Here is a 52,034-nt window from a genome sequence, read left to right on the forward strand (position 1 = left end):
GTCGGCAAGATCCGCGATGTCGAAAGCTTCGGAATGATGTGCTCCGAACGTGAGCTGGAACTTTCGGACGAGCATACAGGCATCATCGATCTGGCAGAAGACGCGCCTGTCGGTATGAGCTATGCCGAATGGGCCGGTCTTGACGAACCGGTCATCGAAATCGGCCTGACCCCAAACCGCCCGGATTGTACCGGTGTCTACGGCATTGCGCGCGATCTGGCCGCGGCTGGCCTTGGCAAACTGAAAGAGCGCAGCCGCGAACAGATCCGCGGCACCTACGCTTGTCCGGTCGATATCTCGCTCGACTTCGGCGATACAAAGGCCATGTGCAAGGCGTTCGGTCTTCGAATGGTCAAAGGCGTCAAGAACGGTCCGTCACCAAAGTGGCTTCAGGATCGCCTGACGGCAATCGGCCTTCGCCCGATCAATGCGCTCGTCGACATGACCAACTACATCACATTCGATCAGGGCCGCCCTCTTCACGTCTTCGACGCAGACAAAGTGCACGGTAATCTGACCGTCCGCCGTGGCAGGACCGGCGAGAAGATCGATGGTCTCAATGGCAAATCCTACGACGTTGACGACACGATCTGTGTCATAGCCGATGACAACGGCGTGGAGAGCCTTGGTGGCATACTTGGCGGCGAACCGTCCGGCTGTACCGAAGACACCGTCAATGTGCTGATCGAATCCGCCCTATGGGACGAAGACGACATTGCTGCAACAGGCCGTAAGCTTGGCGTCAATACAGATGCGCGTTATCGCTTCGAACGTGGTGTCGACCCGGACTACATGATGCCAGGCCTTGAATATGCGACACGCATGGTGATGGATCTTTGCGGAGGTGAACCTTCCGAGACAATCCAGGCCGGTGCCGTGCCGGACAGCACAAATATCGTCGAATTCCCCTATTCGGAAGTGAAGCGACTGGCCGGAGTGGAATTCTCGCTTGCAGAAATCAATCTCGCGCTGAAGTCCCTTGGCTTCTGGATTTCCGGCTCCGGTGACACCGTGAAAGTGGCTGCGCCGAGCTGGCGTCCAGACATTGAAGGCAAGGCCGACCTGGTCGAGGAAGTTGTGCGTATCATCGGCCTGGAGCGGGTGCCGTTCACTCCGTTGCCGCGCACAGGCACTGTGAACCAGAAAGTGCTGACGACGAGCCAGATCCGGCGCAACAAGGCGCGTCGGGCCCTTGCAACACGAGGGTTCAACGAGGCCGTGACCTGGTCGTTCATTTCTGCTGAACAGGCAGACCTGTTCGGGGGAGGTGCATCTGAGCTGGCGCTTGCCAATCCGATCTCGCCTGAGATGTCGGACATGCGCCCCAGCTTGCTGCCAGGTCTGCTGGCTGCTGCGCAGCGCAATGCGGATCGTGGTTTCGGCGATGTAGCCCTTTTCGAGGTTGGACAGATCTTCCTGGACGACACACCCGAGGGCCAGAAGATGGTGGCAACCGGCGTTCGTCGCGGGACTGCAAAACTTCAAGGGGCAGGTCGGCACTGGTCTGGCGCTGCATCAAACGTTGACGTCTTTGATGCCAAGGCGGACGCCGAGGCAGCATTGGCGGCTATCGGCGCTCCAGTCGACAGATTGCAAATTTATACGGATGCTCCCGACAGCTTCCATCCAGGACGTTCGGGTTGCCTGAAACTTGGACCGAAGAATACGCTGGCCGTTTTTGGAGAAATCCATCCACGGCTCCTCCAGAAGCTCGATATTGAGGGCCCGCTGGTCGCATTCGAGATCTATCTGGAAGCCTTGCCACAGCCAAAAGGCAAAGGCGGACGCTCCAAGGGTGCAATGAATGCAAGCGATTTGATGCCAGTTCGTCGTGACTTTGCATTCCTTGTCGGTAAGGAGGTTGTCGCGGAAACTCTGTTGAAGGCGGCCCGTGGTGCAGAAAAGAACCTGATCAGCAACGTGACCCTGTTCGATATTTATGAAGGACAGGGTGTACCGGAAGATCAAAAATCTGTCGCCATAGACGTGATGCTGCAGCCGCGCCAGAAAACTCTGACCGACGAAGACATTGATGCCGTCGCAAAGAAGATCATCGCCAATGTCGAAAAAGCGACTGGCGGGACACTGCGCGGCTAAATCGCAATGTAACAGGTGCTGCGCGGTCTTCCGCGCAGCAGCGTGGCTACGCCCGCCACTTCCGACACGGATGATCTGTTTGGCTTAGTTGTTGTTTTCGCGTGGCTCAACGCAAACACTGACACCGCAGCGCATCGTGTCCTTGGTCGGGACGGTCGTCGTTCTTACATTCTGCCCGGGAAAACACTGATTGCGGCTGGCGACATATCTGTCGAATTTGATCGGTCCGGATTTCAGATTAATCGCGCCGAACCTGTTGATAAGGTCCGTTGTCTGCGCACATGTCAGCTGCGTCGTGTCCGGTTGCCGACGCGTTTGGGCCTCGGTTGAAGATGCAGTCCAAAGGGGCGCAAGCAACATACTCATCCCTACAGCCAAAGACCCTGCACTTTTTTGGTGTTTTTTTGTATTTTTCCCGCGCATTACAAGGCCTCTCCTGATCGTTCAGGCAAATAATACTATTCAGATGAGAATGATTACCCGAAGCGGATCATCCCTTTTCATATTTGTGAAAAGGGCAGGAAATGCAATGCCGATGAGAAATTGAGCAGTGGGTATAAAGCCAATTCGGGTTCTGGGAGACGATTTTGCTCAGTGCTCAACCCATCACCTGTTGTCCCTGTTTTGGAAACATCTGAAGCCGACGGCACACTTGGGATTGTCTTTTGTCGGTGCGTATCTTGCCCTGAGCGAGTTTGACCGGGACTCGCAGAACCCGGCGTTCGCCACAAATTTATCGAAGGTGGCCGGACCAGTTGTCATTACGACACTGCCGCGTTCCTTGACCAGAGACTGCGCCTGAGAACAGGTCAACTGGCGCGTATCCGGTCTCCCGGCTTGCGCCATCGCGGCAGCAGAAGTCTGCAGGGTGAGAAAACTACTCACGACAAGAACGATTGTCTTCCTGCCGCAAGATCGACTGGCTTCAGAAACCATCTCCACTCCTTCAAACGCTGCAAAAAGCGTCTATCGATTGAATTCAAACGGGCTGGCACTATCACAGCGCTGCACCGTACACCGCCGTTTGTCCTTGGTCGGGATGTTGGCACGCACCAGGAACTCTCCCCGCTCACAAAAATTGCGGTTGGAGACATATCGGTCAAACGTATATTGGCCGGTGCTCATCACGACGGCTCCGCGCTGCTTGATCATCGATTGCGCCTGCGCACAGGTCATGGATGTCGACAGCGGCCTTCTTGACTGGGCCTCGGCGTCCAGAATGGTGGGAAGCAAAAGCGCAGATCCCGCAATGGCAATCGCAAAACACTTTCCCGCAGCGACGGCTGGAAACGAAACTGAAATTGGGCGCATCTCTAGAGTCCTGGTTGGCTTATCCTGTTGATGAGATGGCGTCATGCCTACCGCTGTCAAGCTCCGCAAGAGTGCCTAGATGTCGCTCGACTTTAACACCAGATTTTGGAATTGCCTGTGCGAGATCGTTGCAAGGTCAGCAGGGAGAAGGTCCCGCCTGGCTTACCCGGCCTTCAGAATCGGATATGCTTTGGTTTCGTTTCTTGCCGATTGGTATCCCGAATGACACTTGAAGAACGAACTCCCGACTGGGAACGGTTGGGCGACCCCTATGCGTCAACAGAAGAAGAACGGCTCGCAGCACTGGTTGCGATCCTCCAGTCGATCCCGCATGTCATGGACATTCTGGCAGCCGTGCGCGATCTCGGGCTGCCGGACGCCTGGCTTGTGTCCGGTGGCATATACCAGACCGTCTGGAACGTCATGACTGACCGCCCTGCCCTTCATGGTATCAAGGATTTCGACATTATCTATTTTGATGGAAGCGACCTTTCCTACGAGGCCGAAGATGCTGTGATCAAAAGGGTCAACAGCGCATTGCCGGACCTTGCCAGGCTGCTGGAAGTCAGAAATCAGGCTCGTGTTCACCTGTGGTACGAGCAACGTTTTGGCCGGCCTTACCGGCCGCTTGATTGCGCGATGGACTCCCTGACAACCTATGCCGCACGCACGCACGCAGTTGCGGCCTGCCTGACAAGCGAGGGCACCCTAAAACCACACGCTCCCTTTGGTCTTGCCAACCTCTTCGCCATGCGCTTGGTTCCGAATTATGTACAGCCAAACGAAGAGACTTATGTTGAAAAGGCAAGTCGAATGAAAGAACTATGGCCTGAGCTGACTATCGTACCATGGGCTAGATGAGGGTAAGCGGATCTCAAGTTGCCATTCTGGTACAACAAGGCAAGAGGCTTCGCTCGTCTCACCATTTGCACTTATCATCACTGTTTAACTGGCCTTACGCGTTTCGTGCACGGCACCTGATGGGCTAACACCACCTGTCAGTGCAACCTGACTGGTCAACAGCCTCGCCCTAACCAGGCCACGCACAGAGTTCCCCACGAAGATCTCGTCGGCCGTCTCCAGATCTGTCCGTCTGAGGTCAGCCTCAAAGGCAAGGCCACGCTCCAGAAGCCCTTCCCGGAAGGTTCCTGGCAGCAATCCATGCCGCAAGGCCGGTGTTATCAACCTGCCGCCCTTTTTGACAAACAGTGTCGTGTAGCTGCCTTCGGTGAGAAACCCCATTTCATTTTCAAACAGAACTTCCTGACAGCCTGTCTCTGCCTGATAGCGCGCTCTTGTATCGTCGAAGAACGCACGATGGGTGGTCTTATGATAGAGAAACCGGTTGCCGGGGTCGGTTGTCTCGCTGGCCAGAACCAGATTGAAGACGGTTTCCTCGTCCACTGGTGTCAGGGCCGTGGCCGTAACGGATAGGCCACCTTCTGCATTGAGCAGCAGCCGCACACGCATATGACCGGCAAATCCGCTTGCTCGTGCTGCGAGGCTGGATCGTATTTCGGCCTCGTTGAAGGGAAAACCGAAATATTTAGCGGATTTCTCGAGACGTTGAAGGTGGCGTTCCAGCAACAAGAAGCCGTCGACAGGATCGAAGGCCAGCGTCTCCAACAATTCAAAGTCAGGGAGGTCTTCGCTCATGAACCTGAGTTTCAGGGCGCATTCGTCATATTCAGGCGCAGCTCCGGAATCAAAGACAACACCGGAACCCGTTCCGGCTACTGCTGTTCCATCATCGCGTAGTTGAAGCGTTCGGATTGCAACGTTCAGCCGGAAATCTCCGCCGGGCTTCAGGTAGCCAATAGAGCCGGTATAGACACCCCGCGGACCGGACTCCAGATCATGTGCTATCTGCATCGCGCTCAACTTTGGGGCTCCCGTGATGGAACCACAGGGAAACAGACGGCTAATAACTTCGCCAAAACCGACACTCGGTGGAACCCGCGCCTCGACCGTCGATGTCATCTGGTGAAGGCTTTGATAGCGTTCAACTTCACACAGTTTCGTCACGCGAACAGACCCTGTTTCGGAAATCCGCGACAGATCGTTTCGCATCAAATCAACGATCATTGTGTTCTCGGACCGTTGTTTTGGATCCGAGGCCAGGTCTCTGCTGATCCTCATGTCCTCGGAACCCGTTCTGCCCCTGGGTGCCGTACCTTTCATCGGTTTCGTGCGAAGACAGCTTCCGCTGCGTTCCAGAAAAAGCTCCGGCGACAAGGACACCACCGTTCTGTCGTTCATCCTGACAAGCGCGGCAAATTCAACGGGCTGTCTCCGCATGAGGTCCAGGAACAGTCTTTCTGCGGAGCCCCTGTGCGTGAACCGGGCACGCATGGTCAGATTGACCTGATAGATGTCGCCTTTGGCCAGATGCTCCCTGGCACGCTCAAACGCCTCACCGTATTGCGACCGGTTCATGTCGAATTTCGGTGCCGGTATCTCCGCTCCCTGCCCAGAAGCGCTCTCGTTTAGAAAGGCCCTGGTTTCACCAAGGCTCAGCTTGGACGGTGCATCATAGAGCCCGAACCACATAAGCGGTTCGCCAGTTTCGACAAATCGATCCTGCAGCTTTTTTTCAAAGGCATAGCCAAGCTCATACGCCAGAAAGCCGGCGGCAAATCTGCCTTCGTTCTGAGCGGTTTCGAGCCTCGACAGACAGCCGGGTACTTCGTCCAAACGCGTGCAGGAGACGACTTCAGAGGGTTTTTTGAACAAAAGCGCGGATTTCTGCTTGAGGAGATCGACAAGCAGGATTGATCCTGGCTGCAACGCGCTCGCTGACATCTGTGTGGGCCGGTTCCGGAACTGCTCAAGACACTTGAGACGACTGTGCCATACATTTTGGGCGCGAATGTCTCATAAGAAGCGGCTCATGACATCCAAGCGACATCGGGTCAAGTTTTCAACTTCCGGTCTCCAAACAAAAAAGACCGGCTGGTGTCACCAGCCGGTCTCTTGTCTTGATCGTATTACCCTTGCAGCATCAGGCGGCAGCGACATCCTTCAGGAAGCTGTCGATTGCCCGGCGCATGTCCGCTGTTTCCGTTTCAAGAACATCGGCTGAACCCGTCAGAGACGACGCGGATTGGCCTGTGCGCTCAACCGCTTCCCGTACGCCGCCAATATTCGTGGCAACACGGCCTGTTCCGTCGGCTGCTTCGGCAACGTTTCTGGAAATCTCAGCCGTAGCGGCTCCCTGCTGGTCAACCGCAGAGGCAATGGCCGTGGTATAGCTGTTGACTTCGTCCATGGTTGCCGCAATGACCCCGATGGAATTGACGGCGTCTTTCGTCTCGGCCTGAATGGCCGCGATCTGAGAACCTATTTCTTCCGTTGCCTTGGATGTCTGGGTAGCCAGTTCTTTCACTTCAGAGGCAACGACCGCGAACCCCTTGCCTGCTTCCCCGGCGCGCGCGGCCTCGATTGTGGCATTGAGCGCCAGAAGATTGGTTTGCTCTGCAATCGCCTGGATCAACGTGACAACTTCACCAATTCGATTGGCAGCTTCCGCCAACCCGGCAACTTTCTGGTTGCTGGTCTGCGCGTTTTCCGTCGCCTGGTGCACAATTTCGGTCGTTTGCTCGACCTGGCGGGTGATCTCGGAAATCGAGGATGACAGCTCTTCTGCGGCAGAGGCGACCATCTGAACGTTCGAAGATGCGGTTTCGGACGCATCGGACACGGAGGAGGCGCGTTCCGTCGTATCTTCTGCAACAACCCCAAGCTCTTCAGCGGACCCGCGCATGTCGCGCACCCTTTCACCGACATTGTTCAGTGCGCCGGAGATTTCGTCCCGGAAGGCGTCGATGCGCTGGCTGACCGCTTCGCGGCGATGATGTTCCATCTCGTCATGTTCGCTTGTCTGCTGTTGCAGCAACTCAGCTTCCGAACGTGCCGCTTCTGCTTCATGACGCGCCTGATCAGAGGCCTGGAAGGCCTTGGCTAGGCTGTCGGCCATCCACCACAGGACAGCGACTTCGGCGACCACAATAATCGCGTGGAAAACCACACGGGCAAAATCAGCCCCGTTCGGGAAGACCGCCCACGGCATGGCAAAATTCAGCACAAGGTGATGCACGGCTACGACCCCGGCATAAGCGACCAGCGCGCGCCAGTCCACCCAGCAGGCCAGCATGGCCAGCACAGCGAAAAAGTACATGTGGCCGTCGAGCTGATAGGACACTTCACCGGCAGGCGTTGCAAGCGCGGCAACGAACAAGGCGACGAGACCGGCAAGGGACATGGATGTTGCAAGGCGCGTCTCAACGCCTGCCCCAAACTTGACCCAGGCGGCGGTTGCCGCAAGACCAAGAAGAACTGCAGCACCACCGACTGCTGTCATTGACACAAAACCGTTCCACCAGGCCGTTCCCACGACCAGCAGCACGTTGAACCAGGTAAAGTAGACCGCGATCCGGGCAAAACTGTCCCGGAAGGCGTCCAGGCCCGAAGCTGGGCTTGCCGTATCAGTCATGTTGAGCTCCCCAATGAAATTGCACTCCAGCGGGCGCATGCCTGCGCCACCAACGAGGAGGCAACGAAACCTGCGCCAGACCTGTAAAGCCTGGCGACATCGTCTGAATTTCTGACTTCCGTGAGAGCGATCCAGGTTGAATCGTTTACAAAGATGACCTGCCCGTCTGCTTGTGAAATCACCTCAAGAGCGTTTTCACCCCAAGGTTTTGCAAAGACGGCAACCAAGCCCTGGCTGCCGGGTATCAATGACCCGATGACCACGATCGTGCTGCAAAGCAGGAAATAAACGGCCGCAAAAACCTTTGCGGATTTGGACATGAATCTTACCCTCAACGCGAAAGCGCTATGGGTTCACTCTGGCCATGTAACTTTAATAAAATCTGAAATTAAAAGAGGTTGTCGGCAATTCCATGCAACCTCACAGTCGAAAATCATTTTACACGCGGAAGTCGCTGTATTCGCGTCGAATAGTCTTGTTAAAAATACTTAGAATGACCCAAGCTACAGCCTAGCGCCCCGGAGCCGTCGCCGGTACCGGGGTGAGGCCAATTGTTGTTAAAGACCCGTCGGGCACGAAACCCCTGTCCCCCCAATACCGCAATAGCCGGCTGGATTCTTCGCCAGATATTGCTGGTGGTACTCCTCCGCGAAATAGAACTCGTCGAGTTGACGGATTTCGGTTGTGATCGATGCCATGTGACCACCGGATTTCAATGCCGACTGATAGGCTTCTCTTGACTGTTCGGCCTGTGCGATATCCTCGCCGGAGCCGACATAGATCGCAGAGCGGTACTGCGTGCCGGTATCATTGCCCTGGCGCATTCCCTGCGTCGGGTCGTGGTTTTCCCAAAATACTTTCAGGAGATCGGACAGACTGGTCTGATCCGGGTCATAGACAACCAGAACGGCCTCGGTGTGGCCCGTCCGCCCCGAACAGGTTTCGTGATAGGTGGGATTGGGCGTATGGCCACCCGCATATCCAACGGCCGTTACATGAACACCCGGGAGCTGCCAGAACAACCGCTCGGCACCCCAGAAGCACCCCATACCGAACAGAACCGTCTTGAAGGTCTCAGGGTAAGGTCCCTGAAGCGAGCGCCCGTTCACGAAGTGGGCCTCACCTGGCACAATTGCATTCGACCGGCCCGGCAATGCTTCATCTTGTGCGGGAAGTGAAAATTTCTTGCTCAACATCGTCATGAAGGACATGGCACTCTCCTGCGCTGAGCCGTCTCCGGTCCAGCCGGGACGGCTCAATTCCAATCGCGTTCGTGTCCATGAATGTGGAGCAGTTAGGTCCATATTCCAAGGGCCTCTTGAGACACCGGCCCAGGACAGCCTTTATGCGAACTGAACGGTTTGCCTGCGACGGCGTGCGCCAATCCAGAGAAACAGCAGGCCAAGTGGCGCAAAAAACGCCCAGACCGGCCAGGTCAACACGGTCAGGATGCCCGGATCCCAAAGGGCCGGATGGATGTGCCGCTCTATGGCGGGCTGCAGAATAGGAAAACTGTCGGGGAAGAGATCAAAAAGAAGTTTTCCAAGCGGCTGCAGTTCCACCTGTGACAGGGCAATGGAACTGCTGGCATCGGAAATACCGGCGACGATCGCAATCGCAATGCAAGCGTATCCCAAAACGCGGAATAAAAACTTAAAAACACTCGTCATGGATTTTCTTTCGGCTCTGTCGGTCTAAGCTGTTCAATACTCTCCATGGAGTGCTTTGAAAAAACGCACTCTCTGCTCTCGGAGTATTCCTTAGATAAATAAGCGATAAAATTTGCACAAGAATTGATATGCAACACATTCTTGTGAGATTTTTGCGACCCGGTCACGAATTCTGCTGCATTTCTCCGCCGGACAGCAGCGGTAGCTTCATGTATGCAGAATACCTGTCGAGGCTGTTTTCATCCCAAACCAGCACTCAATCTGATGTGATCGCCAACTTTTTCTGGCGCAAACAAGATCCATTTGACGGGCTTTGGTGGCCCGTGATCGACGCAGAATCCACAAGCCACGGAGTTCTCAAAAAAAACTCCCGCAAGCGCTTGCGCAATAACACGCCATGAGTATATTGCGCCCACTCCAAGCGGCTACCGCTTGCGAACGGACAGGTGGCCGAGTGGCTGAAGGCGCACGCCTGGAACGCGTGTATACGGGCAACCGTATCGAGGGTTCGAATCCCTCTCTGTCCGCCATTTTCTATTATACAACTGCACTTCCGAAACCGTTTGACGGAATCAGAGCAGGGCGATTGAGTTTTTCATACCCTATGCTCGCCTGTTCAGCTCTATGGTTGGGTGATGCTTGGGCTAACTAGCCTCAAAAATCGGCAAGCGCCGATAGCTGGCAAATTTGCCGCCTGACAGATTATCGCCAATGTATGGCTTCTAGAATGATTGCTTTATCAACTTGTATCGTATAGAAGCTACGCAATTGCCGTGTGTAGACTGTATCATCAGCGGTGATATGTTCTTGACTTTGATTTTACGATCCCTGCCTCGAATAGCCAAAAAAGGCAAATAAACTAAGGCAGTAGATCTACACATGCTTCCCAAATGAAAGTCCTGCTGTTGTTGGCGAAACGCCATTTTGTTGCAGCGGATTGTTAAGAGGCGTTTTGACTACATTTGACGACCTCGGCTTGGCCGAACCTATCCTTAGAGCCGTATCGGTTGAAGGATTTAAACGCCCCACCCCAATTCAAGCACAAGCAATTCGTCCCCTATTACAGGGACGAGCCGTCGTCGGAATTTCTCAAACAGGAACTGGCAAAACAGCATCATTTGTGTTGCCGTTACTGCACCGTTTTGGCGAGCAAAGACGCAGACGGTTATCAAGAATGGTCGGCGCACTGGTCTTGACGCCAACACGTGAGTTAGCTTCACAAATCGTGAAGAACATCAAAACCAATTCTCAAAACACCTGGGCCCGACCAGCCAATCGATGGTCTGATGCGCATGTTCTCAAACATTGGCGCGCCCCAATCCACCCTGCAGCTTAATGCAGAAAAAGTTCTCGCCCATCAGGGCGGATAACAAGTCATCAAAAAGGAAAATGTTATGACTTCAGGTACAGTAAAATTTTATAACGATCAAAAAGGCTTTGGCTTTATTCAACCAGACGAAGCAGGCAATGATGTCTTCGTACATGCCACAGCTCTTGAGCGTTCAGGTATCACCGGTTTGAACGAAGGACAAAAAGTTGTCTTCTCAACCGAGGTCGACAGCCGTTCAGGCAAAACAGCTGTAAGCACAATCGAACTTGCATAAAGTTTGAGACATTCTTGAGCTGTCTACAGATGTACTGACAGCTCTATTAAAAAGTATCTTTCGATACTGAAGGCGGGGCAATGTCCCGCCTTCTTTAATATAGGCTGTCTATCCAGAAAGCGGACACAAAACTGGATATGTGATGCATTCAAATAGGGTTCCGACCTTCTTCGGGCAGATCCGCCATATCTCCTGAAAAATCTACCACTCATCCCTCCATTTGGGACCAGCGAATTTGTTGGCCGCGAGAAGGTGTACGTGAGTTCCATATCACCAGGTGGAATTGATCAGCCGCTGCAGAACTTTCAGGTGAGGATTACAAGAGCGCCGAAGGAGGGCCCTGCTGCTCGGCAAGCTATGAACGATGGCTCATATCATCTTTTCGCGCCAATAGTTACTCACCTACATTTAGACAAAGCCGGCACGGGAGTGCTGCCTTGCTATCCAAGGATTGCATTGACGTTGCCTCTGCAAAAGCCGTTTAGGCGCGGACGAAGTGAGCCGGAACGCTCTTGCCTTTTCGAACCTAGTCGAACAGCGACGGCAGATACATCGAGAACGCAGGCACGTAGGTGATCAGCATGAGTGCCACTAACAACGCGAGATAGAAGGGCCAGATGGATTTCAGAGCCTCTTCGATCTTGATCTTGCCGACCGCACAGCCAACGAAAAGGCAGGTGCCGACAGGCGGTGTGCACAGCCCGAGGCCAAGATTGACCAACATCATGATACCGAACTGCACCGGGTCCATACCAAGGTCACGGGCGATCGGCAGGAATATCGGTGTGCAGATGAGGATCAGGGCGGCCATGTCCATGATCATTCCGAGCATGAGCAGCATCAGATTGATCATCAGCAGGATGGCGATCTTGTTTTCGGAAATACCAAGGAGAAACTCGCTGAGTTTCGTCGGAACCTGATAAAGCGCCAATAGATAGGCAAAAGAGCTCGCGAACCCGATCAGGATCATCACCATCGCGGTTGTTCTGAGAGCTGAAGTTACGGAGACGACAAATTCGTTCCATCCGAGCGTTCGATAGGCGACAGCAGTCAACACAAGGGCATAGATAGCGCCGAAGGCGCCGGATTCCGTGACGGTAAAGATGCCGGACAATACACCGCCGACAATGATCACGGCCGTAATCAGGCCAGGGATCGCAGTGATTGCCGTTTGCGCAACGACCTGCCATCCGGGGAAAGGTTCAGATCCGTAATTGTGTTTCAAAGCCACAACGTAGGCGGCAACAGCCAGACAAAAGCACATGAGAATGCCCGGGATCACGCCAGCCAAAAACAATTTGGAGATCGAGATGCCACCGCCTGCGGCAACAACAAAAATGATCATGTTGTGGCTCGGCGGAATGACAATGCCCGCGATTGACGACGTAACAGTCACGTTGACTGCGTAGTCCGGCCTGTAGCCCTTTTCCTTCATGACCGGAATGAGCAGCGACCCAAGCGCTGAGATGTCTGCAATGGCGGAGCCGGAGATACCGCCGAAAAGCATGCTTGAGAAAATGTTGACCGACGCGAGACCACCCCGAATATGGCCGACCAGTGAGGAGGCAAACTTAACAAGCCGGAGTGCAATTCCACCATGCAGCATCAGTTCGCCGGCAAACACGAAAAACGGAATGGCCAGCAGAGAAAAGGTGGTCACGCCCGAAATGGTCCGCTGAAAGGTCATCAGCAAGGGAAAGCCTTCGTACCAGAAAGCCGCTGCTGCGGAAATTCCCATGGCGAATGCCACAGGCACACCAAGAACGACGCTGACAGCAAAAACACCCAGCAAAATAGCGAGACCCATCTCAGCTTACCTTTTCTTTGTTTTCGTAGATCTCACCGCGCAGGGCGCTCCGTCCACGCAGGAGAAACCGGGTCCCGGCAAAGACAACCATCAATCCGCCGCAAGCGACCGCGGCTGCGGTTCTTATACTTTCAGGAATGTTGAGCATGGGTAGCAGCGTCGACCAGCCGAAGTTGAAGAGTTCAAGGCCAGCGACCAGCATCACACCACCAAAGACGGCAAGCACGAAATCCGTCACAAGCAGCAGCAGCTGTCTGACCTTCGGTGGAAGCGCATCCCGGACCAGCGTGACGCCAAGATGGGATTCTTCATGAATGCCGACGGCCGCACCAAGGAACGTAATGTAGCAAATGAGAAGCAGGGCGAGCTGTTCGACCCAAGTGGGGGTTTGATTGAGAACGTATCGCCCGAATACGAGCCAACCGAACGTTGCGACAAGAACGACGAGTGCCACAGACCCTGCCAGCACGCAGGCACGTTTCAACCAAACCAGCCAGAGTTCGAGCCGGTCCAGTAAGCTTCCGGTGTGCGACATCATATTCCCCCGAATAGAAAGGGGCCGCGCCGGTAAGTTCAGCACGGCCCCTATCTGCTATTATTCTGCGTTTTTGAACATCTCTACAAGTCCGGCCAGATCCGGGCTCTGCTCAAGGAACTGCGCATAAACCGGCTCCATGGCTGCCTGGAACGCGGCCTTGTCAGCGATCTCGTTCACGGCAACACCACCTTCTGAGACTTTGGCCATGCTGGCGGCTTCCCGCTCCTGCCACAGCTTGCGCTGAAGCTCGGTGCTGTTGCGACCGGCCTCAATGACGATTGCCTGCTGCTCGGGCGTCAGGGAGTCAAAGGTGCGCTTGCTCATGCACAGGCACTCGGGAATGATCAGGTGCTGTGTCAGAGAATAGAATTGAGCAACCTCGAAATGGTTGGTGGATTCGTAGGACGGGGGATTGTTTTCTGCGCCGTCCACAACACCGGTCTTGATTGCCTGATAGACTTCCGCGAAGGCCATCGGAGTTGCGTTTCCGCCCATGGAGTCAACCATGCCGACAAAGAGATCGTTGTTCATGACGCGGATTTTCATACCCGTCAGATCAGCAGGCTCGGTAATTGCTTTTGCGGACGTGTAGAAAGAGCGGGCACCAGCATCATAGTAACCGAGGGCAACAAGGCCCTTGGCTTCCAAACCTTTGCTAAGCTCCTTGCCCGGCTCCCCGTCCATGACTTCATACATTTGCGAAACGCTTTTGAAGATGAACGGCAACGAAACGACATTGGCTTCCGGAACAACCTGACCCATCGGCCCGAGGCTGAAGACACCGAAATCGATAACTCCAAGACGGGTTTGCTCGATTGCGTCCGGTTGCGAACCAAGCACACCGGCATGGAAGACTTTACCGCTTATTTCGCCGCCGGTTTTCTCATCGACCTCTTTCAGGAATGCTTCCATTCCATGTGAGACAGGATAGTCCTCGACATGGATATTCCAGCCGCGCAATTCACGGGCTTCGGCAGCGACTGTTGCGAATGCAAGACTTGCGGCAACGACTGAACCAAACAGCATGCCAGCTTTCTTTGAATTAAACAGGGTCATTGGTTCCTCCCTTTTGACCTGATAAAACGATACGCAATTTACAAATATTTACAAGTTAAAAAATCAATAAAACAAATTAATTTCGCGATCCGGTTAAGCGATTGTTTTATTTGATTTAACTTGCCCCGGCCCGCATATCTCCAGCGCGAATTGGAGTACCTCAGCAATGCACCCACTTGGCCGCGGGAAATTGCGGGCCGGGATAAGAGGGGCAATACCCACTCCTCGCCAGTCGTCAGGAAAAAAGCATCCCGCCGTTGATGTCGACACAGGCACCAGTGATAAAGGCGGACTGTTCTGACGCCAGGAAAACGGCAAGATTTGCAACATCTTCAGAAGCGCCTTCCCGTTTCAATGGCGTCACGCCAGCTACGTGTTTGCGCACTTCAGGCTTCGTAAAGATATTGTGGAAGTCCGTGTCGATCATTCCGGGGCACATCGCATTAACACGAATGTCAGGTCCCAATTCCTTGGCCAACCCGCGTGTGAGCGTCATAACCGCGCCTTTCGACATTCCATAAGCAAGTGCTCCCGGACCACCGCCGTCTCTCCCGGCTTGTGATGCCATCGTCACAATGGCTCCGCCATTTTTCATATGAGGAACGGCTTCCTTGACGACGAGAAGTGCGGATGTTGTGTTGAGGTCGAACACCGACTGCCAGTAATCGAGAGAAATCTCCGACAGTGGCCGGCGTGCGACGATGCCTCCAGTGATCGGCATGACAACATCGATGCCGCCAAACTCGTCAACCGTTCGGTTGACCAGTGCCGCAACATCGTCGGGTTTTGTCATGTCGCCCTGCATGGCAAAAGCCTTGCCTCCAGACGCTGCGATTTCGGAAACAGCACTGTCCGCGCCATTGCCGCTGCTGAAATAGTTGATGGCGACATTCGCGCCGCGTTCCGCAAGCGCCATGACGCATGCCCGACCGATATCGCGGCCACCGCCAGTAACAATTGCTGTTTTTCCCTTGAGATCCATTAGAGGCTCCTTGTAATGCCTTGGGTGTTGTTCGGGGACCAGCCGGTCTCCGTGATCCGTGGTTCAGGCTCTCGCCAGTTTCTCGATGACAACTTTGAAGGACCTCTCCTGCGCGTCGGAGAAATAGAGGTCGCAGTCGTAACCCTGATCATCGAGGAAATGAAAAACGCGTCTGGGGTCGTGTGCCGGATAGGGAACCAGTAGCGTAGCCACGCGGTGTCTTGCCGATTTCGGAAAACTCGCCTTCAGGCACGTGCTGACCGGCAAACCTTCGTAGTCACCCTCATCCACGCCTGGAAATCCGGTTTCCTGCGAGAGCTCTGCTGCTCCGGCCTCCGACCACAAAAACTGACCATAGAACCCGGCCTTTTTACCGGAGTATCTGAAACTGGTGTCGCCCAGTTCGAACGGTGCATTTGCATGCAACAGCCAATCCAAAGAGACCGGAGCACTGCTGTCGATGCTGTCGACAATCACAAAATAGCTATCATGCACGAAGTAGATTTCCCGCTCGACCTTCTGGATTGCCGGGGTCAGGCTACGATAGGCAGCAGTCGCATTGCCTCGCATATAAATGTGGTCGTCACGCTGCTCGGCGGTTTCGATGCTACCGGTTGCCTGCATCGCCTTGGCCTTGTCCCGATCGGCATATTGGCCCTTTCCATCGATCAGGACCGCGTTTTTGGAACGAGTTTGACGCCGCCAGTTTCGGTGCATGGAGCTGTTGAAAGCAACGTAGTGTCCGGATTGGATCGCAAGATCTTCGCCGAAAGCCGACAGGCAGAAGGCGTTTTGGTCGCCGTGGCTGTGGCTGATGGAGCCAAAGGGCGATGACTTCATCACAAAGTGTATATGCGCCTCTGGATCATCCATCTTATGCTGGATGGCTGCCCAGCCGATGCCTTTGAACCATCTGAGCTTGTCGTTGTCACCGGGAGCTGCCGGCTCAATCGACGGCCAGTCGTTTCGATACATCAGGTCATCGAAATTGAGATCCCACCAGCCGTAATTGTAGAAAGCCATTTCGGTGCCGGGATCGTTCCGCTTGACCTCTTCAAAGAACCATTGATAGGCCGGATTTCCGGTCACACCGGCGAACTGGCGTAAATTGTAACCTACCTTCAGACAGGGAAGATCACCCATTGTGCTGTCGTCGCCGAAGGTGGCGCGGCGCGTGTCGGGCGCTTTCGTATAAAGCGGGAAATCACCGGTCAGGTGGAAGAAGGGACGACTGTAAAGGTTTATTCCCGTATAGTTTTTCAGGAGATTGGCCGCGTCGATCAGATAGGCCATCCCGGTCATCCAGTAATGCGGACCCTCGGCCCAGCCACCTTCCGCGTCGCCCCAGGGCGAATAGACGCTGAACAGAAATTCAACCGAACAGTCCAGCCAGTCCCTCGCCTCCTCGCAACCTTCTTCATCCAGAAGAGCAAGGCTGGCAGGGATCAGGACAGCGGAGACCGCCCTCACGGCGTGGCTGTCAAAGGGAAATATGTGAATGTTGGCATGTTTGAAAACGTGATGGGCAATCTCGCGCGTGCGGGTCAGCAATGCGGTCCTGACTTCTTGGCGCTCAGTTTCACTGAGATCGCCGTGAAGCCAGTCATAGCCCCACGAAAGTGCGAGCGTGACGCGGAATGCCCATTCGTCGGTATAGGCTCGCGATGTGGTGCCAGCAGGATCCCAGCTGGCCGCGGCGAGCAACCAGTCCTTCGCCTTGTCCCGCAAGGACTCGTCCTCAAGAACATGTCCTGCGATGGCAAGATGCCGGATTGCGTAAATGAGCTCCTGGCAATCGATATAGGTCTGACGCCAGACCGGTGCCGTACGCTGATTGTTCGGATAGGGGGTCGGCTCGGACATGACCGGGCGGTCAATCCAGGGCCGGACCGATTTTTCGAAGAAGGTTGCCCAGCCGCAATGATCGGCATCAGCAGCGACAGCTTCGCGGAACGTCGGCAAGGTGTCGGGGGTAAGCCAAAGACGCGGATGAGCGCGGCTGCAGTGATCGTATCGCGTGGCAGCAGGTGCAAGCGGTGAGCGAGGCAGATCGTCGGGAACGTCAAATTGCCGAATGGTGCTCCATTGCGAGGTGGCACATCCGGTACCATTGTCCCAGATTGCATAGCTCCAATAGTAGGTACCAGGCGCTTGCACCTTGTCCGGCGTAAAGAAATTTCGCTTCAGGTTTTCAAAGACGAGTGTTTCAGCTGCAGGAAATTCCGGACTTGAGGAAATCCGCAGTACGTAGCGTGCGCTCTCTTCGATATCCGGGATCCAGGTGAATCTGGCAGGAGCTTCATTGACAGTCGAGCCGCCGGCGGGCCCGTATTGAATGTTCAGGCGTCCAGCTTTCGGCTGGTCCAAAAATCCCGGTTTCAGATCGCAATTCACAGACATGACACTTCTTTGCTCGCAGGAAGAAGCCATCCGCCGGGTGGCGAATGGCCTGATAAGCGATTGTTTTACTTATTATACTGCCGCTCGTAAGCGGACTGCATGACTTCAAGCACTTCACTTAGACCGAGTTTTTCCAGTTGAGCGATGTAGTCGTCCCATTCGGCTTCGACATCACCATTGCCCAGTATCCAGCTCTGCTGCCGCTCAAGCATGTAGTCGCGGATCGAGGCCCAATGCTTGTCATAGACCTTCTGTTCATCGGCATCGAAAGCAACACCAAGGAACTGGTCGATCAGGTAGTCTCCCTCATCGTAAAGAGCGATGCCTTCGAGAGCATATTCGTTCGACCATTGGATCTCGTAGCCATAGTCCTGGAAGTACCCACGGCTCTGCAGCTGTGAACCGATCTGGTAGAGCGAGCGATTTACAGGGCCTGCATCCAGAAACTCCTGCTTGAAGACAGCCTTGCCGTCGACCAAGTCGTAGTGCATGCCCTCAACGCCGAAGTTCGCCAGGCGGCGTCCTTCTTCTGTGAACCAGAAGTCAAAGTACTTGATGGTCTCGACCGGGTGCTCGTTGGTGTGACCTATCGCCCATCCGTCCGGCTTGATCGGGATACGGCGGTGCTCCTCGATCCGCTTGCCCGAGATCGAGGCAGGCGGCGCCATTGCCTTGAACTCGAACCCGTCGATATCGGAGGCCAAGCGATTGTAGCCCGAAGTAGAGGCAAACCAGTCGTGTGTCGCTCCTCCAAGATTTTCCGACAGGAGGAAATCGCGCGCCGAGCTGCCACGGGTAAAAATCTCCGCATCGATCAGTCCTTCAGCATACCAGCGCGCCAGGTTCTTGACGCCTTCGCGGTAGCCCTCTTCCGCGTAGGGATGTTTCAATTGACCATTGTCGACGTAGAAGTCGTGGTAAGTGTCGGAGCCGGAAGACCGGCCGTCCCAAAGCGTGACGAGGCGAATGAGTTCAGGCCACTGACGGGCAAAATAAGGCACCTCGTCAGCCTCACCATTGCCGTTGGGGTCCTGGGTCTTAAAAGCACGCAGCACAGTTTCGAACTCTTCGACTGTTTCTGGAACGTCAAGCCCCAACTTTTCAAGCCAGTCGGTACGGACCCAGTAAGCGCGGCCATACTTCCCGTCCGGCAGATAGGGAATGTAATACATCTTGCCATCAGCCGCTGAAATCGCGGCGGCAATTTCCGGGCGCTCATCGAAAAACGCCTTCAGATTAGGAGCGTGCTCTTCAATCAGATCGTTCAACGGCAGGAATGCACCTTCCGGACCGTACTGGTTGACAAAGTCCTTGATCCGGCTGGAGCCGACAATGTCCGGAATCTTGCCCCCGGCAAGCATCAGGTTCAGGGCTTCCGTGCGGCCGGTGTTCTCATCTGTGCGCATGTTCGCGCCAACTGTCACGTCTATCAGGTGGACATTGGTCCACTCGCGCGCCTGCTGTTCCACCGGCCAGCTTTCCTCATAGACGGGGTAGCGTGCGTGATTCATCTGGATCGTCAGTTCCAACGGCTCACCTTCGACAATCTTGAGGTGGTCGTCTGCCGACGACGGTGTAGCCAGGGCAGTGCCGACCAGGACAGCTGCCGACAAGGTAAGTTTACGCATGGTTTCCTCCCTTTGCGTTCATTGCGACTACTCTTTGACCCCTCCGAGAAGAATTCCCTTCTCGAAATATTTCTGAATAAAGGGGTAGACGATCAGAACCGGGACGATGGAGCAGACGATGATTGCTGCCGTCACGGTTTCCGCGCTGAACCCTGCCGCGGTCTGCACGATCGCAAATTCATCGTCATCGCTGAGATTTGAAATCGTATGCCGCAGGAACACCTGGAGCGGGATCTTGTCCTCACTCTGCAAGAGCACCATCGCCCAGAAGAACCCGTTCCAGCGTGATACGATGCAGAAAAGCGTGATCGTCGCGATGGCCGGTTTGCTAAGCGGGACAAACACTTTCCAAAGAACCTGGAAATCGTTCGCCCCATCCATCCGCGCAGCCTCTTCAAAGCTTTTCGGTATCGCTTCGAAGAAATTTCTCAGCAGGATGACATTGAAGGCATTCACGGCGAACGCGAGAATGATGCCGAACATGCTGTCCAGCAGGTTCAGGTCCCGCATATTCAGGAAGAACGGTATCAGCCCTGCATTGAACCACATGGTGAAGGCGATGAAGAGGTTGAAGAACCTGCGCCCTTTCAATTGCGGCCGCGACAGTGCGTATGCACCTGGAATGATGAACGCAAGGCTCATCACCGTACCGCCGATCGTATAGATGAAGGTATTGCGGTAGGAGATCCAGAATTGCGGGTCCTTGAGGATATATCCATAGGCCTCGAGCGTCGCATCGATCGGTGTGAGAACCACCTTTCCTGCCTGCGCTGCAAATCCGGAACTGAAAGACACGGCCGCGATGTAGATAAACGGGTAAAGCGTCGCAACCGTGAACATGCCGATCAGGATCGAGACCATGATCGCGAAGAACTTGTCGCCGCGAGAGTAAAGGTTCCAATTCATCATTGTTCCGCCCCCTCTACCAAAGCGACGTGCGCGAGAAGCGCCGCGACAAGGTGTTGGCCGTCATCACCAGAACGAAGGCGACAATTGCGTTGAAAAGACCTGCAGCTGCAGCCAGATCGTATTGTCCTGATTGCAGGCCCTGCCGATAGATCCAGGTATTCACAACATCGGCGGTCTCGTAGGTCGCCGGTTGGTAAAGGAGAATGACCAGCTCGAAGGACACTTCCATGATGTTGCCGATACGGATGATCAGCATGATCAGGATCGTCGGCAGGATCGACGGGATCGTGATCTTCCACATCATCTGCCAGCGATTGGCGCCGTCCACGACCGCACTTTCATAGAGCGACGGGTTCACACCGGCGATGGCCGCCAGGAACACGATGGAGCCGAAGCCAGCCTCCTGCCAGATGCCGGTTCCGATGAAGATCGGGCGAAACCATTCCGGCTGCGTGAGGAAGTAGACCGGATCAAGACCAAACCAGCCCATGACGGTGTTCACAATGCCGGCCGTGGGCGAGAAGGCTGTGATGACGATACCGGCGATGATCACCGAAGAGATGAAATGCGGCAGATAGACAATCGTCTGCGCTGTCCTTTTGTAGCTCGCGTTCAGAACCTCGTTGAACATCAGCGCCAGAATGATCGGCGCCGGAAAACCGAAGAGCAGGTTCAACGCGCTGATCGTGATCGTGTTCTTGATCGCGCGAAGGAACTGGTCGTTGGCAAAGAGTGTTTCGAAGTGCTCAAGTCCGACCCAGGGGCTGCCGGCGATACCGCGGAAGATCGAATAGTCCTTGAAAGCGATCTGCAGTCCGTACATCGGCTTGTAGAGGAAAACGGCGAACCAGATGATCATCGGCAAGAGCATGAGGTAAAGCTGCCATTCGCGTTTCAAGTGCTCGACTGCAGCTTCGAACGGCCCGATGGTAGCGCTGTGCTCGTCAGAGATCGCGACCTCACTTTTGGAGAGCGGCCGCTCCTTTTCCTGAACCGTCATGATCAAGCCCCTGCCTCAAGAGAAAGGGACCGACCGGTCTCGGCGTCAAACAGCTTCATGAGATCGGGCCGGACATGGAGCGTATCGACACCGGTCAGATGGCCCACGTCTCCAAGTGTCTCGACACGGGCAACAAAGGACATTCCGTCGAAGTCAGTGTGCAACAACGCTTCCGAACCCAGCGTTTCCACAAGGTCGAGATTGACATTGATCGGGAAAGATCCGGGAACCTCATTGACGGTGACATGTTCCGGGCGAATTCCCAAAATGACCGGCCTGCCGGTTTCGTGCCGGAGAGATTCCGATTTGGGCAACTTCACTTTAATTCGTCCGACCTGAGCCAGAGGCCCGCTGTCGCCAGCTTCCAGAAAACCATGGAGCTGGTTCATTGGCGGCGAGCCGATAAATCCGGCAACAAACCTGTTTGCAGGGTTGTTGAACAGATCCATCGGTGTTCCGATTTGCTCGATCACACCCTGGTTCATCACAACAATTCGGTCGGCGAGCGTCATGGCCTCGACCTGATCGTGAGTCACGTAAATGCTGGTGACGCCGAGCCGTTTGTGCAGCCTCTTGATTTCGGCCCGCATCTGGGTCCGCAACTTGGCGTCGAGGTTGGAAAGCGGTTCGTCAAACAAGAAGACCTTCGGGTGCCGGACAATTGCCCGGCCCATTGCGACCCGCTGACGCTGCCCGCCGGACAGGTCAGAAGGCCTGCGCGCGAGGTAGTCCGTCAGGCCCAGGATCTCTGCAACTTCATGTACGGCTTTCTTGATTTCGGCTTTGGGGACCTTTCGTATCCTGAGACCGAATGCGATATTGTCAGCAACGTTCAAATGCGGGTAGAGCGCGTAGTTCTGGAAGACCATGGCGACGTCCCGGTCCTTGGGCGCGACCTTGTTAACAACGCGATCATCAATGGTAAGCGCGCCGCCCGTGATGGCTTCCAGTCCGGCAATCATGCGAAGCGTGGTGGATTTGCCGCAGCCGGAGGGACCGACCAGAACCACAAACTCCTTTGGATCGATCCTAAGATCTATCCCATGCACGACTTGAAGCGCCCCGTATTTCTTCACAATTTTGCTAAGGACAACTCCGGACATGCTTCCTCCCTGGAAGCCGGACAACCTGCCAATCAGCCATAGCTCATCGTTCGGGCGACAGAGACTCGCCCGGTGGTATCCGGCTTACAAATTTAAACATTTTTCGATCTCTTGGCCTTGGCCCAACTCCCTATCAGGCCCTACCGGGTATCTAGAGACCGCTCTCGCGCATTTTGAACATTTGTCGAACCGAGTTTCTGAACCAAGTCAGACAACTGTTTTAATTCACGTTTCAGACTTCTGCCTTTGATGCTCATCGCGTCTGGACGATCGCGTTGTACAGCGACACATCACATCGCCGTGCAGCGCGCCATGCATTCATGCCTTACAAGATGCAGAGTCACAATTCAAGATTAATTTTTACAAATAAATTACAAAAACGCATTTTTTTAAAGTCCTTGAAACGCATTGCACACATGGAACTCCACCCTCAGAAATTTGAAATAGTTTCCAACTATCTCTTAAGCATCTGTTTTTAAACATATAAAAATATTATGTATTTTGCACGCCTCTGAAATGACGTCAAAATTCTCTCTTCATTTAGATTTTACAAATTATTGACAAGTTGGCAAGTCAGCGTTATTCATCAGCCTATGACCCAGCCAAGCGAAAACTGCCGAAACGGTGGAACGTACGCCATGAGCGGATTGAGCACCGAAACTCACGAAAAACTGTTGCGAGTCAGCACAGCAACTCTGACGACTGTCATGTTCAAACGCGGACTTCGAAACATATTCCTGCAGGGCCTGCACAGGCTTCGCAAAGGGCCGAACATGATTGGGCCGGCCTACACGCTGCGCTACATTCCAGCACGCGAAGACCTGGACAACCTGGATTCCTTTGCAGACAGAACAAATGCCCAGCGGAAGGGCGTTGAGGAATGTCCGCATGGAGCCGTTTTCGTAATTGATTCCCGAGGAGACGCTTCGGCCGCGTCCGCCGGCTGCATCCTGGCGATGCGCCTGCAGGCCAGAGGATGCGCCGGCGTTGTCACCGATGGCGGGTTTCGCGATACACCTGAAATTGCCGAACTCGACATGCCCGGTTATCATGCAAGACCAAGCGCACCGACCAACTTGACGAAGCATCATGCTGTTGCGGTAAATGATCCGATAGCATGCGGCGGCGTATCCGTGTTTCCGGGCGATATTATTGTTGGCGACAACGAGGGAGTTGTTTGCATACCGAAACATATGGCAAATGAAGTAGCGAACGAAGCTGCCGAAATGACGGTCTTCGAAGACTTCGTGATGGAGATGGTGAAACAAGGCGCATCAACATTCGGGCTCTACCCCCCGACTGATCCGTCTACCGAAGACAGGTTTATAGTGTGGCGGCAGAAAAACGGACGGTAAATCAAACCCACTTGAGCGAACGGCAGGTGCGGGACAGAACACTGTCCGATCGCGCCTATGAAAATATCCTGTCCAAAATCATGGATGGCGACATTCCAGTTGGCGGCAAACTTCCAACGGAGCAGGTTCTTTCAAGTGAGCTCGGAGTTTCCCGCCCGGTGCTGCGCCAGGCTCTGAAACAATTGCGCGAAGACGATGTCATCGTATCCCGCCAAGGGTCGGGGTCTTTCGTGAAGCGGCGTCCGGAGGGCGCTATTCTCGATTTTGCACCCATCGGTTCGATTGCCGACATTCAGCGTACTTTTGAATTCAGGGCTGCAGTGGAAGGAGAAGCTGCTTATCTGGCCGCTGAAAGACGCACGGATTCGGATCTGAACGAACTGCGCGCTTCTCTGACCGAACTTGACCGTTGCATCGCCGAGGGAGAGTTGGGCGTGGCTGCGGACGAGATCTTTCATGTTGCGGTCTGCAATGCGGCAGATAACAAGTATTTCGTCGCGGCACGGTCGTCCATGAAGCCAAATATTCTGACCGGCATGAACCTGACCCGCAATCTTTCACTTACCAAGCCTCAAGACCGTATGAAGCTGGTTCAAGCTGAGCATTATGAAATTTTCGAAGCTATCGAGAAAGGCGACCGCGGCGCGGCCCGTAACGCCATGCGAGCCCATGTTGAAAATGCCCGCAAGCGCATTTTTGAGGGCTGATCCTCACCGTTTGATTGCAACTGATACACTGCACGGGGATGCGTGAACCCGTCTGAGAAATTAGTTCAGAGACGATGTTTCCGCGAAGACGCCGAAAGCCGAAGCAGCTGCCGCCGTCCCGCACCTAAGTGAAGGACAAACGACAGCTGTTCTTTCCTCGGGAGGGAAGTCAATTAGGTTTGCGGCCAACCATGAGCCTCTAGAAAGTCATCGCGGCGCGGTGTGAAGGCATCAAGGAGGCTGCCAGCCTCTTCACAGACACACGAATGAATGGCGTTTGAGGGAATGACCATCGCATCTCCTGGCCCAAGCACTTTGGTCTGACCCTCCACCGTGAAACGAAAGCGCCCCGAGGCAACATAAGTCGTTTGCAAGTGAGGATGATTGTGGGCAGCGCCCTCGCCACCTTTTTCAAACCGGAACTCGACCATCATGATGTCTTTGTCCTCACAAAGAATGCGCCGCTTTGCACCAGGTCCGCTGTCCATCCATTCAGAGGCTGCATCAGAATTTACAATCATGTCGTTGCCTAGTTGTAAAATTTGTATTTGATTTGTTTTATTTGTAAACAATCGAAAGTCGACATGCAATTGAAAAATGCGGTTCCGCAGTCACCGTTCGGCAAGTCCCCACAATACCTCCGGTATTCCCAGTCACTCCAGCATCACCCCCTATCGGGGCTTGCAAGTCTGGCACAAAACAGCAGAATGTTATCGATATCATTTTGGAGAGCGATGTGGAAACGACCCAGACAACCCAAGTCCTGACCCATCAGGGCACCTTGACACTCTTGACGGCTGCTGTCGCAAAAGCTGAAGAAATCGGTCAGCCACAATGCATTGTCATCGTGGATGCCAGCGGCGAAGTCCTGGCGGAAATCCGCATGACCGGAGCAAAATTTCTAAGCCGGAAAAGTGCTCTTGCGAAAGCATTGACGGCAGCTTCCATTGGCGCGGCCACCGTCAATGTTCCAGAGGAAGTCCGCACTCTGATCGGACTTGCGACCGGTGGAAACGTGACCGGACTTCCCGGTGGAATGCCGATTGTCGTCAACGGTGTGGTGCTTGGCGGCATTGGCGTTGGCTCTGGGTCAGGAGAACAAGACATTGAAGTCGCGCGTGCTGCACTTGCGGCCATTGGCGCTGAAACTTGAGGTCATCAATCCTTTGATCGGTCAGCGCTTGACCATGAAGTGCTGCGCGCTCTTTTGAGAGTCTTGGCCACGAATGCAGAACCGGCCGGGCCTCTCAATTGGGAGACCCGGCCAGCGCGCTGCTTCAAGAAAGGAATGCTGCTGCTTCTCAGTTAAAGGCGATCTGCGCCTTGACGGCCTGGCTGCGGTCCCCGGCTGTCTTGAAAGCGGCAACTGCATCGCTGAGCGGGAATGTCTGAGTGATGAACGGCTTGACGTCGATCAGACCCTTTTGCATCAGACTGACGCCGGTAAAGAACTCTTCGTGAAACCGAAATGAGCCCTTCAAGGAAAGTTCCTTGGCCGTCAGCGCCATCATTGGCACCGGCATATCGCCGCCAAGACCGAGCTGAACGATTGTGCCGCCCGGTCGCATCGCTGAAATACCGGAAGCAAGTGCCGGGGCTGCTCCTGAGCATTCGAAAAGAACATCGAACGTACCCTTGTCGGCGAAATAGGCCTCAAGCCCTTCCGGAGTTTCGGCCATATTGATGACACGATCGGCTCCGGCCGTTTCAGCCTTGGAAAGCGTGAATGCACTGAGATCCGTTGCAACGATGAGGTCCGCACCGGCGCGACGTGCCGCGAGGATGCATAGGATCCCGATCGGACCGCATCCTGTCACCAGGACAGACTTTCCAAGCATGCTGCCGGCATTACGCACGGCATGCAGACACACGGCGAGCGGCTCTGCCATGGCCGCTTCTCCGGGAGACAATCCATCAGCTGGTGCGCACTGCGAAGCATCTGCAACAAGAACCTCACGAAATGCTCCCTGAATATGCGGAAAGGGCATTGCGCTGCCGTAGAACCGCATATTCAGGCACTGATTGAATTGTCCCTCGTTGCAGAACCGGCAGTTCCCGCAAGGTCGCGACGGCGATACGGCGACCAGCTGTCCAATGGACAGGCCTGAAACGCCTTCGCCTAGAGCGGTGATATGACCTGCAACTTCATGACCGAGGATCATTGGCTCTTTCAAGCGAACCGGACCGAAGCCGCCATGGTTATAGTAGTGCAGATCGGAGCCGCAAATGCCGCCTCTCGCGAGTTCGATCTGAACCTCACCTGGACCAGGGGGGGCGACGCTCTGCTCCTCAATGCGCAGGTCTTCGGCTGCGTGAATCACTATGGCTTTCATGATGTCCTCACAGCACAGGCGTCAATAGTTCGCGGCCATCGAAATGCGCCTTCAGATTGTCGCGTACCAACTTGCCCATGGCCTTTCTGGTTTCAACGGTACCGGAGGCGTGGTGCGGCTGCAAAAGCACGTTGTTCAATTCCAGAAACCGCGGGTTCAGTGCGGGCTCGCCCTCAAACACGTCAAGGGCAGCTGCCCCGAGGCGTCCGTTTTCAAGTGCATCCAACAAAGCGTTCTCGTCGATATTCGACGCGCGGCTGATATTGATCACCATGCCTTGTGGGCCAATTGCCTCAATCACCTGACTGTTGACGATGTGCCGGGTTTCCGCCGAGGCTGCGAGAGTAACAAAAAGGAAGTCCGAGTGACGCGCCAGTTCGACTGCATCGGGCACAAATGTCCAATCCGCGGCATATTCCTTCGGACCGATGTCGCTGTAGGCGATATCAAGATCGAAGCCAGCAAGCCTTTTGCCGACTTCAAACCCGATCCGGCCAAGACCGAGAATGCCAGCCTTCTTGCCCCATACGCGGCTTTTTAGAGGATAGAGCCCCTTTTCGACCCAACTGCCATCCCTGACCCAGGTTTCCGCACCGACGAGCCCGCGCGATTGTGCAAGCATCATTGCAACACCAAGGTCAGCGACGTCGTTGGTCAGAACGTCAGGCGTGTTGGTCACGCGAATATTGCGCTCCCGGCAGACCTGAAGGTCCACCGCGTCAAACCCGACGCCATATACGGAAATGACCTCGACGTTGGGACAGGCTTCGATCATGGCCCTGTCTGCACCCAGCTCTCCGCGCGTTGCGATCCCGCGGACGCTCTCGCCAACCGAAGACAGAAAGGCTCCAGCGTCTGATGCCTCAAACAACTTGTGCATGTGAAAACTCTCCTGGAGCGGGATTTGATCCCACTCCGGATACGGACCGACTTGAAGAATGTCGGGTTTGCTCATTGGCACGCTCCCTACTTGACAACTAATGTTATCGATAACATATTCGAAAAAACTGTCAATCAATTCGCGTCAAAAAGGAAATTCGATGAGCCTTTCACTGTTTGATCTGTCCGGAAAGCGGGCGCTGATTACCGGCTCTTCGCAAGGAATCGGCTTTGCATTGGCGCGCGGTCTCGCGGCCGCCGGTGCCAAGATCGTTCTAAACGGCCGTTCGGCGGACAAGCTAGCCACGGCGGCCACGCAGCTTCGCTCGGAGGGCTTCAGCGTTGAGGAACTGCTTTTCGATGTGACCGATCATGATGCCGTTCGAAAGGCTGTCGACGACTTCGAAGCGGCCAAAGGCCCCATCGATATTCTCGTGAACAATGCGGGCATGCAGCACCGGACGCAGCTGGAAGACTTTCCGGCGGATGCGTTCGAGCGCCTTCTCCAGACGAACATTGCCTCTGTTTTCCATGTCGGACAGGCGGTTGCGCGCCACATGATCACACGAGGTGCCGGCAAGATCGTCAATATCTGCTCCGTTCAAACGGCCCTCGCACGTCCCGGCATTGCACCCTATACAGCGACAAAGGGAGCGGTAGCGAACCTGACCAAAGGTATGGCGACCGACTGGGCCAAGCACGGCCTGCAGTGCAACGGGCTCGCACCAGGGTACTTCGACACACCGCTGAACGCAGCGCTTGTGAATGATCCTGAGTTCAGCGCCTGGCTGGAAAAACGCACGCCAGCCGGCCGCTGGGGCAAAGTAGAGGAGCTCGTCGGAACCTGTGTGTTCCTGTCCTCCGATGCCTCCTCATTCGTCAATGGTACAACCGTCTTTGTCGACGGTGGCATTTCGGCGTGCCTGTGATGGTTGCCTATGTCGTCATGGGCGTATCGGGCTGCGGCAAATCGGAAATCGGTCGCGGTTTCGCCCGTGCGATTGGCGGGACATTTGTTGATGGTGACGACCTGCACCCGGAAGAAAACATTGCAAAAATGGGCCGCGGCGAACCACTGACAGATGAAGATCGCGCTCCTTGGCTGGACAAGGTCGGAGACAGACTGAAGGAAGCGGATGAACCGACTGTCATCGCCTGTTCAGCGCTCAGACGTATCTATCGGGAACGCATCTCCGGCAGAGCTGAACGACCCGTGACTTTTCTCTATCTGGAGGGGTCACGTGACATTCTTACCAGCCGCATGAACAACAGATCGGGACACTTCATGCCTGTCGCCCTGCTGGACAGCCAGCTCGCGACGCTGGAACCGCCTGCCGTGGACGAAATGTTCGTCTCCGCATCAATCGACCAAACACCGGATATGGTGATCGCCACCTTGTTGTCCGGACTTCGAAGGGAAACAAAATGAGCGAAAAAGCAGCTCTAATCGGTGCTGGCGCCATGGGAGGCGCGATCGGAACGCGTCTTCTGGAAACCGGCAACACACTGACCGTGTTCGATCTGGACGCCAAAAAAGTTTCTGCCCTGGTCGAGAAAGGTGCCACTGCTGCAGCCTCGGCCGCTGAAGCAGCGGCCCAGGCGGACTTTGTGGTGACAAGCCTGAATTCGCCCAAGATCGTCGAGATCGCGGTTTTTGGCGAGAACGGTGTTTCCTCCGGCGCGCGGCCAGGCACTCTCATCATCGACATGTCATCCATCGACCCGGATGCGACCAAGGCTCTGGCGGCGAAGGCAGCGGATGCCGGATTGCGTTGGGTGGACAGCCCCCTGTCGGGTGGTGCGCCCAAAGCCTTGATCGGTGAGCTGACGTTGATGGCCGGTGGTGCAGAAGCCGATGTCAAGGATGCGCACCGGATCCTGAAACACGTCTCGAGCAACTACACCCATATGGGCCCGGTTGGCGCGGGCCAGACAACCAAACTCATCAATCAGGTTCTTTGCGGTCTCGGATTTCTGGCAGTTGCGGAAGCAACTCAGCTCGCGCTGGACGCCGGTGTAGACGCTCAAAAAATACCGACAGCGCTCAAGGGCGGACGGGCAGATAGTGCCATCCTGCAGGAATACATGCCTCGTTTCGTCGACAAGGATTACAGGCGCACGGGACGGATCGACAACATGGTCAAGGACCTCAACGGCGCGCAGGATCTTGCACGCCGAACCCATACCGCCATGCCCCTGACGGCCTTGTGCGCCGAGGTGCACAGGATGCTGACCTCCGCCGGACTTGGCGGCGAAGACCAGGCCGCACTGATGGAATTTTTCAAGGGACCCGACAAGGAGCAGTTTCAATGATCACCCGTTTCGCGCTTTTCGAGGGCAGCATCAAGACAGGCCGAACGGATGCGTTCAGATCTGCGGTAACCGAACGGCTTGTTCCCCTGTGGCGGCAGTTTCCCGGCAACACGGATGTGCGTGTCATGTTTGGAGAGGAGCGGGATGAAGGAGCGCCGGAATTTCCGCTCATCCTGGCCATTACCTATCCGGACAAAACTGCAATGGCGGGTGCACTGGAAAGCGCCGCGCGCAACGAATCGCGCGAAGTCACGGGCGAGATAGTGGCCGAGTTTTTCGATGGCCGCATTCATCACCACGTAACCGAGGCCAACGAATACACAGGCTGAAACCGCCGAATTCTTGGTTTCGTCAGAGCGCATGACCATCAGCCGGCAGTCTTGTTTGCAGTTGCTAGTGCGTTCTGACAGTTTTACGCCTGTTTTGAGAGCGGAGGGCGTATGCAACGACCTGTTACAATGAAGGATGTGGCTGAAAAGGCGGGCGTTTCCGTGATGACCGTCAGCCGTGCCTTCAAGAAGCACGCATCTGTCGGTGAGAAGACACGCAAACGCATCCTGCAAATTGCCGACGATCTCGGATATGTATTCGACAGCACCGCTGCAACCTTCAAGTCGCAGCGTACCGGCTTCGTCGCCGTGACGATCCCTTCCATCAACAATGCGAACTTTGCCGATACGGTTGGCGCGCTTTCCGAAGTCCTCAAGGCTTCGGACCTGCAGGTGCTCCTCGGATATTCCAACTACGACATCCGAGAAGAGGAGCGGATTGTCGAGCAGTTCCTGAAACGACGTCCCGAAGCCATTGTGCTGACAGGCGGGCGCCACACCGACCGGACCCGTCAACTTCTTGCAAGAGCAAAAATCCCCGTCATCGAGACCTGGGACCTGCCTGAAGATCCGATAGGTCACGTCGTCGGGTTTTCCAATTCCGCCACTATGCATGACCTTGTCGGGCATCTGGTTAAAACCGGCCGAAAACGCATCGCCTTTATCGGAGGGGATACCGATGGCGACACACGTGGTGCGGACCGCCGCCGCGGTTTCATCAATGCGATGAACCGGCACAATCTTTCGAAGGATAGATTGATCGGCGCGGGAGAACCGCCGATTTCAATGCGCGAGGGAGCCGATGCGATGTCCCTGCTCTTGAGGGATTTTCCGGACACGGACGCAGTTATCTGCGTATCGGATCTGTCGGCGTTCGGTGCCCTGACCGAGTGCATGCGCAAAGACGTGCGGGTGCCGGAAGACATCGCCATAGCCGGTTTCGGTGCCTATGACATCTCATCGGTCTGTGTGCCGACACTCACGACGGTTGATCCACATCCGGTCGAAATCGGACACAAGACAGGGGAAATTATTGTCTCGCTGCTACGAGGCTCCGGCGATAACGACTGTGACCCGATCCGGCTGGAAATCGGGCCACAGCTAAGCATTAGACAATCCAGCTCTTAAGCAGCGGTCATTTCTGCGACGCTGCAAGAATGGCATTCACAAGCGTATCGCCATTTTGCTCGATAAAGGCGTCCCAAACAGGCTTCACCTTGTCCTGAAATGCCGCTCCATCCACATCGCGGTTGACTTTCATCCCTGCTTCTTCAAGCGCTGTGATCATCTCGTCTTCCTTGGAGATGCTCAACTCGCGCTGCATGGCAACAGCTTCGGCGGCAACTTCAAGCACAGTCTTTTGCTGCTCTTCGGTCAGACCGTTGAACTTGTTCAGGTTCATCGCAACCGCCAGGGGTGAATAAGCATGTTGCGTCATGCTCAAATAGTCCTGAACCTCATAGAACTTGAAGGAGAGCGTGACCCCGATCGGGTGGTCCTGACTGTCGACAACACCTGTTTCCAGCGCTGTATAAAGCTCAGCTACCGGGATTTGCTGTGGGTTCGCATCCAGCGCGGCAAACATGTCGTTAAGCGCTTTGGAATTGTTGACGCGCATGCGCAATCCCGCAACATCATCGGGTGTGCGGATAGGACCTTTGTTGTTGGTCATATTGCGGTAGCCGTTCTCGGGATACCCAAGCCCTTTCAGACCATGATCTTCGAATTTTGCAAGAACGCTCTGACCGACGTCGCCATCCAGAACCGAATACGCCGTCTCGCGCGTCGGGAACATGAAAGGCAGCGTGAAGGCAGCTGATTCCGGCATCAAACCGGAAAAATTGTTGAGGCCAACCATGACGACATCGATGATACCGGCCCGCGCGCCATCGATCATGGTCGCGTCAATTCCAAGCTGTCCCTGAGGAAAGATTTGAACCTTGACTTCGCCGTTCGTGCGCGCATCGACTTCTTTTTGAAAGAACTTCGCAAGATCCTGCTGCAGATCGGTCTCCGGAGCTGCATGTGCAAACTTCAAAGTGACCTCTGCGAGAGATGATGTTGCCATGCTCAGCGTCAGGAACGTTGCCAGACCAATTTTTGTCAGGTGATTTTTCATTGAGAATTCCTCCCTACTCAGCCGATGAACCATTTCATCGGGACCGTGATGATGCTCGGGAACGCAACGAAGAGTGCGAGGAGCACCAGATATGCAGCGATGAAAGGCCAAGAGCCTTTGACCGCCGCTGACATCGGCACACGGCCGACGCCGCAAACGACGTTCAGGACAGTTCCAACTGGAGGTGTGATCAGTCCGATGGAGCAGTTGATGACGAACATCAAACCGAAATAGACAGGGTCGATGTTGGCCAACTTGACCACTGGCATAAGCAGTGGCACCAGGATGAGGATAGTTGGTGACAGATCCATCACCATGCCGACACACAGCACCAATATCATGATGACGGCCATCAGCAGGCGCGGATTCTCGACCAACGGTCCTAGCAAGGTCGCAAGTTGTTGCGGCAGTTGCGCAACGGTGATGAGCCAAGCAGCCACCATGGCGCAGCCGACCAGAAACATCACCATGGCCGTTGAACGGCCTGCATTCACGAGTATCTGGAAGAAACCCCGCAGCGTCATCTCCCGGTAGATCACTGTAGAGACAAGGATCGCGTAGACGGCTGCGACCACCGCGGCTTCCGTAGGTGTAAAGACGCCAAAGCGAATGCCTCCGATGATGATAATCGGCAGAAACAACGCCCAGATGCCATCCTTGAAGGCGGCGATGCGTTCTTGGGCTGTTGCACGCTCGAGCGTCTCGACGTTTTCGCTCCGCATGAGCACATTCCAGACCAGCATTAATGCGAGGCCCATCATCAAGCCGGGGACAATGCCGCCCAGGAACAGGTTCTTGATTGAAATGTTTCCGGCAACTCCGATCAGGATGAGTGGCAAGGAAGGTGGGATCACGGGCGCAATGATCCCACCGGACGCAAGCAGGCCCACCGAACGGCCGCTGGGATAGCCAGCTTTTTGCATCATCGGATAGAGGATCGCGACCAGAGCCGCAGCGTCAGCGACAGCAGACCCTGACAGGCCCGCAAGAAGGATCGCCGTCAAAATGGCTACATACCCGAGACCACCACGCTTGTGACCGATCATGGAAACCGCCATGCGCACGATGCGCTTGGACAATCCGCCGGTGGACATCACTTCGCCGGCGACCAGGAAAAACGGAATTGCAAGCAGCGGAAAGCTGTCGACCCCATTGATGAGCGCCTGTGCCAGTATGTCGGCGCTGAACAGATTCAATTGAAGCATCAGTGCGATTGCTGCCAGAAGCAGGGCAAAAGCAACCGGTAACCCGAGAAGAATAGCGCCGATCAGGACACTCAGAAAAAGCAGGAGGGTCAATGATTTCCCCCCCGTTCTTCGTCGAAGTCGAGGGCGTCCGGGAAAAACACGCGCACAGCCGCAATGACGGTCATCAGAACGGCGGAGACAACACCGGCAAGATAAAACAGAGCGGACGGCAACCCGGTCAGTTGCGAAATGTTGTTCCAGTTTGCGTTCATCTGACGAAACGCACCCCAGAACAGCATGAGCACCGCAACCAGAATGACGAGGTAGGCCAAGCGACGCAGAAAAGGCACAAGTTTGGGAAACAGCACTTCGGAAAATTCCGTTACCGCGAGATGCTCACTTCTGCGCAGAACCACGGCCGCACCGAGCATGACAACCCACACCAGACCCAGTCGTGACAGCTCAACGGATGGTCGCAACCCGGAAGAAAAGCCGTATCGCAGGACCACGTTTGTGAATACCAGCACAATCATCGCCAGAAGCAGCGCTGCCATCATCCAGTCAACGAAGCGCCATAGCCACCGCCAATAAACCAATTTTTCCTCCCGAAAATCGATCACTCAAGTGCAAATTTGCCTTTAGGTTATCGATAACCTTATTATGTGTTATCGATAACAAAATGGATTGTCAACTCGACCAAGACAGTTATTTTGTCACACTGAGGATGGGCACCTGGGCTGGAGGAAAAATATGGTCACGCTCGAGGACGTTGCCAAATTGGCGAATGTCAGCACCATGACTGTTTCGAAGGTATTGCGGGGTACCGGCGCTATCTCCAAGCAGACACGAACACGCGTTTTCGAAGCCGCTGACAAGCTTGGCTATGTGCCGAATCGGCTCGCAGGCTCGCTCAGTGCCCGCAAGAGCATGTTGGTTGCGGTGCTGATCCCTTCGATAGCTGACACGGTATACGCCGAGATCATAAGCAGCCTGCATAGCCTCCTGGATCAGGCTTCGCTCTCAATCTTTATTGCGGAAAGTCTCATGGATCCCGAGGTGGAAGAACGCCAGATCCAAGAACTTCTAAGCTTGCGACCGGCGTTTCTGGTACGCAGCGGAGGTATCGCCTCCACCCAGCGCACAAAAATGCTGCTTCAGCGGTTCGGTGTTCCTCACATTCAAATCTGGGATGGAGATGATCCGCAGGGACAGGCCACTGTCGGCCCATCGCATATTGAAGCAGGAAAAATTGCGGCAAGTCACTTCCTGGAGCTTGGGCTACGCAAGGTCGCTTACATAGGAGCGGAAACCCATAAAGACATTTGTGCATCCCGGCGCATGGAAAGTTTCATAGGTGACATGACGGCAGCCGGTGCGGAAACGCGCGTTCTAACGGAACCCGACCTTCCGCGTCAGGCAGAGAGTGGAGAGCTTCTAACACACCGCCTTCTTGAAGACGGATTGCAAGTCGATGGGATTTTTTATCTGAATGATGCAATGGCTATCGGAGGATTGAGATTCCTCCTAAAGGCAGGCCTTCGAGTGCCTGAAGATGTTCGGGTTATGGGCTTCAACGGAACATCGAGAGAACAGACGATCAACACAAGACTGACAACAATCAGCACAAATGGTCACGCGCTCGGGCAGACAGTTGCGAAAACCATTCTTGAAAACATCGGCGGCCAATTGCCGACAAGCCGCACTCTTTGCCCTGTTACGCTGGATTTAGGCAACACCACCTAGTCAGCCAGTTCACGCAACATCAAACCGTATCGCCTGCGACAAGCGTGAATCCGACATCAGAGACGGGCTCGAGCAGGTCGCCATTGATCCGCAAGAGCAGTTTTTCAGCAGCGAGCTGTCCGATGCGGAGGTGATTAACCTGAACCGTCGTCAGCCGATACGGCAAGACAGAGGCAATCGGCAATTCGCCCCAACCCGCAATTCCAAGGTCCCCCGGTATGGAGATTTTCTGTGCCTCGCAGAATTGGACCGCACCCACCGCCATATTGTCGTTCTGAAAGAAAACAACCTCTACAGACGGGTCCGCAGACAGAAGCTGCTCCGTTCCATAATAGCCGGGGTAAAACCCGGGAATGTCGTTCAGGCACAGCTGTTTTGTCAGGCGGCCACCGCCATCTTCGATAGCTTTCGCATACCCGTGAAGCCGCGCTGTCGCGGCATTCGCCGTGTCGTGAGACGTGCCCACATACCCGAAACGCTGATAGCCCTTGGACAACAGAAAACGGCCCATATCATAACCGCTGTCAAAGTGGTTCAGGCCGACGCACATGTCGATCGGACTTGAATTCAGATCCCAGATTTCGACAAGCGGCACACCGGCCCCGGCGAGCAGTTGCAAGGCTCTTGGCGTATGGGCCCGGCCGGTCAGAATCAGACCTGCCGGCTGCCAAGACAACACAGTCTCAACCCAGCTTTCCTCCTCGGCCAAAACATGCTGCGTCATGCCCAGAACAGTCTGATGATTGAAGCTCACCAGTTTCCGGTCGATTCCTTCCAGAACGTGTGTGAATACCTCGTTGCCCAGGTCGGGAATGCTCACTCCGATAAAGGTCGATTTTTTGTCACCGGCAAAGACGGTCGCCAGTCTGTTGGGCAGATACCCGAGCCGCTCGACTTCCGCCAAAACCTTGACGCGTGTCTTTTCGGAAAAACCACCTTCATCTCTGAGGACACGACTGGCAGTCATCTTGGATACACCTGCCGCTCTGGCGACTTCGGCAAGGCTTACTTTATTGTTTTTGCTGGAAATTTTCTGCTCTGGCAAAATTTAAGTTACCGGTAACTTTTTTGATTGACTTCACTATATGACGAGTCAATGATAATGCCACGTTACCGGTAACTCAATGTCTGTCTTGGGAGAAGATGCACAGTCCGGTCGCGGCGGGAGGAAGATAGTGCCAGGCAGTTTACAAAACCGGCTGTTCTTTGACGGCATCCAAAAGCATTTCGGCGGGACCTACGCCGTTCGGGACGTTTCACTTGCTGTCGACCGGGGTGAAATCGTCGCGCTTTTGGGCGAGAATGGTGCCGGCAAATCAACACTCATCAAGATCCTCGGTGGCATTCACAAACCCGACGCAGGGCGCGTTTTGATTGACGGCGAGCCTTACGAGCATCGCCCGGGTGGTTTCGGACAACGCCAATCTGTCGCCTTCATCCACCAGGATCTGGGCATGATCGAGTGGATGACAGTTGCCGAGAACATGTCTCTTGCGCTTGGCTTTTCCAAAAAACTCGGTCTGATCAATTGGGGCAACGCAGAAAATTTCGCTGCTGAAGCCCTTAAGAAAGTCGGTTGCGATTTCGATCCAACAACCCGGGTGCAGGACCTTTCCAGAACGGAGAAGTCCCTAGTGGCGATTGCCCGTGCCCTTGCGGTCGATTGTGATTTCCTTGTTCTGGACGAACCGACCGCTTCACTTCCGGCAGATGAGGTCAACCGCCTGTTCAATGCACTCAGGCCGCTTCGCGAACGCGGTGTCGGCATGATCTATGTGTCCCACAGGCTGGATGAGATTTTCCAGATCGCCGACCGTGTTGCGGTTCTTCGAGACGGTGTGCTTGTTGGCGTACGGGCCATTCAGCACACGACAACCGAAGAACTCGTTCACATGATTGTCGGGCGAAAGACCCGTCAGGTCAGCAAACTTGCCGAAGCACCGGGGAAACCGGTCCTCAGCGTGGCGAACCTGAAAACGCACAATGCAGGTCCGGTTGATTTCACCCTGCACCAGAACGAGTTGGTCGGACTGGTCGGATTGCGCGGCGCGGGACACGAGCAGATTGCCAGGGCCCTTTATGGCATGGAAGATCATGAAGGCAAGGTTGTTCTGAACGGTCAGGGAACCCCGGACCTGCGCAACACCAAAACAGCGCTTGATTCCGGCATTGGTCTGGTCGCCCGCGACCGCACCGAGGAATCCGTTGCCCTTCCCCTCACCATTCGCGAGAACACGTTCTTGAACCCGGCGTCGACCGGGCGGGGCCTCTTGTCTTTCCTGTCACCGGACAAGGAAACAAAAATGGCGGAGGCGATCGGCCGGGAAGTCGCTCTGAGCCCCAACGACCAGTCGCTCGCCATTGAAGCACTTTCAGGCGGCAACCAGCAAAAGGTTGTGATTGCAAGGTGGCTGGCGACAAAACGCAAGCTGCTGATCTGCGAAGATCCGACAGCCGGTGTCGATGTCGGCGCCAAGGCGGAAATCTATGCGCTATTGAACAAGGCACTTCGCGAAGGTGTCGGGCTTTTGCTTGTGTCAACAGATTTTGAAGAAGTCGCAACGATCTGCCATCGCGCCATCGTTTTCAGTCAGGGCAAGATTGTTGAAGAACTCTCGGGCACCAAACTGTCCACGGAAAACCTGATTCAAGCGGCTTCGGCCAGCAACGCCGCAGCTGCCTAAGGATAAGACACATGCAATCTCTTGAATCCAATGCACTGGAGCCAACCAAGGCGGAAATGGAAGGCCTGTCCCTGCGCAGCAGGCTTTTCAGGCTCCTGCCCGTCTACGGGCTCGTGATCCTGACCCTGTTGCTTATCCTGCTGTTTTCGATCCTTTTGCCACGGACATTTCCGACACTATTGAACCTGCGTGCGATCATCTCCGATAAAGCCATTATCGCGCTTTTGTCTCTTGGTGCAATGATCCCGATGGCGGCTGGACGGATCGACCTGACGGTCGGTTATGGCATCGTGCTCTGGCATATTCTGGCGATCAGCCTGCAAACCATGTTCGGCATCCCCTGGCCGGCCGCGGTCATGATCGTTCTGATGCTCGGCGCAATGACCGGCTTCTTCAACGGGCTGCTCGTGGAAGTCGCCAAGATCGACAGTTTCATCGCAACACTCGGTACCGGAACGGTTCTCTATGCGATTGCGCTTTGGCATACAGGTGGACGCCAGGTGGTCGGTGTATTGCCGGAAGGGTTTTATGCGGTGAACGGAACGTTCGTGTTCGGTCTGCCGATCACGGGATTTTACGTGCTTGCCATCACAATCGCCATGTGGCTGGTGCTCGAATACACACCGATTGGCCGATACCTTTATGCCATCGGCGCCAACCAGCGTGCTGCGCAGCTGAACGGCATTCCCACACGTAAATACGTCATCGGATCCTTCATGGCATCTGGAATGATGACCGCGCTCGCTGGCGTGTTGCTGGCCTCAAAGCTTCGGATTGGTCAGGCGAGTGTCGGACTTGAATTCCTGCTGCCGGCGCTGGTCGGTGCATTCCTTGGATCGACAACCATCAAACCCGGCCGGGTCAATGTTTGGGGCACCGTTGTCGGTGTTGCCATCCTGGCTGTCGGGATCTCCGGCATCCAGCAGTTCGGCGGATCTTTCTGGGTTGAGCCACTCTTCAATGGCGTGACCCTGCTGATCGCAATCGGCATTGCCGGCTATGCGCAACGCCGCAAAGGCGCTGCGAAAAAATAAGAATTTTGCAAAGGGAGGATAGAATGCAAAAGCGTGATTTTCTGAAGACCATTTTGGCAACGACAATGCTTGCCGGTTCCGTGTTGCCTGCATTTGCAGAAACCGCATGGGACGGCCCAACAAGCGGCCCTGCGGGCGCGGATGGCAAAACCATCGTGGTGGTTGCGGCCGACCTCAAAAACGGCGGCATCCTGGGCGTGACCAATGGTGTTGAAGAGGCAGCCGACAAGATCGGCTGGGAGGTCCGCGTCCTGGACGGCGCTGGCTCTATCCAGGGCCGGACCGCCGCTATCGGTCAAGCGCTGGCACTTCAGCCCGACGGGATCGTCATCAACGGTTTTGACGCTGTTGAACAGCAGGCCGCGCTTGAGGGGGTCGTGACGGCAGATATTCCAATGGTGGCCTGGCACTCCGGTCCGAAGATCGGCTGCGACGCTCCGGGAGGCATTTTCGCAAATATCTCGACCGATGCGATGACCGTTTCCGAAGTCGCTGCAAACTGGGCGATCGACGATGGGGGCAAGGATATCGGTGTCATCATTTTCACCGATTCCACGTATCAGATCGCGATCGACAAGGCTGACCGGCTGAAGGAGACCGTTGAAGCTGCGGGTGGCAAGGTTCTGGAATATGTCGACACCCCAATTGCCGACACATCGACCCGTATGGGACCGCTCACCACAAGTCTCTTGCAGAAATACGGAGACAGCTGGACCCATGCGCTCGCGATTAATGATCTCTATTTCGATTTCATGGGGCCGGCACTGACGTCTGCCGGAATTTCCGCAGCTGACGGGCCGCAGGCGGGCTCTGCCGGAGACGGTTCGGAAGCCGCTTTCCAACGTATTCGGACCGGCGGCTATCAGACGATCACCGTTGCTGAACCGCTCAACCTGCAGGGTTGGCAGCTTGTCGACGAGTTGAACCGTGCCGTACAAGGACAGCCTTGTTCCGGTTACGTGACTTCTCCTGCCCTTGTGACCAAAGAAGGGCTTGAGAAGATGGGCGACAGCAACTCCTTCGATCCCGATACGCCTTATCGTGAGGCTTACGCCGCCATCTGGGGCAAGTAAGCACTCACAAAGCGGGTCGCCTGACGCAGCCGCCAGGCGACCTGCTGACAACCGAGCAAAGCTAATAACTGAAGGTCTTTTTTGCCGTGGTGCTACCGCGGGCAGGAAAGATTTGTCCAAAACTCAGGGTGGAACAATGTCTTCGGACAACAAAGATGCAGAACCCTTGGTCGTCATGCGCAACATCTCCAAGCGATTTGGCGGCGTGCAGGCGCTCTCGCAAGTCAACCTGGACGCTTACGCAGGCGAAGTTCTTGCGATTGTCGGCGACAACGGTGCCGGCAAATCGACGCTGATCAAAATTCTCACTGGGGTCTATCAACCGACCGAGGGCGAAATATTCGTTGGCGGGGAAAAACTCGTCATGAACAGTCACTCCGATGCAATCGATCAGGGTATCGATGCGGTTTATCAGACACTGGCTCTTGCCGACCACCTTGATCCAGCCGCGAACATGTTTCTCGGAAACGAGCTCACCCGTTCGTTCCTCGGCATCCCCACGCTCGACAACAAGAAGATGCGCACCGAAACGGAGCGCGTGCTGTTTGAGCGTCTAGGTGTGCGTTTGCGTTCGCTCGATGTTCCCACGGCAAGCCTGTCCGGAGGTCAGCGACAGGCAGTGGCCATCGCGCGCGCTGTCTATCACGAGGGCCTTCGGGTCCTCGTGATGGATGAACCGACCGCAGCTCTTGGACCGCAGGAGACTGCACGTACGCTGAAACTCATCAAGACACTGAAAGAACAGGGACTGGTGGTCATTCTGATTTCCCATTCCCTGGACGACGTTTTTGAAGTCGCCGATCGCGTCCATGTCCAGCGCCGCGGCAAATGTGCCGGTGTGGTCAAGGTGGCCGACAGTTCCCAACAGGATGTGCTGGGACTGATCGTCGGTGCGGAAGAAGCGGCTTAGGAGGCCAAGATGGCAACAACCACTCATCCAGGAACACCGATGAAGCTTTCAGAGCGCATCGAACCGTTCCTGGCCATTATCGGCCCGATGGTCATGATTTTGGCCATACTTCTCTTCATGGGCGTCGCGGAACCAGCCCGGTATTTCAGGCTTTCGAACCTGAACCTGATCCTTTTGGACGCTGCGCTCTACATGCCGATGGCGATGGCGATGACGTTCGTCATCACCCAGCGAGGCATCGACCTTTCCATTGGCTCGATCGCAGCCCTGTCGAGCATCGTGATGGCGTTCCTGATCAAGCAATATGGATTTTCCACGCCTATCGCGATTGCATTTGCACTGATGCTCGGAGCCCTGTTCGGCCTGATAAACGGTCTGGTCATCACCAAATTCAAGGTGCCTGACCTGATCGGTACATTGGCCATGGATCTTGTCTATCGCGGACTTGCTCTTGTCATCGCCAAGGGCCTCGTGCTTGCCAGATTTCCGGATCTTATGACCGACATCGGCAGGGGACAGATCCCTGGGTTTATTCCGGTACCGGTGGTCATTGGTCTTTTGACGATGGCGCTTGGCTACTGGCTGCTGAAGAAAACCTATTTCGGCCGCTACACGGTCGCGATCGGCTCCAACCCGGAAGCAGCTGAAATGACCGGGATCGCGGTCGATCGCTACAAAATTTATGCCTATGTTCTTATGGGTGCTTCCGCAGCGCTCGCCGGCGTTATGCTGACAGGCAAGTTGAACGCCATCCAGGCGACTTCCGCCCCTTATTTCAACCTTCATGTCATTGCGGCTGTTGTCGTTGGCGGAACGTCTCTCTTTGGCGGGCGAGCTTCCATGCTCGGTTCACTGGCAGGTGTTCTGCTTCTGTCGATGATGATCAACGCCCTGGTCACGCTCAGGATCGAATTCTTTTGGCAGTCCGTTGCCTCCGGGGTTGTGATTGTTTCGTCGGTGGCACTCTACACCTGGCTTCAAAAGAAGGACCGTGACGGGGCCAAAGGTTTCGTGGCCGGTTTGACGACGCCGGAAAGCCTCAGGCTGCTGCGGCTGTGCGGCCTGATCGGTGGAGGACTGTTGCTTCTACTTCTCATTGGATCTCTGCTTTCCGGCGCACCCGTTGCCAGTGGTTGAGATCCCTTACCGCGGCATTCATCACAGGGAGGAAAAGATGATGAATAAACTGCTTAAATCCACACTCGCTCTCCTGCTGCTATCTGGCACGAGCGCGCTGGCAGAAGACAAATTGCCTTTAAAGGAGCTGCCCGGCATCGCCGATCGCGACTACTGGGTTCCCGGAGAGGTGAATGCGGAAGGAAAACTGGAGGCACTGCAGGCGGTTGTCGGCGCAAAAGGTGTGCCGTTTACCGGGTCTCAGGAAAAGCCGGTGGAAATCGCGCTGATCTACCCGTCGGCGGACACATCCGACTTCTGGGCAAGAAACTTTCTGGCTATGACAAAGCGCCTGGACGAGCTTGGCATCAAATACAACACCACCGAGTTCGCCAGCCGTCAGATTGAACACTCGCTTCAGTCGACCTACGCCAATCAGGTGCTTCAGGATGGAGACATCTATGACTATGTGATCTTCGGCCCGTCCGAACTGGCCATTCAGGCCGACAACATAGACAAACTGGCCGAGAATGAAGACTTCACAACTTATGTCTGGGCATTCCACACTCCACTAAAGGATCTGAAGAACCAGCCTGACGTGTGGTTCGACTTCTCGTCGGCAGCAGGTGCTCTTGTGATGTGCGACTATATGCTGGAGCGTCTCGGATCGGATGTTACCATGGCCATGAACCGGGGTATTCCGGGCATCACCGACGATCAGCGGTCTGGTGATTTCAAAGACTGCGTCATGGAAAAAGGCAACTGGAAAGTCGCTTACGAGCACTATGGTGAATATCAGCGTGAAGGCGGTTTTGAAGGCACAAGCCTGATCCTTCAGGCTTATCCGGAAGCAACCATTATCCACAACGCCAACACCGCCATGGCGATGGGCAGCGTTGAGGCGCAGATCTCAGTTGGCAAGGAAAAGGAAGTCTTTTCGACCGGCTGGGGTGGTACAGGCCTAGAGCTTGATGCCATTCGCCGCGGAGAATTGGACGCGACCCCCATGCGCATGGGCGACGATGTCGGTGCCGCAACTGCTGAAGCCATCAAGGCCGATCTGGAAGATCGTGCAGGCGAACTGCCGCTTGTATTCCTTGGCAGGATCACGGTTGCTCATGATCAGCTTGAGGCGGCGGAACTTGACGCACTTCAACAGGAAGCCTTCCGCTTCTCGGGCATCGGTGCGCTTGAGCGCTAAGGGATCTGAACCCAACCCTGGACACCTGCCTAGGGAAAGATAAGAGCCTTTAATATCACTTGACTGGTGGGATGTTTCCGCTCACACATGTGATCGATAACATCCCATCTCTTTGTCGGGAAGGCAGTTTGTCCAGCCCCACTGTTGGGCGGTGGCACCGATATTTGGGCAATCCTCCATCGCTTTCAGTGGACACCTGACACGCCCTTCAGGCGGCTTTTCTCCTGATAGTGCCAGAGCATGTGATTGAGTTGCATCGGTGTGCTGAAAATACCTGGAGGCAAAGGGGTGACGGAACAAAGCGGTAAACCAAGTCCGGTCACGATGCGGGATGTCGCAAAAGCTGCTGGCGTTTCCCGCATGACCGTTTCGCGCGCCCTGCGAAAAGACAGCCCCGTTTCGCCGGAAACGAGGGCGCATATTTTGAAAATAGTACGGGACATGAATTATGTTCCCGACCAGATGGCGGGTAGCCTGACAACCAAGAAGTCCGGTTTTGTCGCAACTCTTCTGCCTTCCCTCAACAATCTTCACTTTGCACTGACAGTTCAATCGCTCACCGAGGAGCTTGAGGAAATCGGATTGCAAATCCTGCTCGGCCACACAGCTTATTCGGCCGAGAGAGAAGAAGAGCTTCTTGAAACCATGCTTCGGCGTCGGCCAGAAGCCATAGTCCTTTCCTATGACGGCCACACCGACAGGACCAGGCGCCTGATGAAAACCGCAGCCGTTCCTGTTGTCGAAATCTGGGAGAAGCCGGACCGTCCGATTGCACACACGGTTGGGTTTTCCAACTTTGAAGCCGCCAAGAAAATGACCGAGCAAGTCATCGCAAAAGGATATCAGCGGATCGCCTTTGTGGGCGAAAGTCAGGACGACTGGACCCGTGGTGCGGCGCGGCGCATGGGCTTTGTCTCTGCCATGGAAGACGCCGGACTGGATTGTCATAGGCTGATCGGTTTCGGCATGCCGCCGCTTTCCATCGAGAGTGGCGCAGCTGCTGCTTCGCAGTTGCTGCGAGACCATCCGGACACGCAATGCCTGATCTGTGTTTCAGACGTTGCCGCGTTCGGCGCACAAAGCTGGCTGTTGTCGCAGGGATACAGGATCCCCGACGATATTGCTGTTGCGGGATTTGGTAATTTCGAGGTGTCCCGCTTTGCCACCCCGAGCATTTCGACAGTTGTCGTCGACCCGGAAGGGATAGGGCGAGAAACAGGCAAGCTTTTGAAACGGCTGTTTTCCTCAAGCGATCCGTTGCTTAACTCCCCCCAGCACATCCACGTGCCGGCGACCGTCGCCTTTCGACAGAGCTGCTAAGCACTCTCTTCGAGAAAGATTCTTCTCATTGCGTCAAAAAAATCCTTGTTACCGATAACATTTCTGCTAATGTGACCGGTAACATAACAGTGCCAAAAAAGAGTTTGGCGGCTCGGGAGGAAACATGCCTCGTATTCATCTGGAAAATCTGGTGAAGCGATACGGCGACTTTGAAGTCCTGCACGGTATCAATCTGGAAATGCACGAGAACGAGTTCACCGTTCTCGTCGGACCATCAGGCTGTGGCAAGTCGACAACGTTGCGCATGATCGCGGGTCTGGAGACCGTTAGCTCCGGCGAAATCTTTATCAACGAAAAGCCGGTCAGTCATCTGGAGCCCAAAGCCCGCGACCTGGCAATGGTCTTCCAGGACTATGCGCTTTATCCGCACATGAATGTCGCCAAGAACATGTCGTTTGCACTGCGACTGCAAAGACGGCCCAAAGCCGAGATCGACGAGAAAGTCGGAGCTGTTGCGGACATGCTTGGCCTGACCAAATTTCTGCATAGAAAGCCGGGAGAACTTTCAGGCGGACAACGGCAGCGAGTTGCCATGGGCCGGGCCCTTACCCGCAATGCCGGCACGTTTCTTTTCGATGAACCGCTATCGAACCTGGACGCCAAGCTTCGCGGTCAGATGCGTGCCGAACTGGCACTCATGCGCCAAAAAGTGCGTAAGAACATGATCTATGTGACCCACGATCAGATTGAGGCCATGACATTGGCTGATCGGATCGTCGTCATGCATGGCGGGTACATCCAACAACAGGGAACACCGGAAGAACTCTTCAAACGACCGGTCAACAAATTCGTTGCCGGTTTTCTGGGGTCCCCTCCCATGAATTTTCTGGATGCGAACCTCGAGGAACGCGACGGCCGCCTTTTTGTGCACGGAGCGGGTTTCGACATCGCCTTGCCGGAAGACAAAATCGCTGCCGCCAAGGCGCACAACGATGGCGCCCTTACCTTGGGTATCCGGCCGTCGGACCTGCATTTCAACCCGGATGCACCGGATGAAAGCTCCATCGATCTCAAGGTGATCGTCTCTGAATACATCGGCGCGCAATCAGTGCTGCTGTGTGCATGCGGCGACCAGAATGTCGAAGTTGAACTGAAGTCGGAAACACCTATCGCACTGGGTGAAACACTGAGATTTGCGGTCAACACTGAAGGAATTCACATGTTCGACCGCGAGACAGAGGTTGCCATTCGGTGATCTGAGAATTTTGCAAGGGAGGAGTAATATGCTGAGTTATCTGAAAACAACCGTATGCGCTGCCGCCGGGCTGGCCATGGCCGCGACTTCGGTCATCGCAGACCCTTACGCGGATCATCGCGGTGAAACACTCGTCGTGAATTTTCCAGCTCACCCGCATTTTGATGCGGTGATGAAGGTGCTGCCGGAATTCACCAAGGAAACAGGCATCAATGTTGAAGTCGACCAGCTTCAATATCTGAAAATGCGCGAACGTCAGACGCTAGAGCTGACCAAGAACAAGGGCGACTATGACCTGATTGCCTATGTCGTCTTTTCCAAGGCTGACTATGTCTATGCCGATCAGCTGGAAAATCTTGCACGCTATTTCATGAACCCCAAGCTCGCCGATCCTAACTTCGACGCCGAAGATCTGATCGATGGATATGTCGCAAATATTGGCGTCGCGGGCGGCAAAAAGGGATACCTTCCTGGCCCGACCGGCTCCTTGTTCGGCCTGCCGTTCGGATCGGAAACGTCCATTCTCGGCTACCGGAAGGACATTTTCGAAAAGCACGACCTAAAGGTTCCCGAAACCTATGATGAGCTTCTTGAACTTGCCTGCCTCATTCCCGAACTTGAGCCGGGCATGGGCGGTCTGGCCTCGCGGGCGGCATCGGGTCACCATGCCAGCCACGCCTTCCTGCTTCACCTGGCACCACTTGGTGGCAGGATCTTCGATGACGAGTGGAACCCGATCGTCGACAACGAAGCCGGCGTCAAAGCCGCTGAAGCGTTGAAGAAAATCGTGAATTGTGGCGCCGAAGGATCCAAGACGTTCGGCTTTGCCGAGGCCGGAGCTTCGTTCCTGCAGGGCAATTCCGCGATGTTCCTCGACTCCACCGTCTTTGCGGGTCAGGTCAACAATCCCGACAAATCAAAGGTCGTTGGCAAGATTGGCTGGGCTCCGCATCCCGTTGGTGTCCGCGCCGGCTCTCAGACAGGTGGTTTCGGCATTGGCATTCCGAAAAACGCGCCGAACAAAGATGCGGCCTTCTTGCTGATGCAGTGGCTGACATCGAAAGAGGCCGACAAACTGATTGCGCTCGCAGGTGGCAATCCGTCCCGCTATTCGACGCACGCAGATCCTGAGGTGAACGAGAAGTTTCCGCATATGGAGACCTTCGGCGAAGCATTGAAGAATGCCGATCCGGACTGGCGTCCGATTATCCCCGTCTGGGGCAAAATCAACGCTGACCTTGGCACCACGCTTTCCAAGATCATCGTCGACGACTTCCCGATCCAGGAGTCTCTCGAAGGCGTCTCGGTACGGACGCGGGCCCTCATGGATGAGGCCGGCTACTACACCTGGACCCAGTAAAACGTGTCCCCCACGGCCCAGCCGTGGGGGTCTCCAATTCAATCGTGACATTGAAAGCGATCTGCAATGAGCGTTGCGATCAAGGCCAACAGGCTGACCCCCTATCTGTTTCTGGCGCCTGCCGGGATCATCCTCATCTTCGCGCTGCTCTATCCGATCGGCTACATGGTTTATGCCAGTTTTCTGGACTGGAGCCCCAGCCAACGGATCGGCCAGGCCGAATTCATCGGATTGCGCAACTACATCAATCTGATGAGCGACGAAGCCTTTCGTGAGAGTTTCTGGGTCACCATCCGATTTGCTGCAGTTGTCGTGACGTTGGAAATGGCGCTTGGCGTCGGTCTGGCGCTGCTTCTGGATCGCAACATCCCCGGAATGGCCGTATTGCGCACGGTCTTCATCCTGCCAATGATGATCGCGCCCATCGTTGTCGGTCTCATGTGGCGCTACATGTACCACCCGACCGTCGGGATCTTCAATCGCACGCTCAAGGACATGGGATTGGAAGGTATTCCATGGCTTTCTGACAGCACGTGGTCGTTCATTGCGGTCGTCATTGCCGATGTCTGGCAATGGACGCCCTTCATTTTCATTCTTGCTCTTGCCGCCATGCAATCCCTGCCCCGTTCCGCGCTGGAGGCTGCCGAGATCGACGGGGCGAGCGAGTGGCAAAAGATCATCCTCATCAAACTTCCCCTGATGATGCCGGTCCTGATCGTAACGCTGCTTCTGCGCCTCATCGATGCCTTCAAGGTCCTGGAAGTTATTCTGGTCCTGACAAATGGCGGGCCAGGTCTTTCAACTGAAATTCTTGCGCTGAGGATTTTCAGAACCGCCCAGGAGTTTCAGGAACTCGGCGAAGCCGCGGCCATGTCGAATGTCCTCCTGATGCTGCTTATGGCCATCACGATCGGAATGTTTGCTTACAACCGTGTGCAGGAAGCGCGCGCTGCCAGGCAACGGGCGATTGCCGAAAAGGGAGATGACTGATGGCGTCCCAAACACAGACCCGAAATCCTGCCTTTTATGCCCTGATTGCAGCGCTCGTCTTCATGAGCGCGGGCCCGATTGCGCTGATGCTGGCAACCTCGTTCAAGACCAATGTCGACGTTTACGACGCATCGGTTTCCGCGTTTTTCTTCACGCCCACGATCCAGAACTACGAAACCGTATTATGCAACGTGTTGTGGTATGAGCCGGCGCATGTGGACTATTGCGACCCGACCTTCGGACGCGCCCTCAAGAACTCCTTGATCGTCGGCCTGATCTCGACCGGACTGACGCTGGTGATCGGCTGCATGGCGGCTTATGCACTGGTGCGCTTCCGCTTCATGGGACGCGGCACGGTCTCCATGACCACCCTATTGATGCGCATGGTTCCGCCGGCGGTTCTGTTGGTCCCCGTTTTCGGGATCTGGACGTTCCAGTTCGGCCTGGACCAGACCTACACCGGCATCATCTTGATCTATACGGCCATGAACCTGCCCTTCGTGATCTGGATCCTGCAGAGTTTCATCGTACAGGTTCCGATCCAGCTTGAAGAGGCTGCCCGCATGGATGGGGCCAACCCTTTCCAGGTTTTTTTCCTGGTGGTGCTGCCGATCATTCAGCCCGGGCTTGCAGCCGCGGCGATCTTCACATTCCGGATTGCCTGGAACGAGTTTCTCCTGGCCAATGCCTTGTCCGGCAGATCGACCAGAACAGTGCCGGTCACGATCGTGAACTCGATCACCGAATATGACATCAATTGGGGAGTGATCATGGCAACCGGCATGTTGCTCGCAATCCCGCCGATCCTTTTTACCTTCGTTGCATCAAAGCAGATCATCACGGGAATGACGGCGGGGGCTGTCAAGGGATGATCTGGGACTGGCTGCTCTCCCCGGCGGACCCGGCCCGGGCCCATGATGTGGGAGTGGCCTTGTCCTGGCACGCCCGCACCATGGTGCTCGGCTGGGGAGTGCTGGCACCATCGGCGGTAATCGCCGCTCGATATTTCAAGGTGCTGCCGGGGCAGAAATGGCCGAAGGAACTGGACAACAAGACCTGGTGGCGCTGGCACTGGATATCGCAAAGCCTGGTTCTGGTGCTATCCGCCATTGGCCTCGGCCTGATCCTGATATCGGAACAGAATACCGGAGCTGCCATTCTGCACCGCACCTTCGGGTACAGCGTTCTGGTGCTGGGTCTCTTCCAGGCGCTTTCCGGACTCCTGCGCGGCAGCAAGGGCGGGCCGACAAGCCGCGCTGCGGACGGGTCACTGCGCGGTGACCACTATGACATGACGCTTCGCAGGCAACTCTTTGAAACCTATCACAAGCTCTTGGGTTATATCGCATTGATCCTGATGATCGGCGCTTTTGCCAGTGGCCTCTGGCAGGCAAATGCCCCCAAATGGATGTGGATTTTTCTGTCCCTTTGGTGGTTGGGCTTGCTCTTTGTGGCCTTTATCCTTGAAAAAAGAGGCTGGGCCTTCGACACCTATCAGGCGATCTGGGGCCCTGACCCGTCTCACCCGGGCAATCGGATGACAAGGCTCGAAGACAAGGTGCAAGCACCTCGTTCCAGCATCGGGCCCTACAGCAAGAAGCGAGATATGTAATGTTCGGCGTGCTTGAAGGAACCGGATTTGAGGTCATCGAACCTGAGTTCGCTGCCTGCTTTATCGGTCATGCAAGGGTTGAGCGGCTGTGGACCGGTGCCAGATGGTCCGAAGGCCCTGCCTGGTTTCCGGCAGGCCGCTATCTGGTCTGGTCCGATATTCCGAACAACCGGATGATGCGATGGGACGAAACCGATGGCTCTGTTTCCGTCTTTCGCGCGCCGTCCAACAACTCAAACGGCAATACAACGGATAGGCAAGGCCGCCTTGTCTCGTGTGAACACCTGACCCGGCGCGTAACGCGAACCGAACACGACGGGTCCATCAAAGTTCTTGCCGACGCGTGGTCCGGCAAAAGGTTGAACTCGCCCAATGATGTCGTTGTGAAATCCGACGGATCGGTATGGTTTACCGATCCGTCCTACGGCATCTTGATGGACTATGAAGGCGAACGCGCGGAGAGTGAAATCGGGGCCTGCCACGTCTACCGCGCAGACCCCGACACAGGCACCGTCGAGACGGTTTCCACCGACTTCGTCAAGCCGAATGGCCTGGCCTTTTCTCCAGATGAAAAGTCCCTGTTCATCGCCGACACGGGCGGCACCCACCAGGAAGACGGACCGGCGCATATCCGGAAGTTCGAGGTGGGCAGCAACGGCAAGACACTTCACGGCGGCGAGGTTTTCGCCCACTGCACCAACGGCTTTTTCGATGGCTTCCGCTTCGACAGAGACGGCCGCATCTGGACGTCCGCCGCCGACGGCGTCCACTGTCTCAATCCCCACGGTGACCTCATCGGCAAGATCCACATCCCAGAAATCGTCTCCAACGTCTGCTTCGGCGGCGACAAACTCAACCGCCTGTTCATCACCGGCACAAGTTCGCTTTATTCGGTGTATCTGAACGTGAACGGGGTTGGTGTGTGAGGGGGCTTGAAAAGCGTATACTTCACTCTTTGGTCTTGACCCGTGAAACTGGTCCGATTTGATTGCGAATTTTTGGGCACATTTCTAGTGAGAGAGGAGTGTCCCGATGCCGAAGAAACGGTTTTCAGATGAGCAGATCGCGTTTGCGTTGAGGCAAGTGGAATCTGGTACGACAATTGGCGAGATTTGTCGGAAGATGGGTATTGCCGAGGCAACGTTCTATCGATGGAAGAAGGTTTATGCCGGAATGGGGGTTTCCGAGATCCGGCGGCTTAAGCAGCTCGAAGACGAGAACTCGAAACTGAAACGCCTTGTGGCCGATCTGACGCTGGACAAGACCATGCTTCAGGATGCCTTGAGAAAAAAGTGCTGAAGCCTGTCCGCCGCCGAGAAGTTGTAAGTCACTATCTGGATGTCTTTGAAGTGTCTGAACGACGCGCTTGCGACGCCGTGCATTGCCCGACAGGCGAATGCGAAGCAATCTGCCGAGAGGGGGCTTTGGGCGGGCTTCCCATCGATATCGTTCCAGGCGAGACCCGGAAGTGGAATTGCGGATGCGCCTGAAGGACTTGGCGGAAAGCCGGGTTCGGTATGGCTATCGCCGTTTGCACATCCTTCTGAAGCGCGAAGGCTGGCATGTAAACCACAAGCGCCTTTATCGGCTGTATTGCGAAGAAGGCCTGTCGATCCGCACCAGAAGCCCCAAACGCCGTCGGGCATGCCGCTATCGAGCAGGTCGCGCCGCAGCAGATGGCATGAACGATGTTTGGGCAATGGATTTCATGTCCGACAAGCTTTTCGACGGTAAACCGTTTCGGATTCTGACCGTTGTTGACTGTTTTACGAGAGAGGCTCTCGCGACTGCTGCGAGGACCAAATTCCGAGCCTATCAGGTCATTGATGAACTGGATCGTCTTGCGTGTGTCCGAGGAAAGCCCCGGAGCATTCGTGTTGACAACGTCCTATATTCGGAATGATTAGCAGACTTGGCATCAGGTCATTGTCATGCTGAAGCTTTTCAGCATGTTTG

50 protein-coding genes, 1 tRNA gene and 2 pseudogenes (1 of these 53 only partly in view) are annotated in these 52,034 nt (G+C 55.2%); 29 read left to right on the forward strand and 24 right to left on the reverse strand.

Annotated features, from left to right (window positions below):
* A protein-coding gene (gene pheT, locus Q0835_RS09670; RefSeq protein ID WP_298960679.1) for a phenylalanine--tRNA ligase subunit beta crosses the window boundary here: on the forward strand, window positions 1–2,097 show its 3' portion. The gene continues 321 nt to the left of window position 1, outside the view; 2,097 of the gene's 2,418 nt are visible here — the last part of the coding sequence; the start codon falls outside the window, past its left edge; it ends in the stop codon at window positions 2,095–2,097.
* 84 nt (window positions 2,098–2,181) lie between these two features.
* Here the strand turns inward: pheT and Q0835_RS09675 are convergent, their stop codons facing one another.
* Together Q0835_RS09675 and Q0835_RS09680 are read right to left on the reverse strand one after the other, a co-directional pair.
* The gene (locus Q0835_RS09675; protein ID WP_298960682.1) at window positions 2,182–2,463 is read right to left on the reverse strand and encodes a hypothetical protein; all 282 of its coding nucleotides are present in this window, start codon (window positions 2,461–2,463) and stop codon (window positions 2,182–2,184) included.
* Between the two features lie 600 nt (window positions 2,464–3,063).
* The gene (locus Q0835_RS09680; protein WP_298960685.1) at window positions 3,064–3,408 is read right to left on the reverse strand and encodes a hypothetical protein; all 345 of its coding nucleotides are present in this window, start codon (window positions 3,406–3,408) and stop codon (window positions 3,064–3,066) included.
* A 222-nt stretch (window positions 3,409–3,630) separates the two neighbouring features.
* Between Q0835_RS09680 and Q0835_RS09685 the strand changes: the two genes are divergently transcribed.
* Window positions 3,631–4,269, forward strand: coding sequence for a nucleotidyltransferase family protein (locus Q0835_RS09685; protein ID WP_298960687.1), 639 nt, complete (start codon window positions 3,631–3,633; stop codon window positions 4,267–4,269).
* Window positions 4,270–4,353: 84 nt separating this feature from the next.
* Here Q0835_RS09685 and pabB read toward each other — a convergent pair whose 3' ends face one another.
* From pabB to Q0835_RS09710, 5 genes are all read right to left on the reverse strand, one after another.
* Window positions 4,354–6,210: an aminodeoxychorismate synthase component I gene (pabB, locus tag Q0835_RS09690; protein ID WP_298960691.1), complete on the reverse strand. Its 1,857-nt coding sequence runs from the start codon at window positions 6,208–6,210 to the stop codon at window positions 4,354–4,356.
* Between the two features lie 199 nt (window positions 6,211–6,409).
* On the reverse strand, window positions 6,410–7,900 hold the full coding sequence (locus tag Q0835_RS09695) for a methyl-accepting chemotaxis protein (RefSeq protein WP_298960694.1): 1,491 nt from the start codon (window positions 7,898–7,900) through the stop codon (window positions 6,410–6,412).
* Window positions 7,897–8,220 (reverse strand): hypothetical protein, encoded by a 324-nt coding sequence (locus Q0835_RS09700; protein WP_298960697.1) that lies wholly within the window; start codon window positions 8,218–8,220, stop codon window positions 7,897–7,899. The genes Q0835_RS09695 and Q0835_RS09700 overlap by 4 nt, the downstream gene beginning before the upstream one ends.
* Window positions 8,221–8,457: 237 nt before the next feature.
* On the reverse strand, window positions 8,458–9,111 hold the full coding sequence (msrA, locus tag Q0835_RS09705; RefSeq protein ID WP_298960700.1) for a peptide-methionine (S)-S-oxide reductase MsrA: 654 nt from the start codon (window positions 9,109–9,111) through the stop codon (window positions 8,458–8,460).
* 132 nt (window positions 9,112–9,243) lie between these two features.
* Window positions 9,244–9,570, reverse strand: a complete 327-nt coding sequence (locus Q0835_RS09710) for a hypothetical protein (protein ID WP_152503623.1) — start codon at window positions 9,568–9,570, stop codon at window positions 9,244–9,246.
* A gap of 440 nt (window positions 9,571–10,010) precedes the next feature.
* Between Q0835_RS09710 and Q0835_RS09715 the strand changes: the two genes are divergently transcribed.
* From Q0835_RS09715 to Q0835_RS09725, 3 genes are all read left to right on the forward strand, one after another.
* Window positions 10,011–10,100: transfer RNA gene (locus tag Q0835_RS09715), tRNA-Ser, on the forward strand.
* A 446-nt stretch (window positions 10,101–10,546) separates the two neighbouring features.
* On the forward strand, window positions 10,547–10,906 hold the full coding sequence (locus Q0835_RS09720; protein WP_298960749.1) for a DEAD/DEAH box helicase: 360 nt from the start codon (window positions 10,547–10,549) through the stop codon (window positions 10,904–10,906).
* 58 nt (window positions 10,907–10,964) lie between these two features.
* Window positions 10,965–11,174 carry a cold-shock protein gene (locus tag Q0835_RS09725; RefSeq protein ID WP_298822794.1) on the forward strand — a complete coding sequence of 70 codons (210 nt, stop codon included), beginning with the start codon at window positions 10,965–10,967 and terminating at the stop codon, window positions 11,172–11,174.
* 526 nt (window positions 11,175–11,700) lie between these two features.
* Here Q0835_RS09725 and Q0835_RS09730 read toward each other — a convergent pair.
* The 9 genes from Q0835_RS09730 to ugpC (Q0835_RS09770) form a co-directional block, all read right to left on the reverse strand.
* Window positions 11,701–12,981, reverse strand: a complete 1,281-nt coding sequence (locus Q0835_RS09730; RefSeq protein ID WP_298822793.1) for a TRAP transporter large permease — start codon at window positions 12,979–12,981, stop codon at window positions 11,701–11,703.
* Between the two features lies 1 nt (window position 12,982).
* Window positions 12,983–13,516 (reverse strand): TRAP transporter small permease, encoded by a 534-nt coding sequence (locus Q0835_RS09735; RefSeq protein WP_298960703.1) that lies wholly within the window; start codon window positions 13,514–13,516, stop codon window positions 12,983–12,985.
* Window positions 13,517–13,576: 60 nt separating this feature from the next.
* Complete coding sequence (locus Q0835_RS09740) at window positions 13,577–14,575, reverse strand: TRAP transporter substrate-binding protein (RefSeq protein WP_298822789.1); 999 nt, start codon at window positions 14,573–14,575, stop codon at window positions 13,577–13,579.
* Window positions 14,576–14,810: 235 nt separating this feature from the next.
* Window positions 14,811–15,557 carry an SDR family NAD(P)-dependent oxidoreductase gene (locus tag Q0835_RS09745; RefSeq protein ID WP_298822788.1) on the reverse strand — a complete coding sequence of 249 codons (747 nt, stop codon included), beginning with the start codon at window positions 15,555–15,557 and terminating at the stop codon, window positions 14,811–14,813.
* A gap of 63 nt (window positions 15,558–15,620) precedes the next feature.
* Window positions 15,621–17,957, reverse strand: coding sequence for a DUF4962 domain-containing protein (locus Q0835_RS09750; protein ID WP_298960705.1), 2,337 nt, complete (start codon window positions 17,955–17,957; stop codon window positions 15,621–15,623).
* Window positions 17,958–18,022: 65 nt separating this feature from the next.
* Window positions 18,023–19,585 (reverse strand): extracellular solute-binding protein, encoded by a 1,563-nt coding sequence (locus Q0835_RS09755; protein WP_298822786.1) that lies wholly within the window; start codon window positions 19,583–19,585, stop codon window positions 18,023–18,025.
* A 27-nt stretch (window positions 19,586–19,612) separates the two neighbouring features.
* On the reverse strand, window positions 19,613–20,494 hold the full coding sequence (locus Q0835_RS09760) for a carbohydrate ABC transporter permease (RefSeq protein ID WP_298960708.1): 882 nt from the start codon (window positions 20,492–20,494) through the stop codon (window positions 19,613–19,615).
* A gap of 13 nt (window positions 20,495–20,507) precedes the next feature.
* A complete protein-coding gene (locus tag Q0835_RS09765; RefSeq protein WP_298822784.1) occupies window positions 20,508–21,494 on the reverse strand; it encodes a sugar ABC transporter permease in 987 nt (328 codons plus the stop codon).
* A 2-nt stretch (window positions 21,495–21,496) separates the two neighbouring features.
* Window positions 21,497–22,597, reverse strand: a complete 1,101-nt coding sequence (ugpC, locus tag Q0835_RS09770) for a sn-glycerol-3-phosphate ABC transporter ATP-binding protein UgpC (protein WP_298960712.1) — start codon at window positions 22,595–22,597, stop codon at window positions 21,497–21,499.
* Window positions 22,598–23,235: 638 nt separating this feature from the next.
* Between ugpC (Q0835_RS09770) and Q0835_RS09775 the strand changes: the two genes are divergently transcribed.
* Together Q0835_RS09775 and Q0835_RS09780 are read left to right on the forward strand one after the other, a co-directional pair.
* Window positions 23,236–23,952, forward strand: a complete 717-nt coding sequence (locus tag Q0835_RS09775; RefSeq protein ID WP_298822782.1) for a ribonuclease activity regulator RraA — start codon at window positions 23,236–23,238, stop codon at window positions 23,950–23,952.
* An 11-nt stretch (window positions 23,953–23,963) separates the two neighbouring features.
* The gene (locus Q0835_RS09780; protein ID WP_298822781.1) at window positions 23,964–24,659 is read left to right on the forward strand and encodes a FadR/GntR family transcriptional regulator; all 696 of its coding nucleotides are present in this window, start codon (window positions 23,964–23,966) and stop codon (window positions 24,657–24,659) included.
* Between the two features lie 173 nt (window positions 24,660–24,832).
* Here Q0835_RS09780 and Q0835_RS09785 read toward each other — a convergent pair whose 3' ends face one another.
* Entirely contained in the window at window positions 24,833–25,180 is a 348-nt protein-coding gene (locus Q0835_RS09785) for a cupin domain-containing protein (protein WP_298822780.1), read from the reverse strand.
* Window positions 25,181–25,395: 215 nt separating this feature from the next.
* On the opposite strand from Q0835_RS09785, the gene Q0835_RS09790 reads away from it, so the two are divergent.
* Window positions 25,396–25,812: a heme-binding protein gene (locus tag Q0835_RS09790; protein ID WP_298960714.1), complete on the forward strand. Its 417-nt coding sequence runs from the start codon at window positions 25,396–25,398 to the stop codon at window positions 25,810–25,812.
* Between the two features lie 148 nt (window positions 25,813–25,960).
* Here the strand turns inward: Q0835_RS09790 and Q0835_RS09795 are convergent, their stop codons facing one another.
* Window positions 25,961–26,992: an L-idonate 5-dehydrogenase gene (locus Q0835_RS09795; protein WP_298822778.1), complete on the reverse strand. Its 1,032-nt coding sequence runs from the start codon at window positions 26,990–26,992 to the stop codon at window positions 25,961–25,963.
* Between the two features lie 7 nt (window positions 26,993–26,999).
* Complete coding sequence (locus tag Q0835_RS09800) at window positions 27,000–27,947, reverse strand: 2-hydroxyacid dehydrogenase (protein WP_298960716.1); 948 nt, start codon at window positions 27,945–27,947, stop codon at window positions 27,000–27,002.
* A gap of 85 nt (window positions 27,948–28,032) precedes the next feature.
* Here Q0835_RS09800 and Q0835_RS09805 point away from each other — a divergent pair, with 85 nt between their 5' ends.
* From Q0835_RS09805 to Q0835_RS09825, 5 genes are all read left to right on the forward strand, one after another.
* Window positions 28,033–28,800 carry an SDR family oxidoreductase gene (locus Q0835_RS09805; RefSeq protein WP_298822776.1) on the forward strand — a complete coding sequence of 256 codons (768 nt, stop codon included), beginning with the start codon at window positions 28,033–28,035 and terminating at the stop codon, window positions 28,798–28,800.
* A complete protein-coding gene (locus tag Q0835_RS09810) occupies window positions 28,800–29,300 on the forward strand; it encodes a gluconokinase (protein WP_298822806.1) in 501 nt (166 codons plus the stop codon). Before Q0835_RS09805 ends, Q0835_RS09810 begins: the two co-directional genes overlap by 1 nt.
* Window positions 29,297–30,184, forward strand: coding sequence for an NAD(P)-dependent oxidoreductase (locus Q0835_RS09815; RefSeq protein ID WP_298960718.1), 888 nt, complete (start codon window positions 29,297–29,299; stop codon window positions 30,182–30,184). Before Q0835_RS09810 ends, Q0835_RS09815 begins: the two co-directional genes overlap by 4 nt.
* Window positions 30,181–30,513, forward strand: a complete 333-nt coding sequence (locus tag Q0835_RS09820) for a hypothetical protein (RefSeq protein WP_152503759.1) — start codon at window positions 30,181–30,183, stop codon at window positions 30,511–30,513. The genes Q0835_RS09815 and Q0835_RS09820 overlap by 4 nt, the downstream gene beginning before the upstream one ends.
* Before the next feature lie 111 nt (window positions 30,514–30,624).
* Window positions 30,625–31,641, forward strand: coding sequence for a LacI family DNA-binding transcriptional regulator (locus tag Q0835_RS09825; RefSeq protein WP_298822774.1), 1,017 nt, complete (start codon window positions 30,625–30,627; stop codon window positions 31,639–31,641).
* Between the two features lie 7 nt (window positions 31,642–31,648).
* Here Q0835_RS09825 and Q0835_RS09830 read toward each other — a convergent pair whose 3' ends face one another.
* The 3 genes from Q0835_RS09830 to Q0835_RS09840 are packed head-to-tail and all read right to left on the reverse strand — an operon-like array spanning window position 31,649 to window position 34,415.
* On the reverse strand, window positions 31,649–32,632 hold the full coding sequence (locus Q0835_RS09830) for a DctP family TRAP transporter solute-binding subunit (protein WP_298960720.1): 984 nt from the start codon (window positions 32,630–32,632) through the stop codon (window positions 31,649–31,651).
* Window positions 32,633–32,649: 17 nt separating this feature from the next.
* On the reverse strand, window positions 32,650–33,930 hold the full coding sequence (locus Q0835_RS09835) for a TRAP transporter large permease subunit (protein WP_298960722.1): 1,281 nt from the start codon (window positions 33,928–33,930) through the stop codon (window positions 32,650–32,652).
* Window positions 33,927–34,415 (reverse strand): TRAP transporter small permease, encoded by a 489-nt coding sequence (locus Q0835_RS09840; RefSeq protein WP_298960723.1) that lies wholly within the window; start codon window positions 34,413–34,415, stop codon window positions 33,927–33,929. The genes Q0835_RS09835 and Q0835_RS09840 overlap by 4 nt, the downstream gene beginning before the upstream one ends.
* A 154-nt stretch (window positions 34,416–34,569) precedes the next feature.
* Between Q0835_RS09840 and Q0835_RS09845 the strand changes: the two genes are divergently transcribed.
* The gene (locus tag Q0835_RS09845; RefSeq protein ID WP_298960725.1) at window positions 34,570–35,562 is read left to right on the forward strand and encodes a LacI family DNA-binding transcriptional regulator; all 993 of its coding nucleotides are present in this window, start codon (window positions 34,570–34,572) and stop codon (window positions 35,560–35,562) included.
* A gap of 19 nt (window positions 35,563–35,581) precedes the next feature.
* Here Q0835_RS09845 and Q0835_RS09850 read toward each other — a convergent pair whose 3' ends face one another.
* Window positions 35,582–36,607, reverse strand: coding sequence for a LacI family DNA-binding transcriptional regulator (locus Q0835_RS09850; protein WP_298960727.1), 1,026 nt, complete (start codon window positions 36,605–36,607; stop codon window positions 35,582–35,584).
* 130 nt (window positions 36,608–36,737) lie between these two features.
* On the opposite strand from Q0835_RS09850, the gene Q0835_RS09855 reads away from it, so the two are divergent.
* From Q0835_RS09855 to Q0835_RS09880, 6 genes are all read left to right on the forward strand, one after another.
* Window positions 36,738–38,246: a sugar ABC transporter ATP-binding protein gene (locus Q0835_RS09855; RefSeq protein ID WP_298822768.1), complete on the forward strand. Its 1,509-nt coding sequence runs from the start codon at window positions 36,738–36,740 to the stop codon at window positions 38,244–38,246.
* 11 nt (window positions 38,247–38,257) lie between these two features.
* Window positions 38,258–39,280: an ABC transporter permease gene (locus Q0835_RS09860; RefSeq protein ID WP_298960731.1), complete on the forward strand. Its 1,023-nt coding sequence runs from the start codon at window positions 38,258–38,260 to the stop codon at window positions 39,278–39,280.
* Between the two features lie 23 nt (window positions 39,281–39,303).
* Window positions 39,304–40,353 carry a substrate-binding domain-containing protein gene (locus Q0835_RS09865; protein ID WP_298822766.1) on the forward strand — a complete coding sequence of 350 codons (1,050 nt, stop codon included), beginning with the start codon at window positions 39,304–39,306 and terminating at the stop codon, window positions 40,351–40,353.
* Window positions 40,354–40,489: 136 nt separating this feature from the next.
* Entirely contained in the window at window positions 40,490–41,263 is a 774-nt protein-coding gene (locus Q0835_RS09870; protein WP_298960733.1) for an ATP-binding cassette domain-containing protein, read from the forward strand.
* Window positions 41,264–41,272: 9 nt separating this feature from the next.
* The gene (locus Q0835_RS09875) at window positions 41,273–42,400 is read left to right on the forward strand and encodes an ABC transporter permease (protein ID WP_298822764.1); all 1,128 of its coding nucleotides are present in this window, start codon (window positions 41,273–41,275) and stop codon (window positions 42,398–42,400) included.
* Between the two features lie 37 nt (window positions 42,401–42,437).
* Window positions 42,438–43,580: a substrate-binding domain-containing protein gene (locus tag Q0835_RS09880; protein WP_298822762.1), complete on the forward strand. Its 1,143-nt coding sequence runs from the start codon at window positions 42,438–42,440 to the stop codon at window positions 43,578–43,580.
* Between the two features lie 185 nt (window positions 43,581–43,765).
* Here Q0835_RS09880 and Q0835_RS09885 read toward each other — a convergent pair whose 3' ends face one another.
* On the reverse strand, window positions 43,766–44,023 hold the full coding sequence (locus Q0835_RS09885) for a hypothetical protein (RefSeq protein ID WP_298822807.1): 258 nt from the start codon (window positions 44,021–44,023) through the stop codon (window positions 43,766–43,768).
* Between Q0835_RS09885 and Q0835_RS09890 the strand changes: the two genes are divergently transcribed.
* From Q0835_RS09890 to Q0835_RS09930, 9 genes and pseudogenes are all read left to right on the forward strand, one after another.
* Window positions 43,941–44,900, forward strand: coding sequence for a LacI family DNA-binding transcriptional regulator (locus Q0835_RS09890; protein ID WP_298960751.1), 960 nt, complete (start codon window positions 43,941–43,943; stop codon window positions 44,898–44,900). The genes Q0835_RS09885 and Q0835_RS09890 overlap by 83 nt on opposite strands.
* 124 nt (window positions 44,901–45,024) lie before the next feature.
* The gene (ugpC, locus tag Q0835_RS09895; protein ID WP_298960735.1) at window positions 45,025–46,116 is read left to right on the forward strand and encodes a sn-glycerol-3-phosphate ABC transporter ATP-binding protein UgpC; all 1,092 of its coding nucleotides are present in this window, start codon (window positions 45,025–45,027) and stop codon (window positions 46,114–46,116) included.
* A gap of 28 nt (window positions 46,117–46,144) precedes the next feature.
* Window positions 46,145–47,476, forward strand: a complete 1,332-nt coding sequence (locus Q0835_RS09900; protein WP_298960737.1) for an extracellular solute-binding protein — start codon at window positions 46,145–46,147, stop codon at window positions 47,474–47,476.
* Between the two features lie 66 nt (window positions 47,477–47,542).
* Window positions 47,543–48,466, forward strand: coding sequence for a sugar ABC transporter permease (locus Q0835_RS09905; protein WP_298822759.1), 924 nt, complete (start codon window positions 47,543–47,545; stop codon window positions 48,464–48,466).
* A complete protein-coding gene (locus tag Q0835_RS09910; protein WP_298822758.1) occupies window positions 48,466–49,338 on the forward strand; it encodes a carbohydrate ABC transporter permease in 873 nt (290 codons plus the stop codon). The genes Q0835_RS09905 and Q0835_RS09910 overlap by 1 nt, the downstream gene beginning before the upstream one ends.
* Window positions 49,335–50,078, forward strand: coding sequence for a cytochrome b561 domain-containing protein (locus Q0835_RS09915; RefSeq protein WP_298960739.1), 744 nt, complete (start codon window positions 49,335–49,337; stop codon window positions 50,076–50,078). The genes Q0835_RS09910 and Q0835_RS09915 overlap by 4 nt, the downstream gene beginning before the upstream one ends.
* A complete protein-coding gene (locus Q0835_RS09920; RefSeq protein WP_298960740.1) occupies window positions 50,078–51,004 on the forward strand; it encodes an SMP-30/gluconolactonase/LRE family protein in 927 nt (308 codons plus the stop codon). Before Q0835_RS09915 ends, Q0835_RS09920 begins: the two co-directional genes overlap by 1 nt.
* 106 nt (window positions 51,005–51,110) lie before the next feature.
* Window positions 51,111–51,400, forward strand: a pseudogene (locus Q0835_RS09925) (transposase); the annotation flags it as partial.
* A gap of 98 nt (window positions 51,401–51,498) precedes the next feature.
* A pseudogene (locus Q0835_RS09930) lies at window positions 51,499–51,963 on the forward strand (IS3 family transposase); the annotation flags it as partial.
* Between the last annotated feature and the right edge of the window lie 71 nt (window positions 51,964–52,034).

Origin of the sequence: uncultured Roseibium sp. (assembly GCF_947499295.1) — a bacterium.
Classification (GTDB): domain Bacteria; phylum Pseudomonadota; class Alphaproteobacteria; order Rhizobiales; family Stappiaceae; genus Roseibium.

Bases quoted from the DNA above. Each gene is read 5' to 3' on its own strand.
- Q0835_RS09765 (WP_298822784.1), bottom strand. From the start codon at position 21,494: ATGACGGTTCAGGAAAAGGAGCGGCCGCTCTCCAAAAGTGAGGTCGCG.
- Q0835_RS09680 (WP_298960685.1), bottom strand. From the start codon at position 3,408: ATGCGCCCAATTTCAGTTTCGTTTCCAGCCGTCGCTGCGGGAAAGTGT.
- Q0835_RS09785 (WP_298822780.1), bottom strand. From the start codon at position 25,180: ATGATTGTAAATTCTGATGCAGCCTCTGAATGGATGGACAGCGGACCT.
- Q0835_RS09760 (WP_298960708.1), bottom strand. From the start codon at position 20,494: ATGATGAATTGGAACCTTTACTCTCGCGGCGACAAGTTCTTCGCGATC.
- msrA (WP_298960700.1), bottom strand. From the start codon at position 9,111: ATGTCCTTCATGACGATGTTGAGCAAGAAATTTTCACTTCCCGCACAA.
- Q0835_RS09890 (WP_298960751.1), top strand. From the start codon at position 43,941: ATGACCGTTTCGCGCGCCCTGCGAAAAGACAGCCCCGTTTCGCCGGAA.
- Q0835_RS09730 (WP_298822793.1), bottom strand. From the start codon at position 12,981: ATGGGTCTCGCTATTTTGCTGGGTGTTTTTGCTGTCAGCGTCGTTCTT.
- Q0835_RS09685 (WP_298960687.1), top strand. From the start codon at position 3,631: ATGACACTTGAAGAACGAACTCCCGACTGGGAACGGTTGGGCGACCCC.
- Q0835_RS09710 (WP_152503623.1), bottom strand. From the start codon at position 9,570: ATGACGAGTGTTTTTAAGTTTTTATTCCGCGTTTTGGGATACGCTTGC.
- Q0835_RS09820 (WP_152503759.1), top strand. From the start codon at position 30,181: ATGATCACCCGTTTCGCGCTTTTCGAGGGCAGCATCAAGACAGGCCGA.
- Q0835_RS09810 (WP_298822806.1), top strand. From the start codon at position 28,800: ATGGTTGCCTATGTCGTCATGGGCGTATCGGGCTGCGGCAAATCGGAA.
- Q0835_RS09870 (WP_298960733.1), top strand. From the start codon at position 40,490: ATGTCTTCGGACAACAAAGATGCAGAACCCTTGGTCGTCATGCGCAAC.
- Q0835_RS09735 (WP_298960703.1), bottom strand. From the start codon at position 13,516: ATGTCGCACACCGGAAGCTTACTGGACCGGCTCGAACTCTGGCTGGTT.
- Q0835_RS09800 (WP_298960716.1), bottom strand. From the start codon at position 27,947: ATGAGCAAACCCGACATTCTTCAAGTCGGTCCGTATCCGGAGTGGGAT.
- ugpC (WP_298960712.1), bottom strand. From the start codon at position 22,597: ATGTCCGGAGTTGTCCTTAGCAAAATTGTGAAGAAATACGGGGCGCTT.
- Q0835_RS09825 (WP_298822774.1), top strand. From the start codon at position 30,625: ATGCAACGACCTGTTACAATGAAGGATGTGGCTGAAAAGGCGGGCGTT.
- Q0835_RS09725 (WP_298822794.1), top strand. From the start codon at position 10,965: ATGACTTCAGGTACAGTAAAATTTTATAACGATCAAAAAGGCTTTGGC.
- ugpC (WP_298960735.1), top strand. From the start codon at position 45,025: ATGCCTCGTATTCATCTGGAAAATCTGGTGAAGCGATACGGCGACTTT.
- Q0835_RS09805 (WP_298822776.1), top strand. From the start codon at position 28,033: ATGAGCCTTTCACTGTTTGATCTGTCCGGAAAGCGGGCGCTGATTACC.
- Q0835_RS09865 (WP_298822766.1), top strand. From the start codon at position 39,304: ATGCAAAAGCGTGATTTTCTGAAGACCATTTTGGCAACGACAATGCTT.
- Q0835_RS09755 (WP_298822786.1), bottom strand. From the start codon at position 19,585: ATGCGTAAACTTACCTTGTCGGCAGCTGTCCTGGTCGGCACTGCCCTG.
- Q0835_RS09795 (WP_298822778.1), bottom strand. From the start codon at position 26,992: ATGAAAGCCATAGTGATTCACGCAGCCGAAGACCTGCGCATTGAGGAG.
- Q0835_RS09905 (WP_298822759.1), top strand. From the start codon at position 47,543: ATGAGCGTTGCGATCAAGGCCAACAGGCTGACCCCCTATCTGTTTCTG.
- Q0835_RS09830 (WP_298960720.1), bottom strand. From the start codon at position 32,632: ATGAAAAATCACCTGACAAAAATTGGTCTGGCAACGTTCCTGACGCTG.
- Q0835_RS09675 (WP_298960682.1), bottom strand. From the start codon at position 2,463: ATGAGTATGTTGCTTGCGCCCCTTTGGACTGCATCTTCAACCGAGGCC.
- Q0835_RS09815 (WP_298960718.1), top strand. From the start codon at position 29,297: ATGAGCGAAAAAGCAGCTCTAATCGGTGCTGGCGCCATGGGAGGCGCG.
- Q0835_RS09860 (WP_298960731.1), top strand. From the start codon at position 38,258: ATGCAATCTCTTGAATCCAATGCACTGGAGCCAACCAAGGCGGAAATG.
- Q0835_RS09745 (WP_298822788.1), bottom strand. From the start codon at position 15,557: ATGGATCTCAAGGGAAAAACAGCAATTGTTACTGGCGGTGGCCGCGAT.
- Q0835_RS09900 (WP_298960737.1), top strand. From the start codon at position 46,145: ATGCTGAGTTATCTGAAAACAACCGTATGCGCTGCCGCCGGGCTGGCC.
- Q0835_RS09880 (WP_298822762.1), top strand. From the start codon at position 42,438: ATGATGAATAAACTGCTTAAATCCACACTCGCTCTCCTGCTGCTATCT.
- Q0835_RS09875 (WP_298822764.1), top strand. From the start codon at position 41,273: ATGGCAACAACCACTCATCCAGGAACACCGATGAAGCTTTCAGAGCGC.
- Q0835_RS09750 (WP_298960705.1), bottom strand. From the start codon at position 17,957: ATGTCTGTGAATTGCGATCTGAAACCGGGATTTTTGGACCAGCCGAAA.
- Q0835_RS09775 (WP_298822782.1), top strand. From the start codon at position 23,236: ATGAGCGGATTGAGCACCGAAACTCACGAAAAACTGTTGCGAGTCAGC.
- Q0835_RS09910 (WP_298822758.1), top strand. From the start codon at position 48,466: ATGGCGTCCCAAACACAGACCCGAAATCCTGCCTTTTATGCCCTGATT.
- Q0835_RS09740 (WP_298822789.1), bottom strand. From the start codon at position 14,575: ATGACCCTGTTTAATTCAAAGAAAGCTGGCATGCTGTTTGGTTCAGTC.
- Q0835_RS09845 (WP_298960725.1), top strand. From the start codon at position 34,570: ATGGTCACGCTCGAGGACGTTGCCAAATTGGCGAATGTCAGCACCATG.
- Q0835_RS09915 (WP_298960739.1), top strand. From the start codon at position 49,335: ATGATCTGGGACTGGCTGCTCTCCCCGGCGGACCCGGCCCGGGCCCAT.
- Q0835_RS09695 (WP_298960694.1), bottom strand. From the start codon at position 7,900: ATGACTGATACGGCAAGCCCAGCTTCGGGCCTGGACGCCTTCCGGGAC.
- Q0835_RS09885 (WP_298822807.1), bottom strand. From the start codon at position 44,023: ATGTCCCGTACTATTTTCAAAATATGCGCCCTCGTTTCCGGCGAAACG.
- Q0835_RS09700 (WP_298960697.1), bottom strand. From the start codon at position 8,220: ATGTCCAAATCCGCAAAGGTTTTTGCGGCCGTTTATTTCCTGCTTTGC.
- Q0835_RS09920 (WP_298960740.1), top strand. From the start codon at position 50,078: ATGTTCGGCGTGCTTGAAGGAACCGGATTTGAGGTCATCGAACCTGAG.
- pabB (WP_298960691.1), bottom strand. From the start codon at position 6,210: ATGTCAGCGAGCGCGTTGCAGCCAGGATCAATCCTGCTTGTCGATCTC.